Here is a 44,098-nt window from a genome sequence, read left to right as displayed (position 1 = left end):
GTCCTACCTCGGGAGTCTGATTAGGCAGTTCAACTATGGTCTGGTCGACAAAACACCAGCCCCAGCCCTCCGGGGGATCGTAGCCTTCGATTATTGGGTGACCGGTGCTCCGGAAATGCCCGGTAGCATGTTTGCCAGTTGAATCGTCGCAGCACCCGACGTGGCCGCACTCTCGGCATAGACGTAGGTGAACCCAGGTTTCGCCAACCTCTAGGCACTCCTCACAGCCCAGTGTCTGCGGCACGACAGACTTGATCGAAGTTTGATGGTTGCAGCGCTTCATCGGCACTTCCTGAATTCTGCCCGGGGACTGGCGACAATGTAGCCGAAAATGGCAGTTCAGCCACTCATATCGTCGGACAGCAGGAATATCCATTTCTGGCTTCGCGCCGCAAACCTGACCATTGAAGCGCGGAACATCGGTGACCTCCTCCTCGTTTTAAAAGGCACCAGTCAATATCCTTGGCAACTCAAGTCCCTCCCAAATCTAAAGAAGCTGCACCCGCTTCTCGATTTGCGACTGGCGTAAGGTTTCCGACTCCGCGCTCTCGAACAGCCTTTTCCGGACGGAGGCGCATTATTCTTTCGGGAGCGCTTGTCAGGCGCGACGGGGCGTGGGCTCATCGGCCCAATTGGCCGGCTCGACGAACTCGGTGCGATCCTCAAGCTGATCCACGCACCCAGGCCATCGCTTATTCATTGCGTACTCCGACATCCCATCGTTGAAATGGCAGCCACCCGTACCCACCTATTTCTTGGGTTGGGCCATTGGAGGCAAGATCCAACACGAATGGGAGGTTTGTGAATGACTGTCGACGACCGCAAGCGGGCACTGGAGAGCAGGTTCGCACACGACCAGGAACTTAAGTTCAGAGCGGAAGGTCGCCGCAACAAGCTTCTAGGACATTGGGCCGCCGAACTGATGGGCAAGCCAGACAGAGAGGGATACGCCCTCGAGGTTATTGAGGCTGACATGACTCAGGCTGGCGACGAGGACGTGTTCAGAAAGGTGCGCGGAGACTTCGACACCGTCGGCGCGACGATCACTGATGCCGAACTTCGAGAAAAGATGACTGAGTTTCTTGCTGTTGCCGTTGAACAGGTTTCCCGCAACTAAGCCAACGCGAGCTTTTGATCGCCATGGCATTGGTGCGTGGATCAGCGAGCTATATCAGCGACCCGGCCCTCGATTGCAATCGAAGCGCCGACTGACAAGTTTCGCCCCTGTATCGGCGGGACTTCTAGCCCATGAGCCGTAGAGGCCTAACATATTGAACGGTAAGGTCAAATTTGCCGTTCGAAATCCTTCGTTTTTTCGATACACTAAACGCTGCGAAAAAGTCAGTTTCATCACCGTTCTGCGGTTATCCGGAAGCTCCGTTCTCCATAGATTCCAGGGGTTTGCGAGGAACTCAAGCGCCGTTCGAACTGTATCTTCCAGGGTGCTGCGCGGACGACCAGCCGAAGCTATCTGCTCCCGCATCAGAACTTTCCGCTCCTCAAGCTTGCCGATCTGGTTTTCGTACGCAGAAACCACGCTCGGCACCGTCGTCTGAACGATTCGTTGGAGATAGGTGCCTACCTCCCGGTCGAGACTGACCAATTCCGCTTTCATCCCGTTGATCTGCGACTGCGCTTGCGCCAGACGATGCTCCCACAGTTTTTTCAGCATTGAGGTAGCGACGTTGAAAAGCTGCTCGGTCGGCTGGACGCTTTTCAAAAGCTCCTCGAACTCGCCTTCGATCTTCTCGCGGCGGATGGATTTGCGATAACTAGCGCAGCCTTTCTTGGGGCAGAGGTAGTAGGGGTATTTTGCGTATTCACCCGCAGACCAGCATGCAGTCAACGGCGTTCCACAATCCGCACACTCAACGAAGCCCCTCAGCGGGAACTCCTCATTGAGGTTCTTGCGCCTTGGCGCGTAGCTGTGACCGTTTATGCGGTCCTGGATGCGCGTGTAGGTCTGAACGGTGATAAGGGGCTCGTGGTGCCCAAGGCGGCGCGTGACGCCCCACCTGGGTGCCTCAACGAAGCCCGCATAGACTGGTTGGCTCAGAAGCTGAAAGACGCGGTGATTGAGGATGCTCCCCTTTCTGGGGAACAGCGGATTAACTTGGAGAAAGCGCATAACATCGGCCTGCGTCTCAAACCGCCCGAATGCGTATCCTTCCAAAGCTTCCTGAACGACAGAAGCTTCCGGCTCGTCGCGGACGAGCATCTTGCCGCGTCCGCTGACACGCTCATAACGGTAGCCAACTGGTGCCTGAAAAACGAAGTAGCCGTTCTGCACCCGTGCCTTCATGCGGTTGATCGTTTGCTGGCCGTTCTTCTGGCGGTGGTGCTGTGACACGCTTGCCAGAAGATTTTCAACAAGGATGGAGTCCGGATCGTCGCCGAACTCGATCGAAGGAGACTCCAGAACGCCTCCAGCGCTCGCTATCAACCGGCGCAATTCAAGGTGAGCGTCCAGGCCACGTGCCAAGCGCGACACATCGTCGATGATGACGACCGTTCCCCGTGCCTTGCGGCGGCGGATACCTGTCAGAGGCAATTTTCTTTGAATACGAGCACGAATTCCGTTCGGACGACCTTACCCATTGCAATAGCCAAGTCGGAACACCATCTCCTGTATATTGGCGACATCTAAAACGGGCGTTGCCAGGTGAGGATGCTTAAAGCGTTCCAGCCCCAACAAAGGAGGACTACATGTCTTCCGCCTCCACCATCTACTCTGCGGAAAATCTGATGCGCGCAGCCGTGCGGTTTCGCTATGTGGATTTTCTTATCAAGTCGACCCCGGCAATCAGTCTTGCGTTTATCGTATATGTCACGTTCAGAGGTGTCCTCTGGTAGGAGCAGCCATCTTAGAAGTATTCCATACGCGATGTTTCTGCTCTCGGCTGTGAGATCCAATTCAAATGCTGCTCCCATGAGGTAATTCAAATGGAACGCACGACGGAAACTGAAATAACCTTTGCCCATCCCTTCGCTCTCAGTTCGTTGATGGTTCCCCTCGCAGCTGGGACATATCGGCTGATTGTCGAGGAGGAGGAGATTGAAGGCCTGTCGTTCTCCGCCTTCAAGAGAACCAGCACTGAACTCGAAATACCAGCGCTTGCGATGGACGTAGCGACACGGCAGCGCCTGCGAGTGTCTCCGGAGGAAATCGAAACTGCTCTGGCCAACGATCAATCGCACTGATTGAGCGATCGTACCGAGACGTGTTTCAAGACAAGAAGATAAGGGTTCACCATGGCAATTGCATTTCCCAACAACGCCAGAAGCTATGATGAGAGTGCCAGGCGTGTTCGTTTCCTTGGCTATGACGGTATGTTCGAAATTCGCTTCTTCGTGGATATCGACGTTTTGGCGAAGGAACGGTTCGAGGCTGCGACATTGGAACGCGATTATCTCGCATCATTTGACAGGCTTCGAACCAGAATTCTCGATGTTGCCAAGCGCGTATACACGTCAAAACCGAAGAGCTCGATCGTCTTGCAGCGGTCGGATTTCAAATAGTAGTATGCTGTATGACGCATACGGGGTCATCCTGTCCGATCGTCCGTCAACAGACACTAATAAATGATTTTATGCCCACTCGTTTCGGCCTATAGTGGTGGTGTCGGCCCCTAGTTTCCGGGCAGAGCCGATTGGGAGATCATAAGCGCTCTTGCCTGAGGTAGGAGTATGAAAAGACCCTGAATTTTTCTGACAATGTCGATCTCACTGACGGCCAACTCGACACTGCTGCTTCCGCCGTCAAGGCTTGGTGCCAGTCACTACGGGTCGAACCCGGCAGCGCCTTCGCCCGATGGGCCACGAGGCTTGCCATTGACTTGCTGGCAACGCGGGGAGAGATGACCTCTGCAGAGCTTGTTGAAATCTTGCTGGCCCGGGTTCCTGCCAATGCGCCGGATGCTGGGTACATTCAGTGTTAAACACTTTAGACAGCTGGGGCATAACTACGCGAGATCGTGAATCGGGAATACATGCAAGTGATAAAATATGTTTGGACGCTTGAACGAGATAAGCACGAGCCCGAGAGCGGCATGTGCGGGCTCAACGAACTCGGCACTGTCCTGAAGGAAAAAGCTTGGCACGGAGTGCTTCCAGTCGAGTGGATTGTCGAAATCATGGACGCAGATGAACACGCGGACGGCAGCGCGTCACATCACCATGACGTCCGGCACCCCCAACAGCTGGAAGCTCTCCTGGGCGAGACTCGGGAATCGTGTAGCTGGGCGTTGACGTCCCGGACCTTACAGATTGCGTTCGCCATCGCAGTCTCGACGGAGCATAGTCTTCGTCTCCGCAGCCATGTTCAGGGCCGTTGAGTAAGGGCGACATGTCGTTTGCCCCAATCAGAGAGGAGGACGCAATGTCTTCCAAATCTTTCACTCCGCTAGATACTGAAAGTTTAAAATTGATAGAGGACGCACTACGCAAAGCCGGCCTCCACGATACGATGATGACCGCCAACCTGCCGCATCTCAAAGCTGGTATTTCTCATCTTATCCAGAGCTTTCAGCAGGGCGTCACGAGCCCGGCCGGCTTGTCAATCGAGCTGGGTAAATTCCAGGAGCTTGCTGGTAGCTTCGAGTTTACGGACCAAGAATCGTCGGAGACGCGTGGTCACTGGTCGCTGACAAGACTGCACCACTAAAAGCGCACCTGACTGACCTGACAACACCCTGGATGCCTCATTCGTGCGGGTCGGGAACTGTTCCAGCTCTGCACCGTTAAAGTCGTTACCGCGTCTACGGAGCCAACCCCTCATGTTAGCGCTGTAGTTGGCGATGGGCTTGGTCTGAAAAGCCCGGTCCTTCGCTTCGCCACCCGTGATCGTATTCACCGCGCCTTGTGCTGGTCATCGGGGATTGGGTCGCTAAGTAGATTGGGGGCGCAGTTGCTTTGTCTCCCGGATAAGCGCAAGGTCAATACTTCAGTGTGCAATTTCAAGGGCGCCACTGCTTGAGGGCTTCATGCCCTGGCCCCGATCGAAAGGAGGACGACATGTCTTCCGAACACCCCTCCAAGAGCTTGACGGCGGCCAATTTGGATCTCCTTCGGAAGGTGCTCACCAAAGCCGGATATACCGGCGAGTTCCTGCTCGACGGCCCTACCGATGTCGCAGCCAAGTTGCTCATCCGCCTTTTCCAGAGTGGCGTGCGGGATCCGGCTGTGCTTAAGACAGAACTTGAGCGGCGTTTCGGCCGGCCAGAAAAGAAGGTCTTCCTAACCAGCGGACTTCATCGGCTTGCCATTCGGGGCATCAGCACGAGCGACCCGGAGTATCGCCACCCAACCCATCGAACGAAGAGCGCACTTGAGGAGGAGCCGAATGGCTTGGCGTAAAGACCTTACCCGGATGGACCTGTTTCTACTCGATTTGGGCAAACAGGGCCAAACCACCATAAACGCAAAGGCCATCACACTGGGTGAAAAAGCTGAACGGGATGGCAAGAGCACCGCGTTGCGCGAGAAACGGCTGGGGATCAATCAACTGAATAGAAGAGTCCACTGAAATCACAATTGGTCGATTTGGCGGTTGCGAGACTCAGGGGAGAACGCCTCGTGTCCTGCCGAGGACCAGATAATGACTCGAAGCCCCGTAGCTGGTCGAGGCTGCGTCTGTTGAACTCGTCTTAGTATTCTTGGATTGTCAGTACCCCCCGCATTGCGACGGGCACAATCGTTGGCATCACCTCCTGATTGGCCGGTTTGATCAGGATTGCCGCTTATGCCGCCACAAGTTTGAATCCATTTGTGAATTGATCGATGCGGCAGGCATGGTTCGCCATGACATTATGATGCTGGACTACCTCAACCGAGCTTTAGGGGCGCCGTATTACGTGTCGACGGAGAAATCATCGGCGAATGGGATTCCGATCATGAAGAGTGGTGTCAATTTACGCAATTGATGCCACTGAGGTCACGCGAAGCGCGCCATCACCCTGGGTGCTGCATGACGCGATCGCACATTGGGTGACACCGACGACGATACAACACCGGTCTGGCCCGGCCGAGGCATAGCAGGGGCGGTAGCGCCAGTGCATTTCCGCCCAGCGTTGGCCGTTCACTCGAAGCCACACGGGACCGCCTACACATCTCACGGATCAACAATGCAACAACCGAGTCATCAGTTTGGTCCCCTTCAGGAGCAGAACGACAAACGCTGAGGGCGTGCGTCGCTTCGATTCTAGTTAGGGATTTGTGCAGCTAGATAAACCGACGCACCGACCTTTTGTGCTGCGGCCACTAGGCGCTTATCTCGCGTCCACAAGCTGGATCGCCGGTCTAGGAGTGTTGACGTCAGGAGGTGTGCATCAGTGTAACCAATCCCCATACTGAATATTGAGTGGCGCTCAATGACAGTCATTACCTCTGCATGTGTTGCGTTGCGGCTTCGCGTTGAGATGCGAGAAACGCAATAACCGCATCTCTCGATCTCGCAGACTACCCAAAGCCAATTCGCCAACGACAAAAGGGTGGCAGAGCAGACGATCATCCTCGATGATTTTTCTTAGGTCGGCGTCACTGTATCGAAAATGGTTGATCCAGATTGAGGTATCGACAATGATCACTTGGACACTTCGCTCCGCCGGCGAGGGGCTGCCTCGGCATGGGGCATAGAGCCGCCAAGAGCGATCAGCCGCTTGCCAGATTCAACGCGCACAAGCGTCTCCAGCGCGAGACGGACAAGAGCCGCCGTTTCCTTCGTGCCGGTCAGCGACTTGGCCCGCTCCATGAGGTTGTCGTCAAGATTTATGGTAGATCGCATATCTAGCTCCCGCGCCTTGTTGTATGATTGGCACCATTTGGTGCTTAAATCTACGACTGATAGCGACGAGAGGCGGGTTCGATTCGGTACCGTTCTTCGGCTTCGGCTGGCGGTATGTCTCCGATGGTCTTCAGGAGGCGTAGGTGGTTGAACCAATGGACCCATTCCAAAGTGGCGAATTCCACCTTCGACGTTCCTCCATGGGCCCGCGCCCATGGAGGACCTCGGCCTGTAGAGACCGTATCGTTGCGGCGAGGGCTTGCCGTAGCTGTCGCCGACGCTCCCGAGAAAGGCTTCGATGTTGCCCGCTGCGCTGTCGCCAGGCTTATGAGGTCGATGAGCCTGCAAGGTAACATTCGAGGAAAGCCGATCCGCACGGAATTCTCGGACAAGACGGCTCCGAGCCCGCTTGACCGGGTTAACCGGCCCGTGCCTCAGCTGGTGTGGTCGAGTTGCGTCTCGCAGCCGCCCGGCAACGTCCATCGCACCGGTGCGAACCATGGGAAGCGGCTCTAAGAATAGCGTTGGCAGCAAGGCCCTTATGTCAGACCCACCTACTACGCTCCTGCGCTCGTCCGTGTGACGTTTACGCGACGCGGGACAAATCGCAGATCTGGAATTGCGAAGAATTGTTTGAGGTGGTTGTCCCAGCGTCCGGACAAAAGCGCGCCCATGGCAATCTGAACCAGTTCAGCCCCAAAATCCAGAAAACCATCCCGCAAGCAGCGCTAGGGCTGCTACCATAACAACCAGTATCCATACGCCGCGACTGTGCTTCGGCGGTCTCCCGGAATAGCGATCAGGGTCAGCCATCGTACTCGTCTCCAAAATATGCCTTCCTGAGCCGCCCTCCGCGCGGCAAACAAAGGGTTCCAAGCGAAGCGCGCGGTTGAACTATCGCCGATCGTCTTTTTTGCGGGCAACCTTCCTGTCGTGATTATCGCGCGCCAGTTCAAGCTCCCTCATCGAGGGGAGCCTTTCGAGAAGTGGGGCCTTGCTTCCCACCTCAAAGCCACCAAGCTCTTCGGTTGGCAACTGAACCTTGGCAGCGACATTCCCTAGTGCGCCATGTCCGCTGCGCAGCGTGGCGCGAGCGTCTGCAGCCTGAGCGATCATTTCCTCAGCCGATGGGATCCCTATCGGGCGGTTTTCGTTAGCGCTAGCATTCCTTCCTCTGCTGAAAGAGGCCGGTTTGGTGAGGTTATCCTTGAGCATCGGTTATCCGTCGATCTCTGTTTGACTGATCGCTACTAGATAGTTTTGTACTCATGGCAAAGCTCCTTTCATTCAGGCTCCGCTGAAATTAGCCCGCGCTTCCAAGCGCAATCTGGCATGCCTGTGCAAGGTCGGCATTTGGCTCGGTACTGCCAAGCGGCGTTGCCCAGCCGGCCTTCTTGACAACGTCACTACGCCCGTAGGTGCCGGCTGCTTTGAGTGCGGCCAGGATCTCTGCCGAAGCCGGATCTGGCCCTCTCGAGGCAATAGGGCGTCAGTGCACCCGCGATGGCCGAGCTTCGCTCGATCCCCGCGGCTTTTTGAGCACTACCATTGGTCACCCATCCGCCCCATGTGAGCCGACGGTCGCAAGTGCGGCCGCGCCGCATGCCGCTTCCCATAGGCCGGGACGAAGCCGGGTCATGTCTCGCATGTCCATATCCAATCTGAATGAAAACGCACAATATTACGCAGACCTACAATAACACAAAGAAGTATTTTCTTCCAAAAGTATTATTTGTATAACCATTTTATTTGGGAGTATTTAAATATTATTCTCTGAGTGCTTACGATAAATTGTAGTTTTATATCTATTTTCTATTTATGTCCCCTTTCTGACTTAATTTGAACGTTGAGTAACCCAATCGTCATTTGGCCACATGGCTCGTTTGGTGTCTGGTCCCCTTGACCGCCATCCTCCCAAATCCGATTGGCTATACCCGATACCACCGGTCGGATGAAGGCTTGTACCGGTGTGGCGGTTCCCCGCCTTCACTTGGAGTCTGTCGCCATGTCAACGCGCATCATGAACACCATCGTTCATTTCTCGGCCCCCTTCACTTTGCCCGACCTCGATGAAATGCATCCTGCAGGCGACTACAAGATCGTGCAGGACGAGGAGCCAAACGACCTATCCCGACCGTCTCATCGGCGTGTGGCAACATTTATCTGTCTGCCGTCGATTGCCGCCGGCAGCCGTGAGCGGCGGATCATCAGGATCGATCCTGGTCTTCTCCAGCACCTGCTGTCGACGGCGAATTCTGCAGGGAGACGTTCGTCATGAACGCATTCGAAAAACGCGAAAAGACGGCCGCGACCGGTCAGGTGGTCCAGCTTCGATGATGATCGATATAAGCCCCAAGACCCGTCCGCGCAGCAGACGCCTGCCGACCGACAGGACCAGTCGAGTGTCACGAGGAGTATGCGATGTACAATGCCAAACGCGACGGTTACGGGAACGGCGCAAACCTTGCGGTTCCTTCGATGGGCGAGATCGAGGGTGGGATAACGGCACTGGAGGTCGTCGCAGCGACCTCTCTGAGCCTGCTTATGAAAGCCGGAGACAAGCACGCCGCGCAGCAAGCGCTCTCAGCCATTCGCCGCGCCATGCGGTCAAAATGCGAGGAGATCAAGCTCTCGCCAGCTGACGCGGATTCTGCGATCGCTTATGCACAGGAGCTTTTCGACGCAACATTGGAGAACATGGATGACAGTGTAGCACCGACTACCGGTCCGCTTTTGACCAAGCGCGGGGGAACGCGCCACTCTATTCCCATGTTCCAATGACACGAAGCCTAGGTGGCTGGTCGAGACCATTTCTAGCATGCATAAGCCGCGACGCTTCTTAGCCGCCTAGGGAAAGTCCAGCTCTGCATTAGGCGCCTTGTCTCAACGTGCGGAGTGGTCAGCACCGCAGGGACCGGCCTGAGTCAATCCGGTTTGGCGGGTGTCCCCTCCCCGCTTTTGGGGTCGCTCCGGTCCGCAAGCAACGCAACCAAAGCCTCACGTTCCGGCCCAAATGGACGCTGGTTCAAGAATGAATTCACCCCAGTGGTCGTTTCATGACCACCCGAAGACGGGTTACCACGGTGAACGACCACCTCTGTGCTTGATATGTCGTCGAGGCCCAAAAACCAACGATCACCATTCGTGCTGGATGCAAACTCTCTAAGATTTTCCAAGTCGATGCTCCTTCCTTGAAGCAAGCAACTAGAGAGCAAAAGCCGAATTGCGACAAAATACCTCGGTGCGTGAGTTACATCCCGTGTCCGGGCTTGCCGTGGTTCGATGACTCTGCGCTACTGAAATATTGAAGTCACCGGAGGAACAAATGGCCTTTATACAAGCGACGTGGGCTAAGACTGAGCTGCCCGTACACATTAACATCGATCACATTGTCGCCGTCAGTCAAGCAGACGCACGAAAATCTATCTTTCAACGACGTCTGAAGGCGGCAAGCCCGTTGGTGTGAGAGAGAAGGCCACCGATATCATGAAGTTGATCGACACGGCACAAGCGCTGGTGAACCGGCGAGGTGCGCGTGCGGTCGATTGAGCCTTGCCTAATAGGCCTTGGCCGCAGCTCCGCCGCTAACGTTGCTGTTCAGGATAACGGCATTGATCGAAGCCCTGACTGGCATCGCACTGATGCTCCTCCCCAACAGAGTTGCGCAATTGCTACTGGGCGAGGCCCTATCGGCGCTGGTCCGGCGGTCGCCCCAATCACGGGGATTGCGTTGTTCGCGCTGGGTGTCATGGCGTGGGCGGGCAGGGACGCTCCGGGACGAATCAAGCCGGCGCTGGACTGCAGTCATGTTTCCGGATGTAAGTGTTCGCCGGGTTCGTTTTCTCGGATCACCAGCTTTTCCTTCGCACCAGACCCTGAGCGCCCGATCAGATAAACCGTGCGAACGGCAACGCGTTCGGGTCTCGCGCCAACCGCCTCCAGTGTCGAGCGCACTGCGATCTCCACCTCGGACGCAACGGTTTCGCGGTCGAATTCCGGAAATACCGAGATTGTAATCTCGAGTCCATCGGACAGCTGGCGAAACTGGAATTGCCGGACACCTTTAGCGCCAGTTAGCGGTGAACGGAGACGATGCGCATGGACTGCGATCGTTTCGCCTCGGCGGCCCAAGAACTCGAGGACCTCTTCCCGATGCCCGTCGATGGCGGCAATGCGCCAAAAGGGCAGGCCGCATCCACATGGTTCCGTGGCCAGGGTAACGATGTCCGATATTTCGTATCGAACCAGCGGCAGTGCACGATTGGTGAGGGTCGTGACAAGCAGCTTCGCCCCGGCGGTGCCGTTCGGAACTCGACGGTTGTCGCCATCGACCACTTCGAACAGGAAGGCATCTTCCGCCAAATGGAGCCCGGATGCGAAAAGACATTCGTGGCCCATCGCCCCCGCTTCGGTACAGGTGTAGCTGTTCGCGGCTGTAGCTCCCCACGCTGCTGTGACAATCTCCTTGACATCTGCTGTCAGCGTTTCCGCGCTGGTCCGGACAAACCTTGGCCTGATCCGGAGGCGACCGGCAGCCTGTTCTTTCGCCAGCACGCGCACAAAGGAAGGGTAGGTGGAAATGACCTCGGGTTGGTGTTTGTTGAGGGTCTCCACGATATCTTCGATCGGCATCAGGACGTTCAACTTGGGCGCTGGTGGCCGGAAGGCGCGTAGCTCGGCCCCGATGCGGTGGGAGATGTGGACGGGAGACGATGCGAAGATCGCTATGCTTCTGGTCGTCTCGTCAATCCCGACTATCGTTTGAAATCGCAGGGTGTTGGCGATGGCGTCTAGCCAGGCAGGTCCGCCGAAGACCGCCAGGCCTTTCTCTCCGGTCGTACCGCCCGTGGCCGCCACCCGATACTCTCCGAGCAACGGAGAGCCAGGATCGTCTCCGCTCAGATGGTCCTCAACCAGTCTACGGCTTAAACGCACGTCCGTGACGATCCTATCGAAGTTCTGCATCAGCATACGCTTAGTGAGGACGGGAAAACCTTCGAGGGAAGCATCGCGGGAAACGAGGTCGCCGATGGAGCCCCTATAGTAGAGGGACGACGTCGCGGCATGCCGCAGTGTTGCTTTCAGTCGGTCGCTCTGGAACGCAAGCAATCTGTCTCTCGGCCAAGAACTGCGCTCGACAATCTTTGCCGAATGCCCTCGGAGAATATCTGCGTCCAATGTGGAAGGCTGCTATACCGGCGACATCGCAAACCCACAGCTCTCGTTTCTGAGGAAGCCATTCTAGCATTTCCAGCATCGATGTCATGAAGAGTCGCTAGCGCAGGCCAGTATCCCGACTCTTCAGGCAGCACTTCCCGTAACGACGGAGAAGGTCGCAATGCGCGCCTCCAACGCAGCCTTTAGGAATGCCTGCCGGAAAGCTTCGATCGTGATTGTGCCCGTTATGGCGTCTACGCAAGCCTTGACGGCAACAACGTATTCCTCACCGTCGTCATCAGGCCAATCGTGCAAAAGCACAACGGCCGCGTCACGCAGGGTGCTCACAACGCGCCGCGCACTGTTCTCGCGCAATAACTTGCCGGTGCAAAAGCCGAGCGTGAACTCCAATCCATTGTAAAACTCCCGAGACACCCCGATATCTCTACGCATATTCCCATTGACCGGCTTAAATTTTGAATTGAAATCTACGCGCACTGAAAACAAAAAAAGGCGCTCGACGAGATTTTCTCGGAGCGCCCTGGAAAGCATTGGGCTGTTGCATGCGGCCGACGCCTGCGGGGTAGCATGTTGAGGTTCGTCTCCGAACTTTAAGCCCCTAACACCGGCAAGAATGCGCCATGGCGGACATCGCGTTTCCGGTTGAAGCTATCAGTGCGACTTTATCGATACCTCAGAACGGTGTCGATCTGTAAATCGACGTGACATTTACTGTTGCGTACTTGCTTCGGTTCGGATCCATTCGCTTGATAGCGAACCGGAGCACTGATGTGTGAAACTGAAAGCCGGAACCCTGCTAGCAACCCTCCTGTTGTCGGCTACCGCCTTGATGCCAGCGGGTCTTCGTGCACGGCCACTCCCAAAGCGCCAGTCGTGCTGCCGATGACCGAGCCACGCTTCCAAGGTGAAGTTGGCAGGACCTTCAGAGATTCCGATCCTCCACAATTCCTGCAGTCCGTCCGTCCGCCAAAGGGCGCACCGAACGTCGTTGTCATCCTGCTCGACGACGCCGGGTTTGGCCAGTTCAGCACCTTCGGCGGCGGCGGCATGCCGTCGCCAACGGCGGACAGGCTGGCGGCCGAAGGACTGAGGTTCAACGAGTTCCACACGACCGCGCTGTGCTCGCCGACGCGTGCCGCATTCCTCACCGGGCGCAACCACCATTCGTCCGGCTTCGGTGTCATCAGCGAGATCACCGACGGTTACGACGGCTACACCGGCATCATGCCGAAGAGCGCTGGCACGATCGCCCAAACGCTGCGGCTGAACGGCTATGCCACCGCGTGGTTCGGCAAGAACCACAATACGCCTGCGTGGGAGCAGAACCCGGCAGGACCATTCGACATGCTGCCTTCTGGCTTGTGAATGGGCCGAGCATCTTAAGATCATCGCGAAAACTGACGACAACCGTACGCTCGACGAGATCAAAAACCAGCTGCATTCCATCTTCATAAGGCATCTATCAGTACTCGTTTCTTTACTGCGGCGGTGACGTAAGTGTCAGCAGTCCGGTCCATGAAAAGCATCGGGCCTGAAACTTTGGGGTCTGCGCTCGGGCTCAGTTTCTTTCGAAGGCGTGCGTCGCCGGGCGACGNGGGCAGGATCTGCAATGAGGATCAAACATAAACGCGTCGCCGAGCTGTCGAGCGAGCCACCCTTAGTGTCAGCAGTCCGGTCCATGAAAAGCATCGGGCCTGAAACTTTGGGGTCTGCGCTCGGGCTCAGTTTCTTTCGAAGGCGTGCGTCGCCGGGCGACGCACGCCTGGCTGCTCAGGCAGCTTTTGCGTTGACCGTGGTCTCGGCYAWYTCRGAGAGCAGTTCGTCYGTTGTCTCCTCCTCGTYCAGGGTCRYTGCGAGAAGMTCAGCAACGTCATCAAGGCCAAGGGTTTTCGCCCAGGTGACCATGGTGCCGTAACGGCTGATCTCATAGTGTTCCACGGCCTGCGCCCCCGCGAGAAGGCCCGGATCRAGAGCATCTGTTCCCCTGAATTCTTCCATAACTTCCTTGCCTTCCTCGATGATCCCGAGGATGGCGTTGCACGTCTYTTGCTGCGCAGGCTTGCCGATCAATTCAAACACCTGCTCTAGGCGTTCGATGTGGGTCTCGGTTTGGYCCTCGTGGGTTTGGAATGCCTGCATGAGATCGGGTGACTGCGCGGCCTCSGCCATCTTSGSCAAAGCGCTCAAAATCTGCTTYTCTGCGAAATAGATGTCYTTCAGCGTTTCGTAKAGCAGATCGTTGAGGTTTTTTGGTTCTGTCATGGTCAAGTTCCTTTTTGTAAATTTGAGTGGTTAGAGTTTCCGGCCAAGGGCGTATTCCTGGACGACAGTGACGGGCTTCGWTCCRGCCACGCCGCCGAACCAGGCAGCAACGACACCGAGGAMAAGAGCGAGGAAGCCAAATAACGCACCTCTCGATACGATGGTGGCGGTGGTCTGTGCGGCGTTAAGCGCCTGCTGCTTTGCAGCCTCGACGGTGTCGCGATAACTGGCCTCGTATTCATCGACCTTCGCCCGAGCTTGNCGCCGCCGAACCAGGCAGCAACGACACCGAGGACAAGAGCGAGGAAGCCAAGTAACGCACCTCTCGATACGATGGTGGCGGTGGTCTGTGCGGCGTTAAGCGCCTGCTGCTTTGCAGCCTCGACGGTGTCGCGATAACTGGCCTCGTATTCATCGACCTTCGCCCGAGCTTGGCGCTGGCCTTTGCCTCCGCGATCTTCGACTGATCACCGGTTGTGACAGCTCTCATCGCCGAGACTGCCGCCGCCTGTAGAGCTTGCGGGTCCGTGCCGCCGCTGCTGTCTCGAATTTGGCTTTCCATTGCGGCCATAGGGTTGGAAGAAGCGAGCGCTGGGGCAGCCGCTGACACAGCGCCGTCGCCTGTCGCTGCCGACGACGCTTGCGAGACCGCTGAACGCGCCTCCCACAAGCGCACCAACCGATGTGGTGAGGAGGTAGAGCACAACGAGTGTCGTCACCGCCCAGGATGTGATGCCATGAAAGCCGCCCGTTGTTTCACTTGGACGGCCGGAAAGACGGCTGGCGACGTAAGCCCCTATAAACGAAGCCACTATGCCCGCTACAACGAACCAAAGTCCGCCGATGATGGAGAACGAGGAGGCTGTGGGGTTGTCAGTGGTGGCAGGATCGAGAACGGCCGCGCCAATTCCAACGCCAAGAAGATTGAGGAGGAACTGGGTGGCAAGGGCGAGAGCGACTCACGCAAAAATCGCTCCCCACGAGATTTTGTTGAGTGCTGCAGTCGCTGTGGAACCGGCGGCTTCTGTTGTTTCGTATGCAACCGCTTCTGCATGCAGGGTTGGTGTCTGAGACATGGATCTAGTCCTTTCGCGGGCTGCGGAAAACAGCCAGCTGTGTGAATTCCTGGACGCGCGAGATCGCTTCTGAACATTGCCGAGTGAACGATCGAAGTAATGGCGCTTTCCTATTCGGTAGAGATAGCTTGGTTTGAGGCGGCAACTTGCCAGCTTTGTGAAAGGTTGGCATTGACAACAACGCCGACGACAAATGGTTCCGGTTTATTACCAGACAACCGTGGCGGAGAACGGAATGCCATATCTGTGTGATGACTGAGGCGGCATGGGACACCTTTGCCATGGAGGGGCAGCGGTTTGTCCATTGACAAATGGTACGACGAGAGCACAGTCCGCTCTTCTGGAAGCATTTTTACACGGGCGCTTCCGACTATGGGCCATCACACCCTTGCCCCGACCGAAAGGAGGACTTCGATGTCTTCCGTGCCTCCGCCTCGGCTAAATTCCGAAGAACTCGCCATCGTTCAACAAGTGCTCGCCGATGCCGGATATACCGGCGATGTCATGATCAGCTCGCCGACCGATTTCAACTATGCGGCCAAACTGTTGATTGGCCTCTTTCGACGCGGAATGCGAGACCCATTGGCACTGAAAGCCGAACTTGACGCGGCTTTCGGTCCTCATTCTGCGGGGGCCGCCGTCGATTGCCGACGTCGTATCGTGATGCCATACGCCGACTGATCCCAAGAAGACACTGAAACTGCAACGTCAGGTTTGCGCTTCAGATCACATGCCACTCCCCTCCGCTGCCGATGCGGGCATCTGAGCTTGAAAAAGCTCTTCATCGTTCGCCCAACCTCGGTCACGGCAATCTTTATCACCTGCTTCGATAGCGCTACGCTGATCTTCAAAAGGACCGATCATTTTGATCGTATCCCGGAAACTAACTACCATCGTTTTTTCCAGCACATCAAAGAGAAGTAGCATTCCGTCTTCATAGGGCATCTACGAAACCGTTTAGACTGCAGGCCTCTATTCTGCGAAACTTACGTTGTGCCGTCTCGGGACATGCCGCTTTCGTTTGTTCCACGACTAGAAATGGTCCCTTCTGAAGCTGTTTGGACGAATATTCCGCGATCGGCCAGCTGGTTCACCGCTCGTTGCAAGGCGGCTGACCCTTTTTTCGCTTGACCAAAACGCAACTCAAGTTCACGGGCTAGATCAATTGGATCAGACATCCCGTCCTGAATGAGCGTGATTAGCGTTTGCGCGGCGACGTTGGGTGGAGAGGCCGTCCAGACCTGGGCGCTGTATCCGCCATCTGTAAGGACCTGCTGGACCAGTTGCAATTGATCGCTCGTTATATACTTTGGTGTGTCAGACACGCGAGGCAATCCCTTACTAGGTTGAGGCTCTCCCGCGCGACGACGAAAGTTGGCAAAGCCGACGTCGCGCCGCCCGTAATTAATGTCGGGGAGCGAGGACATCCCGCTCGGCGCATAGTTGCCGATATAGAACATTGAGTTCCGCGTGCTTGGCTTCTTTGATGTTCGGCGATGCCATCTCGACGTCGAGTTTCTTCAACTGCCGTTCAATTTCCGCCGTGCGCTCGCTGTTGCGATCGGATGGCTTGAATTCGATCATGATTATTTCCTTTTGAAGTCGAGTAGATCAATCGGTTCGAACTGCGGTCATCGTTCGAAGAGCGCGTCGAAACCGTCAGGGTTGACAGTTTCCTAACCTGCGCTCCACGAGCCGATGTACACCAACCGGATCTTTGAGCGTCAAGCAATTTGACACGTCACCTTACAACGACTTGGAGAGAAATTAAAATAATTCAATCACAACTAAAATATTTAGAGTCCCGTATCCATCCAGTTAAAACAGCGCATGCTAAAAGCATCGGCCCCTTCTGTCGGGGGCAACAACTGCGCTTCTCTCCCGATCCTGGGCGCATCCGAGTGGTGTCGATGCTCACTGCGACAAATGCCTCACCATCAACCGCGCTCCAAATGGCCGCGTTTGCGGCCATATCACGCTGCAACGAGTTCCCTCCCGGATAGCTTGTCGATCGAAATGCTGAAGAAAATCGGCACTTCGGGTTCGTCCGAACCGGCTCCCGGTTTGGAAGAGCCTGGCTCCCACCAAAACGAACGTTTCTGCAAAAGGGACCAGGCATAGAGACGCTCATTGTGCCACTGGGGGGTATCGGGAAGTTCGTGGTATGTGCCCTCAGCGACAACGCTCTTCCATCGGTGATGTTCGCCGCTTGCCTCAACCTGCAAGCATGCATTCGGATTGCTGCGCAGCCAATCTATCTTTTGCCCGGTCAGGGAAAAGACATAGAGCTTTTCCGCATCGAAAGCATAATGAACGGGCACAACGTAAGGATGGTTATCGTGAACACAGGCAAGATGCCCGACATTGCCTTGTGCCAGGAGTTCTCGGCTCTCCCGCTCGGTCATTTCTCTGACGGCCATAGTCGTGGCCTCCTAGCTATGGAACACGGGAATAGAGCGGCGCGCTCCCCCCGCGCTTTGTCAAGAGCGGACGGGTTGCCTGGGCTACATTGTTTTCCATGTTGTTCAATGTTGCGTCGAAAAGCTCCTGTGCATAAGCGATCGCAGAATCCGCGTCAGCTGGCGAGAGCTTGATCTCCTCGCATTTTGACCGCATGGCGCTGCGAATGGCTGAGAGCGCTTGCTGCGCGGCGTGCTTGTCTCCGGCTTTCATAAGCAGGCTCAGAGAGGTCGCTGCGACGACCTCCAGTACCGTTATCCGACCCTCGATCTCGCCCATCGAAGGAACCGCAAGGTTTGCGCCGTTCCCGTAACCGTCGCGTTTGGCATTGTACATCGCATACTCCTCGTGACACTGACTGGTCCTGTCGGTCGGCAGGTGTCTGCTGCGCGTGGACGGGTCATGGGGCTTATATCGTCGATCATCATCGAAGCTGGACCACCTGACCGGTCGCGGTTGAGCTAGGCCACGCAGGTTTGGAAATTGTCGGTTCGGCATGTTTCAGTGATCGCGGGTGCTGGCTTCGAGATAGTCTTTAACCAGGAACGCACTGCCTCGCCCTCTCCCCTTCTGGCGAACGTGGCCTTGGACGGGTGAACCGAGAGACGCAGATGCTGTGGTGATGAGAACGGTTTCCCTACATGGAAAGCATAGTCACAGGGCCACGCCGTCACCTGAAGGGTGCTGTCATCAGGGTCTATCTCGCACCATGCGTCGAATTCCGCTCTCAAAGCGGCCAGATCGTCTGGTGAGAACGTTCCGTTATGATCAAGTCTTGGAAGGGACAACAAATTATCTCCCCATGTCGGGGCAAGAGCATTGTGCTCCCAAGCGACAACGCCCGTTTCAGTGGCTGCCGACAACGTACAATATACCTGCAGTTCGATGATGTAACGCGATTTAATGAGCCCCGAACCAGGTTTCCACTGTACCCGGCGCCGACACACCTGCGCCGACACAAGCAGCGCCAGCCGTCAAACAGATAGGAACCTTTCCTCTCGCAGAATGTTGACGGTGTTGGAGGCAATAATGAGTAAGATAATCAAGGTCAAATTTGGATTGGCATGGAAACGCGCCGTGCATGTGTGCATCCGCGATGCAATATGTGAGCGGATCCCGGGACCGGATGCAGCGCTGGTTTGCCTGCAAAAACGTTGGCCACCGCTTCGGGGAGCACAATATTTCCTAGCGCGGGAGGCTTGCCTTGACGCAATCTACAGGAGCGCCGCCCCCATTATTTCTCGAGAAAAATTTGTCGCCGCCAGCATCGAAGCTGGTGTCTTGGCGTAGATGCGAGCCCGGCGAGGAGGGTCTTACCGGGCTCTCGACAGCGGTGATGGATCCCGATGACGATCGGCCTGTCAGGGTCGCGCTATCGAAACCAGCGTCATCGAAAGATGTTCCGGATTGGAGCAAGGCCAGGATCGAAAGAGCCCGGCGAAATCGATGCACCGGGCCTTTCTGACTGGCGGTTGAGGGCGATACCAGTGATCGCGCAACGTTCTTCAGGGCTGCGTTGCATCATAGTAACTTCCGAGAACCGGCGCCGGTGGTTGCGATAGCGTTAGGCCAGGCTTGGCGGTGGGCTGCCATGAGCCACAAGCTCAATGCGATAGGCGCCGGAACGGGCAAGTCGCCCGTCGCCCCCTTGCGGCTCGCAAATTCGTCGACGTCAAAAAGTTGTTGAACGACGCTTGCCGTCATTCCGATGACAGCAAGCGTCGCCCGGTATTCGGACGGAGTCATTTGATTTGTTCCCGGCGCGATTCACTTGCGCTTTATTTCGTTCGGAGCACATTAGTTTTCATTAAGTGCGCGATGGCTAATTCGCGACATTTTTCCTGTCTAATCGCTGCCGCCCGATCTCGCTCGATCTTACGCGCGCGCATCGACGCGGGGAGATCGTTTCATCCCGGTTGCGTCGGTGGTCAAGCCGCAAATATTGCGGCTAGCCGTTTCAGATCGGAAAGTCTTGTTTCGTCAGGCACAGCCTCCTCCTTGCTGTTTGAACGGAACCAGTCAGCCGCTTCCTTCACTCGATCGCAGTGAGGAGCAGGGTAGGAGCCAAGCCTCATTGCCCATTCCCTGACAGTCTCCCGCTCCATGCGCCCGGTACGATAGCGATCGTGAACGGTTCTAGCTGACGCCAGTAGGTCGGCAATGCTATTCATGACTAGCCTAGTAGATTCAATCGACATCGCCTCTAACCACTTCTCACGAGCAACGCGCTCAAGCTCGGATTGATCGTGCACGCCCTGCTTCCAGAGCGACAACAGTAGGACGGAGACCTGCATCACTGCTTTTCTATCTCGCTCGATCCCATTCTCCCGACACAGGATCTTGAGCACGGAGTTGATTGCAGCGACGTTCACGCGGGTATCCATTGCCCACCCACGCCTGGAGGTGCATCGTTGATGAGATGTTCCTTATACTGAACAGTCTCGTTCTCATTGACGTCGATGGAAGCCTGAGATGGCGAGGTGAGGCGCCCCACCGTGCCGGCAGCCAGAAAGCTGCTGCTAGATATGACTGACAGTGTCGTAGATCGCCTTCGGTCATAGGACACGTTGCTAAATTTCCGGCTGTTCTACTCCGAGACGAAGCCTAATCGCACTCTCTAATTCTTCGGCAAATTCAAGTGCGGAATGAAGAACCATCGTTTCATTCAAGGATGCTGATCCTTGGCTCTTGATTGCAATCGGGAATACCATCTCGCCCGCGTTCACCGTCGCCCGAATATTGAATAGGAGCTGTCCACCGGGACGCTCCTCAACCTTCGTCAATTCGAGATTTGCCATTATCAATCTCCATGCTGGCAACCCTTGTCGCCAGATCCCGTTGGCGCCGCTCAGCCGCGCTTCTTGTTTGGCTGATGAATTGCGCCACCCTCGTTCTCCCATGTGGCTAATGCCACGGGATCAGCGTTGCGCCGACGTCGTTTCGAAGCAGGGTAGTTCTTGGCAGGAATGGTCCCGGCATGAATTCTACGTATGAGTATGGACTCGTCGTGAGAGGCGTCGCCTTCAACTGTTTCCATGTCAGCAGTCACGTAATTCGCTCGCTTGAGGACGCGCTGGAGTGTTGTCCGCTTTTTACCGTGGTGACTACTTGGAACGGAAGACATAAGTCCTCCTTTGATTGGGGCGAGGGTTCGGCCCTCTGCGGAGGCGCCCGGTATACAAGCTTCCGATGACGAGACTCTGCGACCTGAATAAGTCATTGGGGAGGCGTCTGGCGTTCTATTTGCGTTGAATGTCGATTAACACCGAAATATACGGCGAAGCACATTCATCAAGCCTGCTGATCCGCGTAACACAGTACATCGAGGCGACCCTCGATTGCAATCGAAGCGCCGACTGACAAGTTTCGCCCCTGTATCGGCGGGACTTCTAGCCCATGAGCCGTAGAGGATGACGCCAGTTCGAATCTGTCCAGGTGCTCCACCGAATGCGCCAAGCTCCCAACTTGGCGACTAGGGCGGAAGGCGTCATGCTTGATCTATGATGCCCCCACCACCAGCCCGATGACCCTGCCGGGCCGATTAACGGGTAACACCCAACGCCGGGTCGGCCGCGCGAATGCGGCCGGTTTTTACTAGTTCGCTACAGCATTGCCCATGCGATTGCCCGCGTTTTGAGTTGCGTTGACGGTATTTGCGGTATCTCGACCGACGCCTTTAATGCGTGTTTGCACAGGATGCGAGTGTCAACATGATCATGCATGCGGTCGCCACTGCCGAAACGATTTTCATTTTCAATATCCTTTGATGACCTACGGAATTTTCGTAAACGAAAAGCCCGGGGAGATGGATGCACCGGGCATTTCTGACTGGCGGTTGACGGCGATAGCAGTGATCGCGCAACGTTCTTCAGAGCTGCGTTGCATGTAGCGAACTAATGAGCAGCGAAGATGTTCCGCTACTAAGATCGGCAGGCCGGCCGCTGGGGGAAAAGGTTCCAGACGGAAAACGGAAGCTTTGCCATAAAAAAACCCGGCGTGTGGCTGGCTGCGCCGGGCCTAGAATTTCTGGAACGTGCTTACTCACTGTGGTTGCTGGGCTGCTATTGACGTCTCCAGCGCCGGCACAGGACGCGATTTCGGCACCCGCGCAGAAGACCATCGGCGCAACCAAGTCAAAGTACCGTCGCTTGCGGTTCTCAATTCTGGAGGTGCGAAGCTCGAGAACGGCAAACATTTTTCGCGGCTACTCGCCTACCTACGTGGGTGATCGCGTTTTGGCAAAGCGGTTGCGTAAGCAGCAGCCTCGCCGGGATAGGGGAAATCATCCCCGAGCTGCCGGTCACCGTCGTAGACCTTGAATGTAGGCCCATCAACTTCGACAATCTTATAACCATTCACGTATTCAATCTTCGGTGTTTTCCAACCCATCAAGCTCTCCAGTCCGGTCCGAGATTTCTCTACTCTGAAGATGATGCCCGACAGCTCATACTCAGCGGTCGGTAATATATCAGGGGGCTACTGAAAACACGACTAGCAAACGCCGGTTCAATCACGTCAAGGCGTGACCACCACTGTCAGACGCGGAGATCTTTTCCACACCTGATCGTCTACCGGCTTGCTATGCGGCTTCCCAATGGCTCCTGACCCTACTCGCCGCCGCTAGGCTCAATCGCCTGCAACCGGCACTGGATTTCTCATCCTTGCTCTCATTTTCCGCAGCCATGACCTTTTTGAACGCAAAGTCCGTATAGGCTGTCTTATCGGTAGGAAACATGCGAATTATTCGGCAGATCTGTGCTTCATCAGAAGGCATAGGGAAGTGCTACTTGGTTGAGATGCGGTCTGCGTCCAATGGAACCGGTATCAGTCCACGAGAGCCAGAAGGAAGGGTGCCGCGCTAAGGCCGTCGGGCGATGTCGGCTAGCACGAAGAACTGACCTGAGTGTGCCCAGGACAGCCTAGGACACGCGCACTGATCGCACCGTCTCCCCATCTTGGTAAGGGAAGGGGAACCCAAGCGAATCAAGGAGCGCCAGTGACTTCTTTGATGTTGCCCAATCGGCCCTGCAACCTGAGTGGCCTACACTAGTGCGCGCCAGAAGCTTTGTTAGCGAGAAGCATCACATAGTCTTCGGCTGCATCCGCGAGAGTCAGGGCAATCTCCGCCGGCGCCAAACCGCGCTGCTGCAGCCGCTGGATCATCTCGAACATCGCTTCTTCGACTTCCTTCCGGCAGTGTGGACCGAACGGTTTGCGGTCCGTACGCTGAGCATCTTGGGTATCAATCATTCTAACTCCTCCTTTTCGGGAAATGGCCAACGCACGGGCAATGCCAAGTCGTGAACGCCGTTTTTCAATTGACAGTCATGGACATGCATTAGGTCCGCCATCGCCATCAAGCGACGGTTTCGTTGTCCTTCGAGATTTGCGGTTTATCAGCGCCCACCTCCCCTGATCCTTGGAGTTTCACGAGCGGCGTTTTCCTGTGTTAATGCCTCCGGCCCGGTTTGTCGTTAGACCCGCATCCGGGAAATTGCCGCAGCGTGCATACCTGCAGCCGGGGAGCGCCGTTGGGGGCTATCGCGATAGTGGGCGCTGCCATCAGCGAGCCAGTTTTACCGTCTGACCCTCATTCAGTGGCCAAGTAAGTTTATCCAGTCTTCGAACGACGGAGCACTCGCCGCTGTTTGTGTTGGCGGATACATGGCGCCAAAATGCCGGGAACCGCCGAGATTCCGGGCCTCACGCGGGCTGTAACCAAATTCCCTGCTGAAGGCTTTGCTAAAATGGGCGGCAGAAACAAACCCGACATCCGTAGCAATTTCGACGATTTGCTGTCGATTTGCCGGGTTGCTCAGCATTGCGTGCGCTGACAAGAGGCGGCGTCTTTGAATGTAGTGCAGCACCCCACCACTCGGCTCGAGGAGCTGGTACAACCGGGTACGCGAAATACCAAGCTCCTTGCTCAAGCTGTCGGGTGTAAGTTCCGTTGAACTCAAACGGTGTTGGACAAGGCGGCGTAAGCGCTGCATCAGGCCCAGGTGGCTCTTTACCTCGGTTGCGCCACTATGCTCAGCCGACGACGACACGCATGTTGCGATCATGTCGCGTGTTGCGCGTACGACTTTCGAGAGATCAGCTGCACGCAGGCTTGGCAGTCTCGCTTCCATGCTGTCGAAATAGTCGATCAGCAGATTTGTATAGTTGCCGTGAAAAGTCCTGATGATCCTAGTATCGTTGATTGCGGAGGCATCGTCCAAGAGGTCCCGGCACATATAGAATGACAAGCTTTGCGAACTGGTCGTCCGCCCACGGAACGGATACCCCAACGACCGGAGTTCCACTCGTCCCGGCGCTCCTTCTGAGACGTGCCCGTCGCACTCGGTCCAAGTGAGGCCCGTGCGCAGCACGACGAGATGCCAGTGGTCGATAGCCTTCCCACGGAGCTTGTTCGCGGATCGCGCGTAGCTGTGGGCTGGCGTGGTCTGCTGAACGATGAGCATGCTTCCAAGATTCCAGGCGGAGTGATCCGCAGGGAAACCCGCCTCGACCGAGGTGTTGTCGGGAAGCCTGACGTCCAGAAGGGGATTCATGTATGCCTGCCAGGCGGCAAACTGATCCCTAGGTGCCAAATTCCGTGTTGAGAACTGAAGCGGCTCCAGCGCCGGCGACAGGGTTAGGCCGGACTCCGAATCGGCATCGGGCTGCCTCGGCCACCGCCGGCGTTCAGCCTGCGACGGACGTGTGTCGCTTCCCGCCCCGTTACCCTTTGGCTCCGCGGACGATGCAGGCGCGTCGCCCTTCTTAGGAGTTTCTGTCAATCCGTTCTCCCCTAGAGCATAATTTCAGCTTATCGCGCCCGAACCGGCCAGCCTTTCACGCCTTCAGCGCGAAGTCGACTAGACTTGTCTATAAAAACACAACCGACGTGCGAGTTGAAGTCTACCAACATAAATTTGATTGCCACCGAGAACTGACGAAGCCTTCGCCGGACGTATCCGCGTGGCCGTCCCCGCATGGGGCTCGGGGAGAAGTCAGCCACCGGCCTCGCCCTCGTCATTCACGAGCTTCCGACGAACTCCGTGAAATACGGTGCTCTTTCGGTCGAGGAAAGATTACTCGCCGTCTCCGGCGCGATCGAAGACGACATCATAGAAATCGTCTGGACCGAGCATGGAGGCTGCAGGTATTGTCATCCAAGTTCCGGCAGGGAACAGTTTCTGTCGTGGTTCGACGATCGGTTATCTGATGCCCGCGCGACCTGCCGTGGCACTGCGCGGGCGGCCAGGGACGGGCCGCCGCCTGGTACGAGGCCTGCACCGACCTCACTGCGACAGGATTGCTTTCGGACGACTGGCAATCGCATGTCGCTGGCAAGAGCGGGGGCGTGAAGTTGTCGTGGGTCAGGAAGGAGCCGGGAACCGCGCTATCGAAGACGACGACCCGGAGATCAGGATACATCCCGATCTGAGAGACGACCTTCTTCATATGGCGGATCGTCTCCGGACCGAAGATGTTAAACGGAGGGTTGTCGCAGGTCACGCGCCAATAGGCCGGCATTCGCTTCTCGACTCTTATCTGGGCCTGCTGCTGACCTGGCGCTGCTTTGACTTCCGGGGCGCGATCGACCTTCTCGGCGACCCTTGTCTGGCCGGATAGGGGCGAACGCCGGCAACAACAGCAGGGACACCGCAGTGAGGGCCTTAGACGACAGGGCGAAGGCACCTGTGGCCGTCGGTGATCTGGACTTCATGACTGCCTCCGTTCTGCCGATGCGGATTTGCTTCATCCGCCTGATGGCGGTCGCTACAGGTTTCAAGTGTTAAGCCGCCCATCGGCCGGCAGCTTGTTGCCGGTACCGCCGTCTTCTGCTCTCCCACGACCATCGCGCCGAGAATCAGGCCCCGATATTGTACCAAGGTGTTTCCTATACCTTCGGATCGGTACCTTCGGCAGCACACCAAGGTGCAATAGACGCAACGGTCGGGCGGAGGTACCGATCTTCAACCGCCACGGAAGAAATGGAGCCTGCATGACGCGCTGGCCGGATCGCCGCATCGTTGACCTTTTCGGAAACCAACTTTCGATCATCCAGGCGCCGATGGTGGGCGCGACGACGGTTGAATCGTCCTGGCTGCGTTTCACGCGCAGGAACTTGTATCGAACGCAAGCCGAGGGAGGAAAAGAACCATGAAACATGGATCAACAGACGAAGACACAATGAAGGCTGAACCTGCCGCTGGTCAGCGACCGATGAGTCGCCGTGATGCGCTTAAGGCAGCAGGTCTCGTTGGAGCCGCCCTATCAACGGGTGCCGTGTCGGTTCGCGACGCCCTAGCGTCCGCCGACGCGATGGAAGACCTGGTTGCTGCCGCCAAGGCTGAAGGCCAGCTTAACGTCATGGCGTTACCGCGCGACTGGGGCGCATACGGTGCCGTGATCGACAGGTTCAAGGCGAGATACGGTCTGACAGTCAACGAACTCCGGCCCGGTGCCAGCACAGCCGACCAGATAGAGGCGATCAAGGCAGGGCGATGCAAGGCCGATCCCCAAACACCGGACGTAGTCGACCTTGGCATGTCCTTCGCCTCATCGGCAAAGGAAGACGGCTTGTTGCAGCCGTACAAAGCGTCAACGTGGGACACGATCCCGGAATCGGCCAAGGATGCACAAGGGTATTGGTATGGCGGCTTTTCTGGAGCCCTTGCGTTCGAGGTCAACGCTGACCTCGTCACCAAGATCCCTCGGGATTGGGCGGATCTCGCAGCGCCGGAGTATAGGAACTCGGTCGGCCTCGCCGGCAACATATCTTCAAATCAAGCGATCCAGAGCGTGTTCGCCTCAGGCTTGTCGGGAGCAGGCAACGTCGAGGAAGCCGCTGATCAGGGTCTGAAGTTCTTTGCCGATCTCTATCAGAAGGGAAATTTCGTTCCCATCATTGGCTCTGCCAACTCGCTTGCTGACGGCCGCACGCCGATCCTCATTCGCTGGGACTACCTCGCGCTGGGTGACCGCGAGCGCCTCAAAGGGACAACGAGGATCGAAGTCATCAGGCCAAGGACCGCAGCCGTTGCGGGTGTCTAGCCCACTTGCCACCAATGGCATGAAGCTTCTCCGCTATGTCGAGCAAAATGGCGGCATCCCGCTGACGCAATCCTTGGGCGCTTTTCATAGGAAATGTGTCGAATGGGCCGCACATGAATTTCAATGGCCGGGGTATGAACCGGAAATCCTCTATTCAGTGAACAGGGTTCTCAACGAACCGGATTTCCCTCCGCTCTCCATTCTGCATTGGGCGCTGCAGGACCTTCGTATCATCCGCCACTACAAAGGCAGGGCCCTGCTCACGAAGCGCGGCAGGTCGGTTCTCGGCAATCACGGGGACCTTCAGGCAATTCTCGCAGAATGGATGCTGGCCGCTCCGCTGCAGGAGAGTCTTTCCCCCGAAGCTTCCGCCCTGTTCTGGGATCTAAGGCATATGCTGGGTATCGTCTCGACCCGGTTGGCCGAATGGGTGACCCTTGGCGATTATACCGAATGGGCACTCCCGGCGGAGCTTTTCCCGGCGAGGGGACCGCTTGGCCCCCGACACGAGGCAGGTTGGTTCATAGCACATAATCTCGTTCGCCCGCTGATCTGGCTGGGCGTACTGGAGAACGCGCCGCAGAACGTGCCGGCCACGTCGATGATGGACAGGCAATGTCGGAAGACGGTGTTGTTCGATAAATTCATCAGGATCGGCCTTCCGATCGGGATCGAGGCTGTCATCGTCCACTGATGAGCCCCTAGGGCTGGGTCTCTGGGGCTATCGCGTAGCGGGCACTCTGACGCCCACGAAGGCGCATCTGTCGTCGCACGCCAGATGCTCAGCCAACAGCACATTCTGCGGTTTGCGGGTCGCTGCGCCGGACGATGCAGCACCAAGCGTTTTTAGCGCCAACCAACAGACCCTGAGCCTGGTGGATGCTGCAAATCTGGTCCATCGCTGCAGGGCTGGATCTCTTTGCCTCCAATTTTGATCATGGACGCAAGGTGGCGGCTCTGGAATGTGAGAAGCGGCCCCGTGCGCCGGGGGCTGTCGATCCCGGATCCCGGCGTTGCCGTCGCTATGCGGACCCTCCTGCGGCAGCCCTTTTGGCCGGTCTTGCGGGAGGCGAACGGCTTTCGCAGTTCCTGCTACAGCTGGTATACCCTTTCCTGCTTTGATCGCTTCTGCGCAACGACCCAAGTGCTGTCACTGCGTGAAATTTCGCGATTGTAAACCTTGCGCGCTAAGTTGGCTGAAGTCGCATCCCACCAACAAGGTTGATCTGCAGATCGTGCCGTGTTTTGACGTAAGCAAATTGGCGGCGGGGCTTTTGACAACGGGAATGGCAGAACAGTTCGACATGTTTTCGGAGCAGGCTGCGCGCGATCCGATGGTCACGCGCGGCACCTCCAAATCCACCAAGGTCGAAAAGCATGCCATCCCTATGAGTGAAGAGGACATGGTCCGTCATCTGTCGGAGACAGGTCGATATCGGATCCTGCAGAAACTCGCGCCGCGCGCAATCTCAGCATTCTCACGCCCGGAGTACCCCCTCAAGGGCATCATTCTCGACACCGAGACCACCGGCCTCAATGCTCGCAAGGATGAGATCATCGAGATTGGCGTGATCGCTTTCACCTTCGATGGGACAGGTCGTATCGGTGACGTGAGCGGCATCTACGGTGGACTTCAGCAGCCGAGCGTTTCCATTCCCACTGAGATCACCAGGCTCACCGGGATCACCGACGACATGGTCGCCGGTCAAACGATCGACATGGCGGCGCTAGAGGCGCTGATTGAACCGGCTGATCTGCTGATCGCCCACAATGCCGGTTTCGACCGGCCCTTTTGCGAGGCATTTTCTCACCTGTTTTCCGGCAAGGCCTGGGCGTGCTCCAACTCAGAGATCGACTGGTCGTCGCGCGGATATGAGGGCACCAGGCTCGGCTACCTCATCGGGCAGGCGGGTTACTTCCATGATGGTCATCGTGCGATCGACGATTGCTTTGCACTTCTGGAGGTCCTGGATCGCGAGGTGGACGGAACGGCTTCCACCGCTTTCGCGGAGCTCTATGAAGCAAGCCAGAGATCGCGCGCCCGGATATTTGCCGAGAACAGTCCCTTCGACATGAAGGACCACCTGAAGGCGCGAGGCTATCGCTGGTCCGACGGAAGCGACGGCCGTCCAAAATCCTGGTGGATCGAGGTTGGAGAAGAATCGCTCAATGATGAACTCCGCTATCTCAGGGCCGAAATCTACCGCTATCCGGACGCCGATCCTCCAATCAAACGCTTCACCGCCTTCGACCGGTTCCGAGCCTGATAGCCCTTCAGCCCACCTCTATCGGACCCATGCTTTGAACGCATGGCCGACCTGAGACCTTGTGTCTTATCGATGAGCATCCAAGAGCCTATATTCTATTCATCGAAACGACGTTGGAACCGAAGCAAGGTTGCTGGCGTCAAGAGACCTCACGAAAGGGGATCATCATGAACGTAGCACGCTCCTTCAACAACTGGCGCAAGTACCGTCAGACCGTTACCGAACTTGGCCGCATGAGCTCGCGCGAACTGCAGGACCTCGGTATCAATCGCGCCGATATCCACAGCGTCGCTCGCCAGTCGGTCGCTCGCTAAGCGACTGTTTCCAAGCCTACATGATTGACATTACGCCCGCTGACGACGCGGGCGTTTTTGTATCTGCCTGCCACAAAGGCCTGAGTTGGAGATTTCATTCATCAGGAAGAGACCGTGCATTTTATGCATAGCTGCACTGCAGCAAAGTCTATTTAATGTGCGGTGAGAATGGCTATCTTGGTTTTCATCGAAGTGATGCACCTCCTCCCGCAGAGCTTCGATTTCAGACGGCCCACTCCTCCTCCCAAGGGGCGTCTGTCGGAACAGCGGCACTCCTCCTCCCAGCCGTTGTTCGGTTCTTTTCGGAAAGCCTGTCGCACCTCCTCCCGCGGCAGGCTTTTTCGTTTTGCGGACTTGCTGATCAGAGGCTGAGAGCTAGAGCCTTGGTATTGTCACGTTAACCGGGCTGCGGTTGCCTGGCTGACGGGTTGGGCGTAAATTTCGGCGATGCAGACACGAGATATCAGCTTCAAGCGTCACCGTTTTCCGCCACAGATCGTGGCTCACGCGGTCTGGCTTTATCTGCGGTTCAACCTTAGTCTGCGTGAAGTTGAGGAAATGCTGCTCGAGCATGGAATCGACGTATCCTATGAGACAGTCCGCCGCTGGATCGCCAAGTTCGGACCCCAGATCGCACGCAACTTGCGGTGGCGGCAGGCGCGCCCCGGCGATATTTGGTATCTGGACGAAGTTGTCGTGAAATGCGCTGGAGAGAAATTCTGGCTCTGGCGTGCGGTCGATCAGCATGGCACCGTTCTCGAAGAGATATTGCAGAACCGGCGTGATAAAAGGGCGGCAAAGCGCCTGCTGGTGGCGTTAATGAAGCGCTATGGCTTTGCTCCCAAACGGATCATCACCGATAAGCTCCGCTCCTACGGTGCAGCAAAGGCGGAAGTGGCACCCGGCCTTGACCATTGGTCGCACAAGGGCCTCAATAATCGGGCCGAGAACAGCCATCTGCCGTTTCGAAAACGGGAACGAACCATGCAAGGCCACCGGTCACCAGGCCCGTTGCAACGGTTCGTCTCCATGCACTCAGCGACCCGCAATTGCTTTTCAGTTCCGCCCCGTCGCCGCGCCGCGCAAACAATTCGCTACCATCGGCTCGAAGCTTTCGATGCATGGAAAATTGCGGCCGGTGTCGCCTGAATATCCATGAGCCGCTGACCTTTCCAGCCAGAGAAACTTAACGTGACAACACCCTGGGGTGCGACCTTGGAGTAGGGCTGACTGGCACGAACGCGCCGATCGTGTATGGTGTCTCGCGGATAGCAATAAAAAATTCAATCAGCGACAATCGGGGAGCAATTCCATGGGACGCATGATTTTATCGGCCTTTGCGGGCAGCCTTATGGCTCTAACCTCAGTTTTTACGGCGCAAGCGCAAACCACACTTACGGCAGACGAGGCACATGCCATTGGCGTTGATGCGTATGTCTATTTTTATCCGTTGCTGTCGATGGAAATATCACGCCGGACGTTCACGAATATCGCACCGGGTAAGGAACTGGGCAAGGGTCCGATGAACAGCTTTACCAACGTGCCCGAATACCCCCCGGCTGAATTCAAAGGCGTAGTGCGGTCGAACTTTGATACTCTATATTCGAGCGGATGGCTGGACCTGACGAAAGAGCCGCTGATGGTTTCAGTGCCCGATACAGATGGGCGCTACTATCTGTTGCCGATGTTGGATATGTGGACCGATGTCTTTGCGTCGCCGGGCTGGCGTACCACGGGCACCAAGGAGGGTCACTTCTTGATCACTCCGCCTGGCTGGCATTCCGATCTGCGCGACAAGTTTATCGAAGAATTCAAACTGCCCGAAGGGACGCAGCGTATCGACGCCCCAACCCCTTACGTCTGGGTGATAGGGCGCACCAAAACCGATGGGCCACCCGACTATGACGCGGTGCATAAAATTCAGGCGGGCTACAAGATCACGCCGCTGAGCGAATGGGGTAAGGAAGCCAAGCCAATCGAGGTCAAGATTGATCCAAGCGTGGATATGAAGACGCCGCCCAAGACCCAGGTCGACACCATGCCAGCCGACAAATATTTTGCGCTGGCAGCTGACTTGATGAAGGTCAATCCGCCACACATCACGGACGAGCCGATGCTAGCGCAGCTGAAGAAGATCGGCATCGAAGTCGGCAAAGGCTTCGAGATGAGCAAGGTCGATCCGATCATTGCCAAGGCGCTGGAGCGCGCGCCCACCGATGCCCAGAAGCTGATGGCTTGGAAGCTTGCTACGCTGGCGCGCGTCGCCAATGGCTGGTCAATGAACACCGATACCATGGGTGTCTACGGCAACTACTACCTCAAGCGGGCGATCGTCGCTCAACAAGGCCTTGGAGCGAACCTAGTGGAGGACGCCATCTATCCGCTCAATCTCGCTGACAGTGAGGGCAAGCCGCTCGATGGTACTTCCAAGTATACCCTGACGTTTGATAAGAGCAGCTTGCCGCCGGTGAATGCGTTTTGGTCGATTACGCTCTACGATGAGGCAGGCTTCCAAGTCGGTAACGTTCTTGAACGCTTTGCCGTCAGTTCGTGGATGCCGTTCGTCTATAATGGCGACGGCTCGCTTGATCTCTATTTCCAAAATGAGAGCCCCGGCAAGGATAAGGAGCCGAACTGGCTGCCTGCGCCCAAGGCTCCGTTCAACCTGACGATGCGGCTCTATGCGCCGAAGTCGGACGCGCTCACCGGCAGGTGGAATCCCCCTGCGGTGACGAGGGTCCCGGCGCTTCCGGGTCTAGTCGGACAGTAAGGTGGAGCTTGGCGGCGTCGAAGAGATGTCGCCGGCCAACGTTTGATCCGTGATGAGCGGTATATCCATATTCTTCGCCGCCAGGATAAAGGCTTCTCTCGCGGTTTCCCTGTTTCTGAGCCTCAAGCGCTTGCAGGCTTGCAGACATGGAAGCGCGCCATTGATCGCCCTTCTTCCCGGGCAAGGGAGGGCGTTTCATAAGTCACGTCAAATATTCGAGCGGGCTCCGACCTGCCTATAACCGAGGATGAACAATGACCGGCCACCAAGATCCATTGACACTGTGATCGGTCGCATTGGGCATTAGCACCCGCCGCCGGATCGAGCATATTGCCAAACACGGCCGGATGGGCTGGCAGGCAACGACCGGCTACAACCAGAGATCCCGGATCGAGACTCAGATAGGTGCTGGAAGTCGGTCATCGGCGACCGGCTGCACGCCAGGAACATCGAAAACCAGACCACCGAGACGCACATCGCCACCAACGTGCTGAACCGCATATCCGACCTCGGACGGGCAAACTGCGAGCGTGTCAGCTGATCATTTGCTGAAAGCCTAAATGCTGATTACCATCTGATCCGTGCAACACGGTCACCCCGCGCTAAATCGAAGCTGATGCCATCGACAGCTTTGAGCTCTTTGTACCTGGTCGAAAAGGTCACCGACAGATCACGAACCTCAAGGTACGGGGAACTGGCCATCACGGCCTCAATCTTGTCCAACCGGTCCGCCTCGAACGGCGTAGGCGTATTACGGTCTCCTATCAGAAGGTGGCGGAATACTTCATATCATCAAGAAGGCACCTAACACGAATACCGCAATTGAGCGAAGTGGCGATGCAGGCCAAACTCTGAAAAGTTGGTCCCGTGCTCCACCCGCCCCGGCGGCATTTTTCACCGACCACTGTGGCAATTTCCGAACACCCGCTAATTCTTCTCGCGAAAGGGTTGTTAATTCCGGCTGAATCCCGTTTTAAATCAATCCTGAAGAGTAATTTGGGGGCTTTAAATGCGGGCGGGTGTCTTCTTCGGCGGGAAAATTGCAGCGAGTGGCGCGGAAAAGCGTCGGCGACTGTACCTCTCAACTGTATCGGGAGCGGCGCTTATGGTCCTATCCGCAGGGACAGCCCGTAGCGATGACTGGCGCGGATTGACGAGCAGCGACTGGACGGACGGGAGTAACTGGTCGGGAGGTACCGTTCCTGGTGCCGGTGCAACCGTCAACATCAGTACGCCGGGTGCGCCAGGCAATACACCAGCCGTCCTCGGCGTCACCGGCCCGGTCAGCGTGTCGGTGGGTGCCACAAGCGTCGGCCAGGACGCGACTGTGCCTGGGATTTTGACGATCCAGAATGGCAGCAGCCTAACCAGCACCGGTAACGCCCGGCTTGGAACCGTCGCCACGGGGATCGGAGTTGTCACCGTTACAGGAGCCGGGTCACTGTGGAACGCCACCGGCGGCGCAAATCTCGCTCTCGGATTTCTCGGCACTGGTACGCTGAGCATTGAGAATGGCGGGCAAGTCAACGCGAACACCGCAGTCCTAGGCACCGGCGCCACATCTTCGGGCACGCTCAACCTCAGCAGCGGCGGCACATTGCAGGCTCAAACCTTGCGGGGCGGCCTCGGCGCGAGCCAGGCCAATTTCGACAACGGCATTTTGCGCGCTCGGGCCAATAACGCGACCTCCATCAACGGATTTTCCGGCACCGAGCTGAACCTACTCGTCGGCGGGCTGACGATTGACACCGCCGGCTTCGCTCTAGGCACCGACGCAGCGTCGGGGTTCACCGGCGTCGGCGGTCTGACCGTCACGGGTGGCGGCACGTTCAGCCTGTTGGCAAACAGCATTTACTCAGGCGAGACGCAGATCGACTTCGGCAGCAGCCTCGCCCTTTCCGGCGCCGGCGCCATCGCCAATTCCAGCCGGGTTGTCGCCGACGGCGCTTTTGACGTTTCGGCAGCGGCGGCAGCTCCGGCCATCCAGAGCCTGGCCGGCAGCGGCACCGTGTTGCTCGGAGCCCAAACCCTAACGATCACCACTGGCAACGACACGTTCGCGGGCGTCATCGGTGGCACGGGCGGACTGACCGTCACCGCCGGCAATCAGACACTTTCGGGTGTCAACACCTATACCGGCGCGACGACGGTGAGCGGTGGCCGGCTTGCCGTCAACGGCTCGATCACCAGTCCAGTCACCACATCGGGAGCCGGCATTCTCGGCGGCACCGGAACGATCTTCGGCGATGTGACCAACGCCGGCACCATCGCGCCGGGCAATTCGATCGGCACGCTGACGATCTCCGGCAACTATACCGGCAGCAGCGGCACGCTCGAAATCGAGAGCGTCCTCGGCGACGATACGTCCTCCACCGACCGCCTCCTCGTCACCGGCAACACGTCGGGCACGACCAATGTCAAGGTCATCAATCTCGGTGGCGTTGGCGCGCAAACCGTCGAAGGCATCAAGATCGTTGATGTCGCCGGGAACTCGGCTGGGAGCTTCTCGCTGCTTGGTGACTATGTGTTCGAAGGGGATCAGGCCGTGGCCGCCGGAGCTTATGCCTATCGGCTCTACCAAGGTGGTGCCAGCACCCCGGCTGACGGCGATTGGTATCTTCGCTCGGCCCTGCTCGATCCCGCCGGCACCGAGATCGTGCCACTTTATGCGCCCGGTGTTCCGCTTTACGAAGCCTATGCCGGCGTGCTGCTGAGCCTCAATGAGTTCGACACGCTGCGCCAGCGCACTGGCGGGCGTGATGTGGGCGGCCGTCAATCGGCTGACGACGCGGGAAATGGGCTTGCCGGTGCGATCTGGATGCGCATCGACGGAACGCATTCGCATTTCGAGCCGGAGACCTCAACGACGGACACCGAATACGATGTAAATAGCTGGGCGCTGCAAGCGGGTGCCGACGGAATGCTGTATGAAAGCGGAGCCGGCGCGCTGATCGGCGGAGTGAGCTTCCATGTCGATACCGCCTCGGCGGACATTTCCTCGCGCTTTGGCAAGGGTGCCATCGACACGACCGGCTACGGCTTCGACGGCACGTTGACCTGGTACGACGATAGCGGCTTTTACGTGGATACGCAGGCTGGCGTGACCTGGTACAGCAGCGATATCAAATCCTCCATCCTTCGTACCACGCTTGCCGACGGCAATGACGGCTTCGGCTATGGGTTCAGCGTCGAAGCCGGCCAGAAGATCGCCCTGACGAGCCAGTGGTCGCTGACGCCGCAGGCGCAGCTTGCCTATTCCTCCGTGCGCTTCGACAGTTTCACCGATGCCTATGGCGCCGATGTCTCGCTTGACGACGGAGACAGCCTGACCGGCCGCCTCGGCATCTCGGCCGATTATGACAATGACTGGAAGGATGCCTCCGGAAAGAGCGGCAGCTCGAAGCTCTACGGCATCGCCAATCTCTATTACGACTTCCTCGACGGCTCGGATGTCGATGTCTCAGGGGCCAGCCTCGTCAGCGAGAACCAGGCGCTCTGGGGCGGTCTTGGCGTGGGTGGCTCGCTCAGTTGGTCGGACGACCGTTATGCGCTGAACGGCGAAGCCTTCGCCCGCACCAGCCTTAAGGACTTTGGCGACAGCAACTCCATCGGGGCGAAGGTCGGGTTCAGCGTGAAATGGTAGAGGAATGCCGCTGGCGAAGATGCTGACCGTTTCCCGATTACCCCGCTCGCGTGGAACGCCTCGTCTTCATCGCGGTGGAGGCGTTCGACCGGAACTGCCCGCAGCACATTATGCCTTGCTTCACACAGGTTAAGGCCCGTTGACATTCATTTGATTGCCGAGTGTATCGCGCGGAGGAAGATGAAAGCGTCGAAGCTTTCATCGGTCTGGTCGTAGCGCGCTGCGATGCCTCTGAACTGTTTGAGATGGGAGAAGAAATTCTCAACGAGATGCCGCCCATCAATACATGGCGAAATCACAAGGGGTGAGTTCTTTGCGAACCGCCTTCGGCGGGATGACGGCCTGGGTTTGCGCTTCGCGGCGAAAGGCGGTGCCCAGATTTTCTACAAGGATTGGGGCACCGGGCAGCCAATCGTGTCCATCATGGGTGGCCGCTGAGCGGCGCCGATTGGGATAACCAGATGCGCCATCGGGACGCCCCCTAGTCATGTCGGAACGGCGGCTTAGAAAGTCGCGGCACCGAAAGCCGCTGGTCCGCTCGGCCCCGATGCTGCCGAACAGCAAAGCTTCCCTCGGTCCAACCGTCAGGCGTCCTCTGTCCGCGCCAAACTCGCGAAGTGTCGGAGCCCACTTCTGACTGACGCCGCGATGCTTCCCCGCGTGACAATGAAAATCGACCTTGTCGGCGAAACTGCTGCCCTCGTTACAAGCTCGACCGTGGGGCATCGGCTTTGCCAAGGAGGCGCTGGCCGACCTCACCGTAGAAAACGCCTGCTTAAAAAACATGATCGGTATGGGGCGACGAAGAATGAGATACCCTACTCCGCCAACGAGAAGCTTGAGATCATCCAGATTGTCGAGCAGCATAGCCTGACCGAAGAGTTGCCGCCGGTGAGGTCGCAGGAGACGCGGGGACCTGCAACCTGTCGGGCGGCCGAGAGCATTATCCAATCCGCTCGGCTAGGCCCGGCCCCACTGCGCCCTGGAAGCTGAAAGACTGTAGCCTGTTTATTTATCGACCGATGCACCAACGCCGCGCGGCATCGATCCCAGGCCTGTTCGGCATTTTTTGTTGAGGCAGCGGCGCAGCGAGCGTTCTACAGTCCGGCTCACCAGCATTGCGGCGCAACGTCTTCAGCAACAGGCGGCGATTGACCGGCTTGACCAGACGATTTCCTCTCAGAAGACCTTGATCCAAACACTCGCCGAGCGGGTCAAGATCCATAACAACCTGATCGATCAGTCGGTGGGGACACGGGCCGGGCTCATCGATGCGATGGAAGCCCAGCAGAAGGAGATCGCGGTCGTCACCATGGAGATCGGGCAGCTTGCCGAAGCGAAGGCTTCGCTTGTGGTCGCGACCAGCGACGGTGAGAAGGCGGTAGCCACATTCATAGCGGACAATATCGGCCGTCAGGGCGAAGCGTCACGCCACGCCGATGGATTGGAACAACAGCTCATCAAGGCGCGAAAGCGACGCCAATCGACGACCATTGTCAGCCCGATCGACGGCACCGTTCAAGCATCCGCGATCACGACAGTCGGTCAAGTGGTGAATGCCGGCGCTGAATTAATGCGGATCATCCCGGGCGGTAGCGCGCTTGAAGTCGAGGCCTACCTGCCGAACCGTGACATTGGTTTTGTGTCGATCGGCCAGTCGGTGGTTGTCAAGATCGAAGCTTTTCCCTTTACCCGCTATGGGATCGTCCACGGTCGCGTGACAGCTGTCGCACGGGATGCAATTCCCGAGCCGGACGCTGGCCAGCTCGAAGGGGATCCGGCCAAGCCGCTGCAAAGTGCGGTGCCCGTCGCCAACGCCCAGCGCATTCAAAACCTCGTTTTTCCGGTGACGGTCAAACTCGACACCGTTGACATCGATGTTGATGGGTATCGTCAGCCGTTGTCGCCGGGCATGGCGGTGACGGTGGAGATCAAGACCGGTTCGCGTCGCATCCTGGAATACCTGTTCTCACCGCTAGCCGAGATCGCCTCCGGGGCGATGAAGGAGCGTTGAGCGGCGGCTAGGAAACTCAATCGCATGAACAATCAACCAACCCCTATTATTGGACACAGCAGATTATGTTGAAAAGCCGTTTCAGATTGCTTCTTATCGCAGCCTTTCTCCCGGCCGCCGCGCATGGCGCCGATTGTCCTTCGGCAAACACCGCGAAGAATGGTTTTGTGCTGGAGAATGCCGACGCTCGGAGCGAATTCCGGAAGCAGGCAGATTCAATTGTCAAAGCCGTCCATCACTTTCGCGATTCAGCCCGGCAGACGGTGTTTTCGTATGCCGGTCTGTTTGACCTCGCCCGTTTCACGGATGAGCAGTATGTCATGCATCCGCTGTCCGATTTGACGCACGTTCTGCCTCTCAAGAAAGGTGGCCGCGCCAGCATCGCCTTCGTGCCGCTTGGCCCGGTCGAACCGGCAGATACGCGATGGAGCCTGGAACTGACGGTGGCTGGACAGGAGAGCTTCAGCCTTGGCGAATGCAAATACAAGGTGCTCCGGATCAAGCAGGTAACCAGGAAGGGCGACGAACAATTCGACGTTCTCAGCGTGCTTTATTCGCCGGATCTCCAAGCCACGCTGGCCAAGGTCTATGACGAAGGCACCGCCGACGAGTTCACCGTCCGCTATGACCGGATCCAATCGTTATCACAGTAACTCGCCCTTGAGTACGAGAATAGAAGTCGAGGACATCGGCCCAGCGGTCTGAAGGGGCGGCCTTGCCGCATTACTTTGGCGACGCCATCTCACTATCCATACTGCACAGTCACCACTTGGCCGGCCCAAATGCGACGGAGCCCAACGATGAAGCAGATTTACACGACTTTGGGGCCAAGGCGCCGTGACGAAGTCGGGATGATCCTCCCGCACGAGCATGTGTTTGTCGACCTCAGAACGCCTGACCAGCCCGGTTACGCAGAGGCAGAGATAGATGCGGTAGTGGCATCGATGGTCCCTCAGATTGAGGCGATAAAACGACAAGGCATAACGTTGCTCGTCGAGTGTACGACGGGTGGCGTTGGAAGACGTGCCGACATCGATCTCGCTGTGTCGAAGGCCGCCGATTTTCCGATAGTCGTCCCAACCGGCAACTATCGTGAACCGTGGATCCCTGCTTGGATAGCAGAGGCTAGTGAGGGCGATCTTGAACAATGGATGGTTAGTGAGCTTACCGAGGGAATCGAGGAAACTGGTGTGTTGGCGGGATGGATCAAGCTCAGCGCTGGCGACGACGGGATTTCGCCGCTCGAAGCCCGTATCCTGCGCGCAGCCGCAAGAGCATCCGTACGGACAAATGCGGTCATCGGCTCGCATACGATCCGGGGAAGAGTTGCCTTGGAGCAGTTGGACATCCTTCAGTCAGAGGGCTGCTCACCGGAGCGCTTCATATCCATTCATACCCAAGAGGAGAAGGATTTCGGGCTTCACCGGGTATTGGTGGACCGGGGTGCATGGATCGAATACGACCACGTCGGAAGAGCGCCCGACGACGAGTTGGTCTCAATGGTAATGCGCGCCGTTGACGCCGGGCTCGGAGAGCACCTGCTCATAAGCCACGATCTCGGCTGGTATGATCCGGCGCAACCCGGTGGTGGAACCCCAAGACCTTACACCCACCTTGTCGCTAGCCTTCTGCCATCACTCAAAATCGCGGGCGTAAGCGAGGAGGCGATCCGCCAACTTACTGAAGTCAATCCCTTCGAGGCCTTCGCACGCTGAAGGAAGGCGATTTGCGCCGTCACCGATAGGCGAATTGGTGACAATTGCAGCTCGACGGTTCGTACCCTTTCAAGGCGAAGAAGCCCCTCCGGCACGGGGACTGCCCCCATGCCAAATAGGGTCAGCGCTCAACGCCGGCTTTGCGCCAATTAGCGGTCGTGGAGACCACAGCAGTAGGTTTTGGGAAGCTTCCTCATTCCGACGGCTATGGTGTTGATTGCCACCGAGAACTGACCCTGTAGCACGGGATATTTCCATCGAGAATTGACCCATGTTTGAACCTTGCCCTGCGTGTTTTCAGCGGGGGCTACGGAGTGATCGACATGGCGTTATTGAGCGTGATCCGACGCTGGCATCACGCGGCACTCAGCAGTTCAGCGCTCACCGGCATACCCATGTGAAATCCCTGAACGCGATCGATGCGAAGATCTTTTAAAAGCGACAATTGCGCGGCGGTTTCGACACCTTCCACCACGATCGTATTCCCGCGATTGCGAATGAGAGCAATCATGTCTTGTAGCATAGTCAGCCCGCGTGGCGTTGAGCTGTCGTGGAGGAAAGTTCTATCGACCTTGACCGTTTGGAACTCGATCGCTCTCAGCCAAGAAAGGCCAGCGAAGCCAGATCCGAAGTCATCAAGCCAGATCTCAACTCCGAGTATCCGCAAATCGGCAATGCATTTGAGCACTTCCAACTGCATGTCCATATCCAGACCCTCGGTCACTTCCAAAGCAAGACGAGACCCATTTACGCCACAGCCAGTTAGGATGTCCGCGACACTCGCGGCGAAGCCGGGTGAACGAAGTTGTATGGGCGAGACGTTCACACTAACGGTCGCCATACGGTCCGTCATAAGGATTTCTCGGCACGCAGTTTCGATCGCCCACCGGCCAAGTTCCAGAATGGCACCGGTTCGTTCCGCAACCGGGATAAATATCTTTGGCGAGACAGCGGTACCGTCGGGCATTTTGAGACGCATCAAGGCCTCTACAGCTCGGGCCTTCTCGTTCGTCACGTCGAATATTGGCTGATAGACGAGCGAAACAAGTTTACGATCGATGGCAGCCGCCAGCAGTGGGATCAGCTTACCGGCACTGTCATCAGGGCGAGGCAGGGCCGGGTCAAAATGCCGAATGCAGTTTCGGCCACTGGCTTTCGCGCTGTACAAGGCTAGGTCCGCCTCACGCACCAATCTTTCCACTTTCTCTACTGACTGATCTCGGGTGAAGGCCACACCGATGCTGACTGTCACGACAGACCGATCATCTGGCCGCTCCTCGTGAGCAAGCGCTAGGAACTCGACCTCCATTTTGATCTTCTCTGCTACGATCATCGCGGTCTTAGGAGTTTCAGTTGGCAAGACCACAATGAACTCTTCACCGCCGTAGCGACCTATCATGCCGCCGGACGCCTCTACTACGCTCTTCAGCGCGTTGGCGATGACAGTGAGGCACCGGTCCCCTTCTTGGTGCCCGTAGCGATCATTGAAGCGCTTGAAGAAATCGACATCGATGAGAAATACGGAGAAGTCCCGGCGCTCATTTGTCCAAGCGGTCCAACACTCATCGAGGCGGCGATCTAGTGCCCGCCGGTTGCTTATGCCTGTCAGGTAGTCGGTATGTGAGAGTTCAAGCAGTGACCTCCCGCGTTCGGACGCTTCCCATTGCTGGTGACGAGCTTCGGCCGCGTTCAGCAGTACTTTTTTCCGCTCCACGTTCAGCCTCCAGTTGACGAAGGAGGTGAAAGCGAAGCAGGAAACGTAGAACAACCCAAAAGCCAGCTTGTAGGTCGGGCTCGACGGAAAGAATTCTTCGATCGTAACTACAAATGCGCACAGGACCAGACCGGATGTCGCAACCGATAGCCGAAAGGGGAAGCTAAAGAACAGGTTGGCTCCCATCATGAAGATGGCGCCAAATATCATGTAGTAGGACATCGCGACGACATCGCTCGTGCCGATGGCAGGCCATAGCCAACCTATGTAACCGAGCAGGAGCGCCGACGCGCAGGTAGCGTCAAGCCAGAAAGTTGTAGCTTTCGCCAGTCGCAGGATTTCGAAGGTCAACAGCGCGATTGCCGCAACAGCGAATCGGGCCGCAATCGTCACGGGCGCTACATCCGGGATTAGCCACTGATCTGGCAGAGCGAACGCGACATAAACGGCCACTGCTATCCACAGGCCGTGCCGCGAGCTTCGCCTTCGGACAGCATCATTCTCGATCTCCAGAGATTGGCGGGCCTGTGTAAATGAAAATGTCGCGTCTAAATCATTAAATGGGAAATCTGTGCGGGGCGTACTCATGCAACAACCGAAGATCTATCACGAGCTTTGCGCGGGATAAAGTAAGCCATGATTTGGCGCCCTCCAAAAGTTACTGCTAGCAACTTGCGACCAATTCGTCTGATTACTTCACACTTTTAGATGGCTGAAATTTCACCCGCAATAGTAGAAATACCCTTATCCCGGGTAGATTCTAGTCGCTTCGTTGCCGCTGGTTGATTATGCTTAACGCATCGTCAATGGGGTTTCGAAATGGCACAAAGCATGTTCTTGGACGGAGAGAGTCTAGTCGTACCCAGTGCAATTCGTCAGGCGACAAGGGGGTTCGATGCTCCAGATCCGGCTCGCCTCTCAATAGCGAAGGCCGAGCTTGCTCTGAGTCTCGAACTGACGCACCGCCAGTTTACTTCTGGTGTCGATCCGTCGTTGATAGTCGCGCGTTTGGCTGGCTCGTTGCATGAGTTAAGGGGGCGCTGTCACCCAACTGTCTGGGACCAGATCGTCCCGATAGCTCAATCCCATCCTGTTGCCCGATATCTGCTTCAGGATCCACTGACGCGCTGGTCTTTCGAGAAACCACGAGGCTATTCTGGCGATGCGCATCTCCTCGACTTCATCTATGGCAGGCACGAAGTCGCGGATGCCATTGCATCATCAAGCGAATTGGGTCGCGCCATATATGACTACACCGCAAACGCTTCGTCGTCGGTTGCGGTAAGAGAACGTCGAGACATTCTTGCTCGTAGGGTGGACGAGATTGCATCCGCCGAAGCTAGCCCAATTGAAGTTCTTGCCTTAGCGTCTGGCCATCTTCGCGAGGCAAACTTGTCAAAAGCACTAGGTGCTAAGGAGTTAGGGCGGTGGGTTGCGCTCGATCAAGACCCTCTAAGTGTTGGTTTAGTCGCCCGCGATTTCACCGGTACCGCCGTTGAGGCGATGAATGGTTCAGTCAAATCGTTGCTAGCTGGCAGACATACTCTAGGAACATTCGATTTCGTCTACGCGGCAGGCCTATACGACTATTTGCCAGCCGCAGTCGCCGTCCGACTCGCCAGGAAGTGCGTCGGCATGCTCAAGCCTGGTGGAAAATTTCTGTTCGCCAACTTCTCCCTCGAGACAGATGTCGACGGTTACATGGAGACATTTATGAACTGGGCGCTGCTTTTGCGATCAGAAGAGGATATGCGCTCCGTTGCGAACGAAAGCGTCGCTGGAGTGGACGCCAGCGTCTCTGTTTGGTCTGGCGCCAACCGCAGTATTGTATATTGCGAAATCGAAAAGTGTTAGTTGCGGGCTACTGTTTGGGTAGCACGCGCTCGCCACGTCGCCCGCCACCCGCTGGAACCGATAGCAGGTGAATCACCGCTTCCGGTCAAGTTCTCGTTGCCCGGTCGCGGGTAAAGCGATCCGATCCACAGACACCGTCCAGTTCACCGCACATTTTCTCGAGCGAGACTGCTCAAGATCGAGCCGGTTATCGACGAGGCGATTGCCTGAGATGCGTATTCCACAATGATGGCGAACACGACCCCGCGCTGCCAGCGCGTCCCGCAAGATCATCCATGTCGACATGGACGCCTTCGACGCATCCGTCGGTAATCCCCCCATTCTTAACGGGGCTCGGCAGTAGAATTCACGCGGCCATTTTCAGTTTCTGTGCGGGCGTTGTGCCGCCGATGCACATATTGGGCCGTTCGTTGTTGTACGTCCAGAGCCACTGCGTGGCGAATTCCTGCGCCTCCCGATGCTTTCGATGATGTACTGGTCAAGCCATTCATGTCGGACGGTGCGGTTGTAGCGCTCGACATAGGCATTCTCTTGCGGCTTACCGGGCTGGATATGGCTCAAGGCAATTCCTTGCGTTGCTGCCCACTCCATCTATTCACCGCTCACTGCGGTCGTCTCAGGAGGGAATATAGGTCTCGGCGCCTTCGCCGGTGGCACCCAGGAATTGATGGGCGCTGTCATCGGCAAGGCGCTGATGGGCAACCCGAACCTGACGCAGGAAGAGCGCAACGCGCTTGGCCAATGGGGCGCAGTTCTCGTCGGCATGGCAGTCGGCGGAAACCAGGGGGCGTCAGTTGCACTCGACGCAGAGAGCTTCAATCAACAGCTTCATCTTGAGGAAGGCAAGCTGATTGCTGCCAATGCTGCTCGCTATGCGGTCCAGCAGGGTTATTGCGCTAGTTTGGATGGTGTTGTCACATAAACGCGACGTCAGTGAATTTGGCATAGAGACGGTGGTATGAAGAGTTCTGCCGTCAGCTACAAGCGCCACCGTTTCCCGCAACA

The 44,098-nt window shown here is 57.0% G+C and carries 41 protein-coding genes and 11 pseudogenes; 27 read left to right on the top strand and 25 right to left on the bottom strand.

Features of this window, described 5'->3' with window-relative positions:
- The coding region (locus tag ASC90_RS28215; protein ID WP_082519906.1) for a UBP-type zinc finger domain-containing protein at positions 1–283 on the bottom strand (283 nt) is incomplete at its 3' end.
- A gap of 522 nt (positions 284–805) precedes the next feature.
- Here ASC90_RS28215 and ASC90_RS13585 point away from each other — a divergent pair.
- Positions 806–1,117 carry a DUF1476 domain-containing protein gene (locus tag ASC90_RS13585; RefSeq protein WP_056541131.1) on the top strand — a complete coding sequence of 104 codons (312 nt, stop codon included), beginning with the start codon at positions 806–808 and terminating at the stop codon, positions 1,115–1,117.
- A gap of 54 nt (positions 1,118–1,171) precedes the next feature.
- Here ASC90_RS13585 and ASC90_RS13580 read toward each other — a convergent pair whose 3' ends face one another.
- Entirely contained in the window at positions 1,172–2,551 is a 1,380-nt protein-coding gene (locus ASC90_RS13580; protein ID WP_056541128.1) for a recombinase family protein, read from the bottom strand.
- Positions 2,552–2,706: 155 nt separating this feature from the next.
- On the opposite strand from ASC90_RS13580, the gene ASC90_RS29375 reads away from it, so the two are divergent.
- The 6 genes from ASC90_RS29375 (at position 2,707) to ASC90_RS13550 (ending at position 5,524) form a co-directional block, all read left to right on the top strand.
- The gene (locus ASC90_RS29375; RefSeq protein ID WP_200950899.1) at positions 2,707–2,853 is read left to right on the top strand and encodes a hypothetical protein; all 147 of its coding nucleotides are present in this window, start codon (positions 2,707–2,709) and stop codon (positions 2,851–2,853) included.
- Between the two features lie 90 nt (positions 2,854–2,943).
- On the top strand, positions 2,944–3,201 hold the full coding sequence (locus ASC90_RS13575) for a hypothetical protein (RefSeq protein WP_056541124.1): 258 nt from the start codon (positions 2,944–2,946) through the stop codon (positions 3,199–3,201).
- Positions 3,202–3,252: 51 nt separating this feature from the next.
- Positions 3,253–3,519 carry a DUF1488 domain-containing protein gene (locus ASC90_RS13570; protein WP_056541121.1) on the top strand — a complete coding sequence of 89 codons (267 nt, stop codon included), beginning with the start codon at positions 3,253–3,255 and terminating at the stop codon, positions 3,517–3,519.
- A gap of 859 nt (positions 3,520–4,378) precedes the next feature.
- A complete protein-coding gene (locus tag ASC90_RS13560; protein ID WP_156392925.1) occupies positions 4,379–4,663 on the top strand; it encodes a hypothetical protein in 285 nt (94 codons plus the stop codon).
- Between the two features lie 350 nt (positions 4,664–5,013).
- Positions 5,014–5,355, top strand: a complete 342-nt coding sequence (locus tag ASC90_RS13555) for a hypothetical protein (RefSeq protein ID WP_056541112.1) — start codon at positions 5,014–5,016, stop codon at positions 5,353–5,355.
- Entirely contained in the window at positions 5,342–5,524 is a 183-nt protein-coding gene (locus tag ASC90_RS13550; protein ID WP_056541109.1) for a hypothetical protein, read from the top strand. The genes ASC90_RS13555 and ASC90_RS13550 overlap by 14 nt, the downstream gene beginning before the upstream one ends.
- Positions 5,525–6,199: 675 nt before the next feature.
- Here ASC90_RS13550 and ASC90_RS29965 read toward each other — a convergent pair.
- The 3 genes and pseudogenes from ASC90_RS29965 to ASC90_RS28840 all read right to left on the bottom strand — a co-directional run.
- Positions 6,200–6,584 (bottom strand): annotated as a pseudogene (locus ASC90_RS29965) (type II toxin-antitoxin system VapC family toxin).
- On the bottom strand, positions 6,581–6,781 hold the full coding sequence (locus tag ASC90_RS13545) for a type II toxin-antitoxin system VapB family antitoxin (RefSeq protein WP_056541107.1): 201 nt from the start codon (positions 6,779–6,781) through the stop codon (positions 6,581–6,583). Before ASC90_RS13545 ends, ASC90_RS29965 begins: the two are co-directional and overlap by 4 nt.
- A 50-nt stretch (positions 6,782–6,831) precedes the next feature.
- A pseudogene (locus tag ASC90_RS28840) lies at positions 6,832–6,988 on the bottom strand (IS3 family transposase); the annotation flags it as partial.
- Positions 6,989–7,069: 81 nt separating this feature from the next.
- Here ASC90_RS28840 and ASC90_RS28835 point away from each other — a divergent pair.
- Positions 7,070–7,207: pseudogene (locus tag ASC90_RS28835) on the top strand (IS3 family transposase); the annotation flags it as partial.
- Between the two features lie 468 nt (positions 7,208–7,675).
- On the opposite strand, the gene ASC90_RS13540 reads toward ASC90_RS28835, so the two are convergent.
- Positions 7,676–7,897: a hypothetical protein gene (locus ASC90_RS13540; RefSeq protein WP_156392923.1), complete on the bottom strand. Its 222-nt coding sequence runs from the start codon at positions 7,895–7,897 to the stop codon at positions 7,676–7,678.
- 889 nt (positions 7,898–8,786) lie between these two features.
- Here ASC90_RS13540 and ASC90_RS13535 point away from each other — a divergent pair.
- Both ASC90_RS13535 and ASC90_RS13530 read left to right on the top strand, forming a co-directional pair.
- Positions 8,787–9,059: a hypothetical protein gene (locus ASC90_RS13535; protein WP_056541101.1), complete on the top strand. Its 273-nt coding sequence runs from the start codon at positions 8,787–8,789 to the stop codon at positions 9,057–9,059.
- Positions 9,060–9,202: 143 nt separating this feature from the next.
- Entirely contained in the window at positions 9,203–9,562 is a 360-nt protein-coding gene (locus tag ASC90_RS13530) for a hypothetical protein (protein WP_056541097.1), read from the top strand.
- Positions 9,563–10,585: 1,023 nt separating this feature from the next.
- Here the strand turns inward: ASC90_RS13530 and ASC90_RS13525 are convergent.
- Together ASC90_RS13525 and ASC90_RS13520 are read right to left on the bottom strand one after the other, a co-directional pair.
- Positions 10,586–11,890, bottom strand: coding sequence for a phenylacetate--CoA ligase family protein (locus ASC90_RS13525; protein ID WP_056541094.1), 1,305 nt, complete (start codon positions 11,888–11,890; stop codon positions 10,586–10,588).
- A gap of 192 nt (positions 11,891–12,082) precedes the next feature.
- Positions 12,083–12,354: pseudogene (locus ASC90_RS13520) on the bottom strand (DUF982 domain-containing protein).
- 373 nt (positions 12,355–12,727) lie between these two features.
- Between ASC90_RS13520 and ASC90_RS13515 the strand changes: the two are divergent.
- Positions 12,728–13,324: a sulfatase-like hydrolase/transferase gene (locus ASC90_RS13515; protein ID WP_056541091.1), complete on the top strand. Its 597-nt coding sequence runs from the start codon at positions 12,728–12,730 to the stop codon at positions 13,322–13,324.
- A 405-nt stretch (positions 13,325–13,729) separates the two neighbouring features.
- Here ASC90_RS13515 and ASC90_RS13510 read toward each other — a convergent pair whose 3' ends face one another.
- Both ASC90_RS13510 and ASC90_RS29960 read right to left on the bottom strand, forming a co-directional pair.
- Positions 13,730–14,221, bottom strand: coding sequence for a DUF892 family protein (locus ASC90_RS13510; protein ID WP_056541088.1), 492 nt, complete (start codon positions 14,219–14,221; stop codon positions 13,730–13,732).
- 262 nt (positions 14,222–14,483) lie between these two features.
- A pseudogene (locus ASC90_RS29960) lies at positions 14,484–15,297 on the bottom strand (PhnA-like protein); the annotation flags it as partial.
- Between the two features lie 414 nt (positions 15,298–15,711).
- On the opposite strand from ASC90_RS29960, the gene ASC90_RS13505 reads away from it, so the two are divergent.
- Complete coding sequence (locus tag ASC90_RS13505; RefSeq protein WP_056541085.1) at positions 15,712–15,978, top strand: hypothetical protein; 267 nt, start codon at positions 15,712–15,714, stop codon at positions 15,976–15,978.
- 45 nt (positions 15,979–16,023) lie between these two features.
- On the opposite strand, the gene ASC90_RS13500 is transcribed toward ASC90_RS13505, so the two are convergent.
- From ASC90_RS13500 to ASC90_RS13480, 5 genes are all read right to left on the bottom strand, one after another.
- A complete protein-coding gene (locus ASC90_RS13500; RefSeq protein ID WP_056541082.1) occupies positions 16,024–16,242 on the bottom strand; it encodes a hypothetical protein in 219 nt (72 codons plus the stop codon).
- Positions 16,243–16,283: 41 nt separating this feature from the next.
- Entirely contained in the window at positions 16,284–16,622 is a 339-nt protein-coding gene (locus tag ASC90_RS13495; RefSeq protein ID WP_056541080.1) for a hypothetical protein, read from the bottom strand.
- Between the two features lie 79 nt (positions 16,623–16,701).
- Positions 16,702–16,881, bottom strand: coding sequence for a hypothetical protein (locus ASC90_RS13490; protein ID WP_056541078.1), 180 nt, complete (start codon positions 16,879–16,881; stop codon positions 16,702–16,704).
- A gap of 389 nt (positions 16,882–17,270) precedes the next feature.
- Positions 17,271–17,717, bottom strand: coding sequence for a pyridoxamine 5'-phosphate oxidase family protein (locus ASC90_RS13485; RefSeq protein WP_056541075.1), 447 nt, complete (start codon positions 17,715–17,717; stop codon positions 17,271–17,273).
- 16 nt (positions 17,718–17,733) lie between these two features.
- On the bottom strand, positions 17,734–18,093 hold the full coding sequence (locus ASC90_RS13480; protein ID WP_056541072.1) for a hypothetical protein: 360 nt from the start codon (positions 18,091–18,093) through the stop codon (positions 17,734–17,736).
- Positions 18,094–18,786: 693 nt separating this feature from the next.
- Between ASC90_RS13480 and ASC90_RS13475 the strand changes: the two genes are divergently transcribed.
- Entirely contained in the window at positions 18,787–19,047 is a 261-nt protein-coding gene (locus ASC90_RS13475) for a DUF982 domain-containing protein (RefSeq protein ID WP_162246971.1), read from the top strand.
- Positions 19,048–19,685: 638 nt separating this feature from the next.
- On the opposite strand, the gene ASC90_RS29955 is transcribed toward ASC90_RS13475, so the two are convergent.
- The 7 genes and pseudogenes from ASC90_RS29955 to ASC90_RS29945 all read right to left on the bottom strand — a co-directional run.
- Entirely contained in the window at positions 19,686–20,129 is a 444-nt protein-coding gene (locus ASC90_RS29955; protein ID WP_244480387.1) for a hypothetical protein, read from the bottom strand.
- Between the two features lie 198 nt (positions 20,130–20,327).
- Positions 20,328–20,555 carry a hypothetical protein gene (locus tag ASC90_RS13455; protein WP_056541061.1) on the bottom strand — a complete coding sequence of 76 codons (228 nt, stop codon included), beginning with the start codon at positions 20,553–20,555 and terminating at the stop codon, positions 20,328–20,330.
- A 796-nt stretch (positions 20,556–21,351) separates the two neighbouring features.
- A pseudogene (locus ASC90_RS29950) lies at positions 21,352–21,508 on the bottom strand (entericidin).
- Between the two features lie 461 nt (positions 21,509–21,969).
- On the bottom strand, positions 21,970–22,146 hold the full coding sequence (locus ASC90_RS29370) for a hypothetical protein (protein ID WP_200950898.1): 177 nt from the start codon (positions 22,144–22,146) through the stop codon (positions 21,970–21,972).
- A 657-nt stretch (positions 22,147–22,803) separates the two neighbouring features.
- The gene (locus ASC90_RS13450) at positions 22,804–23,007 is read right to left on the bottom strand and encodes a hypothetical protein (protein ID WP_056541058.1); all 204 of its coding nucleotides are present in this window, start codon (positions 23,005–23,007) and stop codon (positions 22,804–22,806) included.
- Positions 23,008–23,351: 344 nt separating this feature from the next.
- Complete coding sequence (locus tag ASC90_RS13445) at positions 23,352–24,311, bottom strand: helix-turn-helix domain-containing protein (RefSeq protein ID WP_056541142.1); 960 nt, start codon at positions 24,309–24,311, stop codon at positions 23,352–23,354.
- A gap of 772 nt (positions 24,312–25,083) precedes the next feature.
- Positions 25,084–25,471 (bottom strand): annotated as a pseudogene (locus ASC90_RS29945) (enoyl-CoA hydratase/isomerase family protein); the annotation flags it as partial.
- A gap of 437 nt (positions 25,472–25,908) precedes the next feature.
- Here ASC90_RS29945 and ASC90_RS13435 point away from each other — a divergent pair.
- The 8 genes and pseudogenes from ASC90_RS13435 to ASC90_RS30400 all read left to right on the top strand — a co-directional run.
- Entirely contained in the window at positions 25,909–26,802 is an 894-nt protein-coding gene (locus ASC90_RS13435) for an ABC transporter substrate-binding protein (protein WP_056541052.1), read from the top strand.
- Complete coding sequence (locus tag ASC90_RS13430; protein WP_156392922.1) at positions 26,795–27,496, top strand: hypothetical protein; 702 nt, start codon at positions 26,795–26,797, stop codon at positions 27,494–27,496. The genes ASC90_RS13435 and ASC90_RS13430 overlap by 8 nt, the downstream gene beginning before the upstream one ends.
- A 592-nt stretch (positions 27,497–28,088) precedes the next feature.
- Complete coding sequence (locus ASC90_RS13420; RefSeq protein WP_056541043.1) at positions 28,089–29,069, top strand: 3'-5' exonuclease; 981 nt, start codon at positions 28,089–28,091, stop codon at positions 29,067–29,069.
- 167 nt (positions 29,070–29,236) lie between these two features.
- Entirely contained in the window at positions 29,237–29,383 is a 147-nt protein-coding gene (locus tag ASC90_RS28155; RefSeq protein WP_003551724.1) for a DUF1127 domain-containing protein, read from the top strand.
- A gap of 447 nt (positions 29,384–29,830) precedes the next feature.
- A complete protein-coding gene (locus ASC90_RS13410) occupies positions 29,831–30,532 on the top strand; it encodes an IS6 family transposase (protein ID WP_056541039.1) in 702 nt (233 codons plus the stop codon).
- A gap of 163 nt (positions 30,533–30,695) precedes the next feature.
- On the top strand, positions 30,696–32,153 hold the full coding sequence (locus ASC90_RS13405) for a DUF1254 domain-containing protein (RefSeq protein ID WP_056541035.1): 1,458 nt from the start codon (positions 30,696–30,698) through the stop codon (positions 32,151–32,153).
- 1,339 nt (positions 32,154–33,492) lie between these two features.
- Positions 33,493–35,796, top strand: coding sequence for an autotransporter outer membrane beta-barrel domain-containing protein (locus ASC90_RS13400; protein ID WP_056541139.1), 2,304 nt, complete (start codon positions 33,493–33,495; stop codon positions 35,794–35,796).
- A gap of 32 nt (positions 35,797–35,828) precedes the next feature.
- Positions 35,829–35,939: pseudogene (locus ASC90_RS30400) on the top strand (pyridoxamine 5-phosphate oxidase); the annotation flags it as partial.
- Positions 35,940–35,942: 3 nt separating this feature from the next.
- Here the strand turns inward: ASC90_RS30400 and ASC90_RS29940 are convergent.
- Positions 35,943–36,084: pseudogene (locus ASC90_RS29940) on the bottom strand (IS5/IS1182 family transposase); the annotation flags it as partial.
- Between the two features lie 60 nt (positions 36,085–36,144).
- On the opposite strand from ASC90_RS29940, the pseudogene ASC90_RS29935 reads away from it, so the two are divergent.
- The 4 genes and pseudogenes from ASC90_RS29935 to ASC90_RS13380 all read left to right on the top strand — a co-directional run.
- Positions 36,145–36,260, top strand: a pseudogene (locus ASC90_RS29935) (alpha/beta hydrolase); the annotation flags it as partial.
- Between the two features lie 608 nt (positions 36,261–36,868).
- Positions 36,869–37,810 carry an HlyD family type I secretion periplasmic adaptor subunit gene (locus ASC90_RS13390; protein ID WP_244480386.1) on the top strand — a complete coding sequence of 314 codons (942 nt, stop codon included), beginning with the start codon at positions 36,869–36,871 and terminating at the stop codon, positions 37,808–37,810.
- A gap of 65 nt (positions 37,811–37,875) precedes the next feature.
- A complete protein-coding gene (locus ASC90_RS13385) occupies positions 37,876–38,463 on the top strand; it encodes a hypothetical protein (protein WP_244480385.1) in 588 nt (195 codons plus the stop codon).
- A gap of 147 nt (positions 38,464–38,610) precedes the next feature.
- A complete protein-coding gene (locus ASC90_RS13380) occupies positions 38,611–39,525 on the top strand; it encodes an esterase (RefSeq protein WP_056541027.1) in 915 nt (304 codons plus the stop codon).
- A gap of 355 nt (positions 39,526–39,880) precedes the next feature.
- Here ASC90_RS13380 and ASC90_RS13375 read toward each other — a convergent pair whose 3' ends face one another.
- On the bottom strand, positions 39,881–41,827 hold the full coding sequence (locus ASC90_RS13375; protein WP_056541024.1) for a GGDEF domain-containing phosphodiesterase: 1,947 nt from the start codon (positions 41,825–41,827) through the stop codon (positions 39,881–39,883).
- Between the two features lie 231 nt (positions 41,828–42,058).
- On the opposite strand from ASC90_RS13375, the gene ASC90_RS13370 reads away from it, so the two are divergent.
- Positions 42,059–43,093, top strand: coding sequence for a class I SAM-dependent methyltransferase (locus tag ASC90_RS13370; RefSeq protein WP_056541020.1), 1,035 nt, complete (start codon positions 42,059–42,061; stop codon positions 43,091–43,093).
- A 346-nt stretch (positions 43,094–43,439) separates the two neighbouring features.
- On the opposite strand, the pseudogene ASC90_RS28140 reads toward ASC90_RS13370, so the two are convergent.
- Positions 43,440–43,678 (bottom strand): annotated as a pseudogene (locus ASC90_RS28140) (transposase); the annotation flags it as partial.
- Between the two features lie 82 nt (positions 43,679–43,760).
- Here ASC90_RS28140 and ASC90_RS13365 point away from each other — a divergent pair.
- A complete protein-coding gene (locus ASC90_RS13365) occupies positions 43,761–44,015 on the top strand; it encodes a hypothetical protein (protein ID WP_056541017.1) in 255 nt (84 codons plus the stop codon).
- The last annotated feature ends 83 nt before the right edge of the window (positions 44,016–44,098 follow it).

This window comes from Rhizobium sp. Root1220, assembly GCF_001426265.1.
Lineage (GTDB): Bacteria > Pseudomonadota > Alphaproteobacteria > Rhizobiales > Rhizobiaceae > Rhizobium.
Note: the sequence above shows the minus strand (reverse complement) of the source record. Positions and strands in the feature narration are given on the sequence as shown.

Coding starts and splice junctions, on each gene's coding strand:
- ASC90_RS13570 (WP_056541121.1), top strand. CDS start 3,253: ATGGCAATTGCATTTCCCAACAACGCCAGAAGCTATGATGAGAGTGCC.
- ASC90_RS13455 (WP_056541061.1), bottom strand. CDS start 20,555: ATGGCAAATCTCGAATTGACGAAGGTTGAGGAGCGTCCCGGTGGACAG.
- ASC90_RS13555 (WP_056541112.1), top strand. CDS start 5,014: ATGTCTTCCGAACACCCCTCCAAGAGCTTGACGGCGGCCAATTTGGAT.
- ASC90_RS13420 (WP_056541043.1), top strand. CDS start 28,089: ATGGCAGAACAGTTCGACATGTTTTCGGAGCAGGCTGCGCGCGATCCG.
- ASC90_RS13550 (WP_056541109.1), top strand. CDS start 5,342: ATGGCTTGGCGTAAAGACCTTACCCGGATGGACCTGTTTCTACTCGAT.
- ASC90_RS13530 (WP_056541097.1), top strand. CDS start 9,203: ATGTACAATGCCAAACGCGACGGTTACGGGAACGGCGCAAACCTTGCG.
- ASC90_RS13480 (WP_056541072.1), bottom strand. CDS start 18,093: ATGTACAATGCCAAACGCGACGGTTACGGGAACGGCGCAAACCTTGCG.
- ASC90_RS13545 (WP_056541107.1), bottom strand. CDS start 6,781: ATGCGATCTACCATAAATCTTGACGACAACCTCATGGAGCGGGCCAAG.
- ASC90_RS13490 (WP_056541078.1), bottom strand. CDS start 16,881: ATGATCGAATTCAAGCCATCCGATCGCAACAGCGAGCGCACGGCGGAA.
- ASC90_RS13505 (WP_056541085.1), top strand. CDS start 15,712: ATGTCTTCCGTGCCTCCGCCTCGGCTAAATTCCGAAGAACTCGCCATC.
- ASC90_RS13535 (WP_056541101.1), top strand. CDS start 8,787: ATGTCAACGCGCATCATGAACACCATCGTTCATTTCTCGGCCCCCTTC.
- ASC90_RS13560 (WP_156392925.1), top strand. CDS start 4,379: ATGTCTTCCAAATCTTTCACTCCGCTAGATACTGAAAGTTTAAAATTG.
- ASC90_RS13475 (WP_162246971.1), top strand. CDS start 18,787: ATGAGTAAGATAATCAAGGTCAAATTTGGATTGGCATGGAAACGCGCC.
- ASC90_RS13370 (WP_056541020.1), top strand. CDS start 42,059: ATGGCACAAAGCATGTTCTTGGACGGAGAGAGTCTAGTCGTACCCAGT.
- ASC90_RS29370 (WP_200950898.1), bottom strand. CDS start 22,146: ATGGGTTGGAAAACACCGAAGATTGAATACGTGAATGGTTATAAGATT.
- ASC90_RS13445 (WP_056541142.1), bottom strand. CDS start 24,311: ATGAATCCCCTTCTGGACGTCAGGCTTCCCGACAACACCTCGGTCGAG.
- ASC90_RS13585 (WP_056541131.1), top strand. CDS start 806: ATGACTGTCGACGACCGCAAGCGGGCACTGGAGAGCAGGTTCGCACAC.
- ASC90_RS13385 (WP_244480385.1), top strand. CDS start 37,876: ATGTTGAAAAGCCGTTTCAGATTGCTTCTTATCGCAGCCTTTCTCCCG.
- ASC90_RS13485 (WP_056541075.1), bottom strand. CDS start 17,717: ATGGCCGTCAGAGAAATGACCGAGCGGGAGAGCCGAGAACTCCTGGCA.
- ASC90_RS13410 (WP_056541039.1), top strand. CDS start 29,831: ATGCAGACACGAGATATCAGCTTCAAGCGTCACCGTTTTCCGCCACAG.
- ASC90_RS13365 (WP_056541017.1), top strand. CDS start 43,761: ATGGGCGCTGTCATCGGCAAGGCGCTGATGGGCAACCCGAACCTGACG.
- ASC90_RS13380 (WP_056541027.1), top strand. CDS start 38,611: ATGAAGCAGATTTACACGACTTTGGGGCCAAGGCGCCGTGACGAAGTC.
- ASC90_RS13500 (WP_056541082.1), bottom strand. CDS start 16,242: ATGCCCTATGAAGACGGAATGCTACTTCTCTTTGATGTGCTGGAAAAA.
- ASC90_RS13435 (WP_056541052.1), top strand. CDS start 25,909: ATGAAACATGGATCAACAGACGAAGACACAATGAAGGCTGAACCTGCC.
- ASC90_RS13540 (WP_156392923.1), bottom strand. CDS start 7,897: ATGATCGCTCAGGCTGCAGACGCTCGCGCCACGCTGCGCAGCGGACAT.
- ASC90_RS13575 (WP_056541124.1), top strand. CDS start 2,944: ATGGAACGCACGACGGAAACTGAAATAACCTTTGCCCATCCCTTCGCT.
- ASC90_RS13450 (WP_056541058.1), bottom strand. CDS start 23,007: ATGATTGATACCCAAGATGCTCAGCGTACGGACCGCAAACCGTTCGGT.
- ASC90_RS28155 (WP_003551724.1), top strand. CDS start 29,237: ATGAACGTAGCACGCTCCTTCAACAACTGGCGCAAGTACCGTCAGACC.
- ASC90_RS13375 (WP_056541024.1), bottom strand. CDS start 41,827: ATGAGTACGCCCCGCACAGATTTCCCATTTAATGATTTAGACGCGACA.
- ASC90_RS29375 (WP_200950899.1), top strand. CDS start 2,707: ATGTCTTCCGCCTCCACCATCTACTCTGCGGAAAATCTGATGCGCGCA.
- ASC90_RS13515 (WP_056541091.1), top strand. CDS start 12,728: ATGTGTGAAACTGAAAGCCGGAACCCTGCTAGCAACCCTCCTGTTGTC.
- ASC90_RS13405 (WP_056541035.1), top strand. CDS start 30,696: ATGGGACGCATGATTTTATCGGCCTTTGCGGGCAGCCTTATGGCTCTA.